This window comes from Rubrivivax sp. JA1055, from assembly GCF_020966565.1.
Classification (GTDB): Bacteria; Pseudomonadota; Gammaproteobacteria; order Burkholderiales; family Burkholderiaceae_C; genus Rubrivivax; species Rubrivivax benzoatilyticus.
This window is the reverse complement of record NZ_JAJKFP010000001.1, coordinates 510,058-564,039: the sequence shown is the minus strand read 5'-3', so window position 1 is coordinate 564,039 and position 53,982 is coordinate 510,058. Positions and strand designations below refer to the sequence as shown.

At 70.9% G+C, this 53,982-nt stretch carries 59 protein-coding genes and 2 tRNA genes (2 of these 61 cut by a window edge); 16 read left to right on the top strand and 45 right to left on the bottom strand.

What is annotated here, in order from left to right; translation table 11 throughout:
• The 23 genes from LOC65_RS02440 to LOC65_RS02325 form a co-directional block, all read right to left on the bottom strand.
• A protein-coding gene (locus LOC65_RS02440; protein ID WP_164963937.1) for a hypothetical protein crosses the window boundary here: on the bottom strand, window positions 1–351 show its 5' portion. It extends 6 nt beyond the left edge of the window; only the first 351 of its 357 coding nucleotides appear in the window; the start codon lies at window positions 349–351; the stop codon falls past the left edge of the window.
• A gap of 3 nt (window positions 352–354) precedes the next feature.
• Window positions 355–1,194, bottom strand: coding sequence for an SIR2 family protein (locus LOC65_RS02435; RefSeq protein ID WP_230246498.1), 840 nt, complete (start codon window positions 1,192–1,194; stop codon window positions 355–357).
• A 14-nt stretch (window positions 1,195–1,208) separates the two neighbouring features.
• Window positions 1,209–1,466 (bottom strand): hypothetical protein, encoded by a 258-nt coding sequence (locus LOC65_RS02430; RefSeq protein WP_009857516.1) that lies wholly within the window; start codon window positions 1,464–1,466, stop codon window positions 1,209–1,211.
• A complete protein-coding gene (nifT, locus tag LOC65_RS02425; protein ID WP_029718542.1) occupies window positions 1,466–1,678 on the bottom strand; it encodes a putative nitrogen fixation protein NifT in 213 nt (70 codons plus the stop codon). Before nifT ends, LOC65_RS02430 begins: the two co-directional genes overlap by 1 nt.
• Window positions 1,679–1,706: 28 nt before the next feature.
• The gene (locus LOC65_RS02420; protein WP_230246497.1) at window positions 1,707–2,864 is read right to left on the bottom strand and encodes a cysteine desulfurase family protein; all 1,158 of its coding nucleotides are present in this window, start codon (window positions 2,862–2,864) and stop codon (window positions 1,707–1,709) included.
• Window positions 2,861–3,220 carry a hypothetical protein gene (locus tag LOC65_RS02415; protein ID WP_009857519.1) on the bottom strand — a complete coding sequence of 120 codons (360 nt, stop codon included), beginning with the start codon at window positions 3,218–3,220 and terminating at the stop codon, window positions 2,861–2,863. The genes LOC65_RS02420 and LOC65_RS02415 overlap by 4 nt, the downstream gene beginning before the upstream one ends.
• The gene (locus LOC65_RS02410) at window positions 3,217–3,474 is read right to left on the bottom strand and encodes a nitrogen fixation protein NifZ (protein WP_009857520.1); all 258 of its coding nucleotides are present in this window, start codon (window positions 3,472–3,474) and stop codon (window positions 3,217–3,219) included. The genes LOC65_RS02415 and LOC65_RS02410 overlap by 4 nt, the downstream gene beginning before the upstream one ends.
• A 9-nt stretch (window positions 3,475–3,483) precedes the next feature.
• Window positions 3,484–3,819: a nitrogen fixation protein NifZ gene (locus LOC65_RS02405; RefSeq protein WP_009857521.1), complete on the bottom strand. Its 336-nt coding sequence runs from the start codon at window positions 3,817–3,819 to the stop codon at window positions 3,484–3,486.
• Window positions 3,820–3,829: 10 nt separating this feature from the next.
• Window positions 3,830–4,216, bottom strand: coding sequence for an iron-sulfur cluster assembly accessory protein (locus LOC65_RS02400; protein WP_014430454.1), 387 nt, complete (start codon window positions 4,214–4,216; stop codon window positions 3,830–3,832).
• A gap of 2 nt (window positions 4,217–4,218) precedes the next feature.
• On the bottom strand, window positions 4,219–4,413 hold the full coding sequence (locus LOC65_RS02395; RefSeq protein WP_009857523.1) for a 4Fe-4S binding protein: 195 nt from the start codon (window positions 4,411–4,413) through the stop codon (window positions 4,219–4,221).
• Between the two features lie 18 nt (window positions 4,414–4,431).
• Window positions 4,432–6,006 carry a nitrogenase cofactor biosynthesis protein NifB gene (gene nifB / locus LOC65_RS02390; RefSeq protein WP_230246496.1) on the bottom strand — a complete coding sequence of 525 codons (1,575 nt, stop codon included), beginning with the start codon at window positions 6,004–6,006 and terminating at the stop codon, window positions 4,432–4,434.
• A 140-nt stretch (window positions 6,007–6,146) separates the two neighbouring features.
• On the bottom strand, window positions 6,147–6,347 hold the full coding sequence (locus tag LOC65_RS02385) for a DNA gyrase inhibitor YacG (RefSeq protein ID WP_009857525.1): 201 nt from the start codon (window positions 6,345–6,347) through the stop codon (window positions 6,147–6,149).
• Window positions 6,348–6,369: 22 nt separating this feature from the next.
• Entirely contained in the window at window positions 6,370–7,125 is a 756-nt protein-coding gene (gene zapD, locus LOC65_RS02380; RefSeq protein WP_009857526.1) for a cell division protein ZapD, read from the bottom strand.
• 24 nt (window positions 7,126–7,149) lie between these two features.
• Window positions 7,150–7,776: a dephospho-CoA kinase gene (gene coaE, locus LOC65_RS02375; RefSeq protein WP_164963945.1), complete on the bottom strand. Its 627-nt coding sequence runs from the start codon at window positions 7,774–7,776 to the stop codon at window positions 7,150–7,152.
• Window positions 7,758–8,708, bottom strand: a complete 951-nt coding sequence (locus tag LOC65_RS02370) for an A24 family peptidase (RefSeq protein WP_009857528.1) — start codon at window positions 8,706–8,708, stop codon at window positions 7,758–7,760. Before LOC65_RS02370 ends, coaE begins: the two co-directional genes overlap by 19 nt.
• Complete coding sequence (locus LOC65_RS02365; RefSeq protein WP_009857529.1) at window positions 8,705–9,937, bottom strand: type II secretion system F family protein; 1,233 nt, start codon at window positions 9,935–9,937, stop codon at window positions 8,705–8,707. Before LOC65_RS02365 ends, LOC65_RS02370 begins: the two co-directional genes overlap by 4 nt.
• Window positions 9,938–9,953: 16 nt before the next feature.
• Window positions 9,954–11,675, bottom strand: coding sequence for a type IV-A pilus assembly ATPase PilB (gene pilB / locus LOC65_RS02360; RefSeq protein WP_164963946.1), 1,722 nt, complete (start codon window positions 11,673–11,675; stop codon window positions 9,954–9,956).
• Window positions 11,676–11,781: 106 nt separating this feature from the next.
• Window positions 11,782–12,999: a chromate efflux transporter gene (gene chrA, locus LOC65_RS02355; RefSeq protein WP_164963947.1), complete on the bottom strand. Its 1,218-nt coding sequence runs from the start codon at window positions 12,997–12,999 to the stop codon at window positions 11,782–11,784.
• The gene (locus tag LOC65_RS02350; RefSeq protein WP_164963948.1) at window positions 12,999–14,009 is read right to left on the bottom strand and encodes a sulfotransferase; all 1,011 of its coding nucleotides are present in this window, start codon (window positions 14,007–14,009) and stop codon (window positions 12,999–13,001) included. The genes chrA and LOC65_RS02350 overlap by 1 nt, the downstream gene beginning before the upstream one ends.
• An 85-nt stretch (window positions 14,010–14,094) precedes the next feature.
• Window positions 14,095–15,642, bottom strand: a complete 1,548-nt coding sequence (locus LOC65_RS19445; RefSeq protein WP_009857533.1) for a methyl-accepting chemotaxis protein — start codon at window positions 15,640–15,642, stop codon at window positions 14,095–14,097.
• Window positions 15,643–15,707: 65 nt separating this feature from the next.
• A complete protein-coding gene (locus tag LOC65_RS02335; protein WP_230246495.1) occupies window positions 15,708–16,229 on the bottom strand; it encodes a hypothetical protein in 522 nt (173 codons plus the stop codon).
• Between the two features lie 767 nt (window positions 16,230–16,996).
• Window positions 16,997–17,073: transfer RNA gene (locus tag LOC65_RS02330), tRNA-Pro, on the bottom strand.
• A gap of 59 nt (window positions 17,074–17,132) precedes the next feature.
• A complete protein-coding gene (locus LOC65_RS02325; RefSeq protein WP_230246592.1) occupies window positions 17,133–18,074 on the bottom strand; it encodes a polyprenyl synthetase family protein in 942 nt (313 codons plus the stop codon).
• A gap of 256 nt (window positions 18,075–18,330) precedes the next feature.
• Between LOC65_RS02325 and rplU the strand changes: the two genes are divergently transcribed.
• The 4 genes from rplU (at window position 18,331) to proB (ending at window position 21,157) form a co-directional block, all read left to right on the top strand.
• The gene (gene rplU / locus LOC65_RS02320) at window positions 18,331–18,642 is read left to right on the top strand and encodes a 50S ribosomal protein L21 (protein ID WP_009857536.1); all 312 of its coding nucleotides are present in this window, start codon (window positions 18,331–18,333) and stop codon (window positions 18,640–18,642) included.
• A gap of 14 nt (window positions 18,643–18,656) precedes the next feature.
• On the top strand, window positions 18,657–18,914 hold the full coding sequence (rpmA, locus tag LOC65_RS02315; RefSeq protein WP_009857537.1) for a 50S ribosomal protein L27: 258 nt from the start codon (window positions 18,657–18,659) through the stop codon (window positions 18,912–18,914).
• 66 nt (window positions 18,915–18,980) lie between these two features.
• Window positions 18,981–20,042 carry an Obg family GTPase CgtA gene (gene cgtA / locus LOC65_RS02310; protein ID WP_009857538.1) on the top strand — a complete coding sequence of 354 codons (1,062 nt, stop codon included), beginning with the start codon at window positions 18,981–18,983 and terminating at the stop codon, window positions 20,040–20,042.
• Window positions 20,039–21,157, top strand: a complete 1,119-nt coding sequence (proB, locus tag LOC65_RS02305; protein WP_009857539.1) for a glutamate 5-kinase — start codon at window positions 20,039–20,041, stop codon at window positions 21,155–21,157. Before cgtA ends, proB begins: the two co-directional genes overlap by 4 nt.
• 4 nt (window positions 21,158–21,161) lie before the next feature.
• Here proB and LOC65_RS02300 read toward each other — a convergent pair whose 3' ends face one another.
• Window positions 21,162–21,728: an RNA pyrophosphohydrolase gene (locus LOC65_RS02300; RefSeq protein ID WP_009857540.1), complete on the bottom strand. Its 567-nt coding sequence runs from the start codon at window positions 21,726–21,728 to the stop codon at window positions 21,162–21,164.
• A gap of 115 nt (window positions 21,729–21,843) precedes the next feature.
• On the opposite strand from LOC65_RS02300, the gene LOC65_RS02295 reads away from it, so the two are divergent.
• Window positions 21,844–23,592 (top strand): proline--tRNA ligase, encoded by a 1,749-nt coding sequence (locus LOC65_RS02295; protein WP_230246493.1) that lies wholly within the window; start codon window positions 21,844–21,846, stop codon window positions 23,590–23,592.
• The gene (locus LOC65_RS02290; protein ID WP_230246492.1) at window positions 23,589–24,191 is read left to right on the top strand and encodes a lytic transglycosylase domain-containing protein; all 603 of its coding nucleotides are present in this window, start codon (window positions 23,589–23,591) and stop codon (window positions 24,189–24,191) included. Before LOC65_RS02295 ends, LOC65_RS02290 begins: the two co-directional genes overlap by 4 nt.
• A gap of 1 nt (window position 24,192) precedes the next feature.
• Here the strand turns inward: LOC65_RS02290 and LOC65_RS02285 are convergent, their stop codons facing one another.
• From LOC65_RS02285 to hemA, 6 genes are all read right to left on the bottom strand, one after another.
• The gene (locus LOC65_RS02285; RefSeq protein ID WP_009857543.1) at window positions 24,193–24,759 is read right to left on the bottom strand and encodes a UbiX family flavin prenyltransferase; all 567 of its coding nucleotides are present in this window, start codon (window positions 24,757–24,759) and stop codon (window positions 24,193–24,195) included.
• Window positions 24,759–25,073 (bottom strand): Grx4 family monothiol glutaredoxin, encoded by a 315-nt coding sequence (gene grxD / locus LOC65_RS02280; protein WP_009857544.1) that lies wholly within the window; start codon window positions 25,071–25,073, stop codon window positions 24,759–24,761. The genes LOC65_RS02285 and grxD overlap by 1 nt, the downstream gene beginning before the upstream one ends.
• Window positions 25,074–25,164: 91 nt before the next feature.
• Window positions 25,165–25,728 (bottom strand): hypothetical protein, encoded by a 564-nt coding sequence (locus LOC65_RS02275; RefSeq protein ID WP_009857545.1) that lies wholly within the window; start codon window positions 25,726–25,728, stop codon window positions 25,165–25,167.
• A gap of 112 nt (window positions 25,729–25,840) precedes the next feature.
• Entirely contained in the window at window positions 25,841–26,650 is an 810-nt protein-coding gene (gene prmC / locus LOC65_RS02270) for a peptide chain release factor N(5)-glutamine methyltransferase (protein WP_230246491.1), read from the bottom strand.
• Window positions 26,650–27,744 carry a peptide chain release factor 1 gene (gene prfA, locus LOC65_RS02265; RefSeq protein ID WP_230246490.1) on the bottom strand — a complete coding sequence of 365 codons (1,095 nt, stop codon included), beginning with the start codon at window positions 27,742–27,744 and terminating at the stop codon, window positions 26,650–26,652. Before prfA ends, prmC begins: the two co-directional genes overlap by 1 nt.
• Window positions 27,745–27,808: 64 nt before the next feature.
• The gene (hemA, locus tag LOC65_RS02260) at window positions 27,809–29,104 is read right to left on the bottom strand and encodes a glutamyl-tRNA reductase (RefSeq protein ID WP_230246489.1); all 1,296 of its coding nucleotides are present in this window, start codon (window positions 29,102–29,104) and stop codon (window positions 27,809–27,811) included.
• 89 nt (window positions 29,105–29,193) lie between these two features.
• Here hemA and LOC65_RS02255 point away from each other — a divergent pair, with 89 nt between their 5' ends.
• Window positions 29,194–29,475, top strand: coding sequence for a hypothetical protein (locus LOC65_RS02255; protein WP_009857549.1), 282 nt, complete (start codon window positions 29,194–29,196; stop codon window positions 29,473–29,475).
• Between the two features lie 12 nt (window positions 29,476–29,487).
• On the opposite strand, the gene miaB is transcribed toward LOC65_RS02255, so the two are convergent.
• The 3 genes from miaB to LOC65_RS02240 all read right to left on the bottom strand — a co-directional run bounded on the left by miaB (window position 29,488) and on the right by LOC65_RS02240 (window position 31,344).
• Entirely contained in the window at window positions 29,488–30,822 is a 1,335-nt protein-coding gene (gene miaB / locus LOC65_RS02250) for a tRNA (N6-isopentenyl adenosine(37)-C2)-methylthiotransferase MiaB (RefSeq protein ID WP_230246488.1), read from the bottom strand.
• A 1-nt stretch (window position 30,823) separates the two neighbouring features.
• The gene (locus LOC65_RS02245) at window positions 30,824–31,204 is read right to left on the bottom strand and encodes a hypothetical protein (protein WP_164963953.1); all 381 of its coding nucleotides are present in this window, start codon (window positions 31,202–31,204) and stop codon (window positions 30,824–30,826) included.
• 63 nt (window positions 31,205–31,267) lie between these two features.
• Window positions 31,268–31,344 (bottom strand) — tRNA-Met (locus LOC65_RS02240).
• Between the two features lie 45 nt (window positions 31,345–31,389).
• On the opposite strand from LOC65_RS02240, the gene ftsY reads away from it, so the two are divergent.
• Window positions 31,390–32,517: a signal recognition particle-docking protein FtsY gene (ftsY, locus tag LOC65_RS02235; protein WP_230246487.1), complete on the top strand. Its 1,128-nt coding sequence runs from the start codon at window positions 31,390–31,392 to the stop codon at window positions 32,515–32,517.
• 193 nt (window positions 32,518–32,710) lie between these two features.
• On the opposite strand, the gene ffh is transcribed toward ftsY, so the two are convergent.
• Window positions 32,711–34,078 (bottom strand): signal recognition particle protein, encoded by a 1,368-nt coding sequence (gene ffh, locus LOC65_RS02230; RefSeq protein WP_164963972.1) that lies wholly within the window; start codon window positions 34,076–34,078, stop codon window positions 32,711–32,713.
• 45 nt (window positions 34,079–34,123) lie between these two features.
• On the opposite strand from ffh, the gene LOC65_RS02225 reads away from it, so the two are divergent.
• From LOC65_RS02225 to LOC65_RS02190, 8 genes are all read left to right on the top strand, one after another.
• Window positions 34,124–34,942, top strand: a complete 819-nt coding sequence (locus LOC65_RS02225; RefSeq protein ID WP_029718537.1) for an inner membrane protein YpjD — start codon at window positions 34,124–34,126, stop codon at window positions 34,940–34,942.
• Window positions 34,939–35,181, top strand: a complete 243-nt coding sequence (locus tag LOC65_RS02220; protein WP_230246486.1) for a PP0621 family protein — start codon at window positions 34,939–34,941, stop codon at window positions 35,179–35,181. The genes LOC65_RS02225 and LOC65_RS02220 overlap by 4 nt, the downstream gene beginning before the upstream one ends.
• A 7-nt stretch (window positions 35,182–35,188) precedes the next feature.
• Window positions 35,189–37,057, top strand: coding sequence for a PAS domain-containing sensor histidine kinase (locus LOC65_RS02215; RefSeq protein WP_009857556.1), 1,869 nt, complete (start codon window positions 35,189–35,191; stop codon window positions 37,055–37,057).
• A complete protein-coding gene (locus LOC65_RS02210; RefSeq protein ID WP_230246485.1) occupies window positions 37,054–38,499 on the top strand; it encodes a sigma-54 dependent transcriptional regulator in 1,446 nt (481 codons plus the stop codon). The genes LOC65_RS02215 and LOC65_RS02210 overlap by 4 nt, the downstream gene beginning before the upstream one ends.
• Window positions 38,500–39,087 carry a 1,6-anhydro-N-acetylmuramyl-L-alanine amidase AmpD gene (gene ampD, locus LOC65_RS02205; RefSeq protein ID WP_230246484.1) on the top strand — a complete coding sequence of 196 codons (588 nt, stop codon included), beginning with the start codon at window positions 38,500–38,502 and terminating at the stop codon, window positions 39,085–39,087.
• A gap of 289 nt (window positions 39,088–39,376) precedes the next feature.
• Window positions 39,377–42,229 carry a ribonucleoside-diphosphate reductase subunit alpha gene (locus tag LOC65_RS02200; RefSeq protein WP_230246483.1) on the top strand — a complete coding sequence of 951 codons (2,853 nt, stop codon included), beginning with the start codon at window positions 39,377–39,379 and terminating at the stop codon, window positions 42,227–42,229.
• A 133-nt stretch (window positions 42,230–42,362) separates the two neighbouring features.
• Complete coding sequence (locus LOC65_RS02195) at window positions 42,363–43,520, top strand: ribonucleotide-diphosphate reductase subunit beta (protein WP_164963977.1); 1,158 nt, start codon at window positions 42,363–42,365, stop codon at window positions 43,518–43,520.
• A 256-nt stretch (window positions 43,521–43,776) separates the two neighbouring features.
• A complete protein-coding gene (locus LOC65_RS02190; RefSeq protein ID WP_230246482.1) occupies window positions 43,777–44,367 on the top strand; it encodes a histone in 591 nt (196 codons plus the stop codon).
• A gap of 85 nt (window positions 44,368–44,452) precedes the next feature.
• Here the strand turns inward: LOC65_RS02190 and LOC65_RS02185 are convergent, their stop codons facing one another.
• The 11 genes from LOC65_RS02185 to LOC65_RS02135 all read right to left on the bottom strand — a co-directional run.
• A complete protein-coding gene (locus LOC65_RS02185; protein ID WP_009857562.1) occupies window positions 44,453–45,358 on the bottom strand; it encodes a carbohydrate kinase family protein in 906 nt (301 codons plus the stop codon).
• A 40-nt stretch (window positions 45,359–45,398) separates the two neighbouring features.
• The gene (locus tag LOC65_RS02180; protein ID WP_230246481.1) at window positions 45,399–46,385 is read right to left on the bottom strand and encodes a zinc-ribbon and DUF3426 domain-containing protein; all 987 of its coding nucleotides are present in this window, start codon (window positions 46,383–46,385) and stop codon (window positions 45,399–45,401) included.
• 7 nt (window positions 46,386–46,392) lie between these two features.
• On the bottom strand, window positions 46,393–47,283 hold the full coding sequence (gene prmA, locus LOC65_RS02175) for a 50S ribosomal protein L11 methyltransferase (RefSeq protein ID WP_230246590.1): 891 nt from the start codon (window positions 47,281–47,283) through the stop codon (window positions 46,393–46,395).
• Window positions 47,284–47,293: 10 nt separating this feature from the next.
• Window positions 47,294–48,643, bottom strand: coding sequence for an acetyl-CoA carboxylase biotin carboxylase subunit (gene accC / locus LOC65_RS02170; protein ID WP_009857565.1), 1,350 nt, complete (start codon window positions 48,641–48,643; stop codon window positions 47,294–47,296).
• Between the two features lie 11 nt (window positions 48,644–48,654).
• Window positions 48,655–49,113 carry an acetyl-CoA carboxylase biotin carboxyl carrier protein gene (gene accB / locus LOC65_RS02165; RefSeq protein ID WP_230246480.1) on the bottom strand — a complete coding sequence of 153 codons (459 nt, stop codon included), beginning with the start codon at window positions 49,111–49,113 and terminating at the stop codon, window positions 48,655–48,657.
• A gap of 275 nt (window positions 49,114–49,388) precedes the next feature.
• Window positions 49,389–49,883, bottom strand: coding sequence for a TlpA disulfide reductase family protein (locus LOC65_RS02160; RefSeq protein WP_230246478.1), 495 nt, complete (start codon window positions 49,881–49,883; stop codon window positions 49,389–49,391).
• Entirely contained in the window at window positions 49,880–50,479 is a 600-nt protein-coding gene (locus tag LOC65_RS02155; protein ID WP_230246476.1) for a hypothetical protein, read from the bottom strand. Before LOC65_RS02155 ends, LOC65_RS02160 begins: the two co-directional genes overlap by 4 nt.
• Before the next feature lie 67 nt (window positions 50,480–50,546).
• Complete coding sequence (gene mtgA / locus LOC65_RS02150; protein ID WP_009857646.1) at window positions 50,547–51,263, bottom strand: monofunctional biosynthetic peptidoglycan transglycosylase; 717 nt, start codon at window positions 51,261–51,263, stop codon at window positions 50,547–50,549.
• Entirely contained in the window at window positions 51,260–52,105 is an 846-nt protein-coding gene (gene aroE / locus LOC65_RS02145) for a shikimate dehydrogenase (protein WP_164963982.1), read from the bottom strand. Before aroE ends, mtgA begins: the two co-directional genes overlap by 4 nt.
• A 4-nt stretch (window positions 52,106–52,109) precedes the next feature.
• The gene (locus tag LOC65_RS02140; RefSeq protein ID WP_206023541.1) at window positions 52,110–52,991 is read right to left on the bottom strand and encodes an energy transducer TonB; all 882 of its coding nucleotides are present in this window, start codon (window positions 52,989–52,991) and stop codon (window positions 52,110–52,112) included.
• Window positions 52,978–53,982, bottom strand: partial view of a ribonuclease catalytic domain-containing protein gene (locus LOC65_RS02135; protein WP_230246475.1) — the final stretch only. 1,011 nt of this gene lie beyond the right edge of the window; the window shows 1,005 of its 2,016 coding nt (coding positions 1,012–2,016); the start codon falls outside the window, past its right edge; it ends in the stop codon at window positions 52,978–52,980. The genes LOC65_RS02140 and LOC65_RS02135 overlap by 14 nt, the downstream gene beginning before the upstream one ends.

Here is a 53,982-nt window from a genome sequence, read left to right as displayed (position 1 = left end):
CCCGTTCTCGAACCACACCGGCTCCCGCCGCCGCAGTTCCGCCAGCAGCCCCATCGTCTGCGGCACCAGCGCGCTGACGGCGTACCAGACGGCTTCGCGGCGCGGCTCGTGGCCTTCGCGCAGCGCCGCGTGCAGCGCCTGCCAGCCGGCCCAGTCGGCCAGCGCCAGCTTGTCGCGCAGCACCGGCGTCAGGTTGCCCAGCGTGTGGGCCATCGTCAGCAACTGGGCCTCGACGGCGGCCAGCGTGCGCGGGCTGGCGAAGAGTTCGTCTTCGCCCTGCATCGCGCGCGTCAGGTCGCCGACGGCGGCGCCGGCGTCCATCACGATGGCGTACAGCGCCTGGTGGTACACGGCTCAGGCCGGCTGCGGTACGCCGGTCAGCGCCTCGGCCACCTCGGCCAGCGGCAGCGCGATGCGCACGATGCCCTGCTCGTCCAGGAAACGCTGCTCCATGCGGGTCGGCGGCTCGGGCAGCACGGCGTAGTGCGGCCCGGCGCTGCGCTTCATCACCTGGCGCGCAAAGGCACGCGGCAGCTGGTCATCGAAGCGGCAGCCGAGGAAGACGAAACCCAGCGCCGCGCGGCGCTGCTGCACGACGGCCGGGATCGGTGTCTGGATGTCGATCTCGGTCAGCACCTCGACGAAGTCGGAGTCCGAGATCAGGTAGTTGGACGCCGGCGAGCGGCCGCCCCAGGGTTTGTAGAACACGGTGCGCGCTTCCTGCGGCGCGTCGGCGGCGCTGCCGTCGGCGCCGTACCAGCCGGTCCAGGTGCCGAAGTGTTCGCTCTGCGACAGGCCCTGCACCTCGGCCCAGTCTTCGCGAGCGGCGAGCGCGCGGCGCAGCGTGTCGTCGTACCAGCAGTCGACGATCAGCGGCGCCGGCAGCGCCGCCAGCCAGCGGTGCAGCGCCGACGGCGCGGCCGGCGCGGCGAAGGCCTGGTCCATCGTGTTGACCAGGGTCTTGCGGTGCTTGAAGTTCTCGATGAACTGCGCTGCGGCGGTGAGCCGGTTGCGGATCTTGGCTGGCACCGAGACGCGCGCCGTCAGCACCGCCGCCAGCGCCAGCGCGTCGGCCGGCGGCCGCGGGCCGTCGCACAGCGCCAGCAGCCCGGGGCCGAGATAGGGGCACAGCGTGCCGGCGGCCAGGCCGGCGGCGACGGCCTCGGGCAGCGTGTCGATCGTCGTGTGACTCATCGCGGTTCTCCGGTTCAGCGCCGTGCGGCGACGAAGACGGCGGCGGCCTGCGCCGGGTCGGCGGTGACCTGCCAGCAGTGGCCGTCGGAGGCGCCGAGAAACAGCGCGCAGCGTTCGCCGGCGGCGGCCGGCGTCTCGTCGCGCAGGTCGACGGCGTCGACGACGACGACCCGCAGCGGCGCCAGGCGCTCGCGCAGCCGCGTGGCGGCGGCCCGCAGGTCGGGCGCCGCCTCGGCCAGCGCCAGCGCGTCGGCGAGCGTGGCAGCGTCCATCAGTCCTCCGCCAGCTTCTTGGCTTCGACGGTGATCGGCAGCGTCGTCGTCTCGGCCATCTCGGGCAGCGACAGCACCCAGCCGTTGGCCAGCGTCACGGTGCCGCCCCACAGGCCCGGCTTCTCCTGCGCGACCACGGGCTCCTCCAGGTCCTTCTTCGGCACGTAGGCCGAGAGCACCCCGGCGGAATTGCGGCGCATCATCACTTTCATCGTCGGCTCCAGTCGTGGAATCGTGGATTCAGGGGCAGGCCGCCACGGCGGCGTCCTGCAGCAAGGGGGCGATGGCGGCGTGCACGGCGTCCAGTGCCTGCTGCACGTCGGCTTCGGTGCTGTCGCGGCCGAGCGAAAAACGCAGCGCGGCGCGCGCATGCAGTGCCGGTTCACCCATCGCCAGCAGCACGTGCGAAGGCTGCGTGCCGCCGGCGGCGCAGGCCGCGCCCGAGGAGGCGACGACGCCGGCGCGCTCCAGCCGGCCGAGCACGATTTCGGCGTCCAGCGTGCCGAAACGCAGGCAGCAGGTGTTGACCACGCGCACGGCGCGGCGGCCGTAGACCTGCACGCCGGGCAGGGTGGCGCAGCCGGCTTCGAGCCGGTCGCGCAGCGCGGCGATGCGCGGCAGGTCGTCGGCCAGCGTCGCCGCGGCGTGGTCGCAGGCGGCGGCGAAGCCGGCGATGCCGGGCAGGTTCTCGGTGCCGCCGCGGCGGTGGCGCTCCTGGCGCCCGGGCAGCAGCGGCGCCAGCGCGAAGCCTTTGCGCACGACGAGTGCGCCGACGCCCTTGGGCCCGTGCAGCTTGTGCGCCGAGACGCTCAGCAGGTCGGCGCCCAGCGCGGCGAAGTCCAGCGCCGCCTTGCCGGCGAGCTGGGTGGCGTCGACGTGCAGCCGGGCGCCGGCGGCGTGCGCCAGCTCGGCGAGTTCGGCCACCGGCATGCGCACGCCGGTCTCGTTGTTGGCGCCCATCACGCTGACCAGCGCGGCGTCGGCGGCGATCGCCTCGCGCGCCGCGTCCAGGTCGACGCGGCCGTCGGCGTCGACCGGCAGGCGCGTCACCGGCACGCCTTCGGCCTCCAGCCGCGCGGCCAGCGCCATCAGGCCCGGGTGTTCGACGCTGCTCAGCACGAGGCGCTGGCGCCCGGTGCCGCGGGTCGCCGCCAGCGCGGCGTGCACGGCGCTGTGGTTGGCTTCGGTGGCGCCGCTGGTGAAGACCAGCTCCGCCGGCTGGCAGCCCAGGAACGCGGCGACGCGGGCGCGCGCGTCGGCCAGCAGCCGCCGCGCCTGCTGGCCGGGCTCGTGCGTCGACGAGGGGTTGGCCCAGGCGACTTCGAGCGCGTGCAGCATCGCCGCCACCGCTTCGGGCGCCGGCGCGGTGGTCGCGTTGTGGTCGAGGTAGACGCTCACGGCCAGAAGATCCGCGTCTCGTCGTGGCAGACCTGGGCCAGCGCGGCGTCCAGCGTCAGGCCCTCGCCGACCAGCGTCCAGCGGCTCTCGACGTGGTCGCGCGCGTGCAGCCGCCAGCGGCCGCTGGCGTCGGGCTCGAACCAGGCGATGGCGATCTCGCCGCCGTCGGGGTCGACATTGCGCGAGCAGTTGGCGCTGAGGATCTTCCAGCCCGCGCCTTCGGCCGCCAGGCGCGGGCGCACGTAGCGGTAGCGGCTGCGTGCGGCCAGCGCACGCTCGATGCGCGCCGCGTCCAGCGCGACGACGGCGGCCCGCGGGCCACGGTCGACGGGCGGGCGGCGCACGGCGGCGTTCATCCGCCGGCCCCGGCTTCTGTGGCCGGCACGATCTCCTCCTCGAGGCAGCCGAGCACGCACAGGCCGAAGTCGACCATGTACAGCGGCACGTTGGCCTCGGCGTGGTGGCCGACCTGGACGATCTCGCCCGGGCCGCCACGCACGATCAGCAACTGGTCTTCTTCGGCGTCGGGCACCGAGCCGTCGTTGTAGAGGTCGACGGCGGCCCGGACTTCCAGGCCCCAGGGGTAGCGCGGCAGGCGGGGGTCGAGCATCGTGGGTCCTCAGCGCAGGTCGTCGAGTTGGCCGGCGCGCTCGCCCAGCCGGGCCAGCACCTCGGGCGGCAGATGGTCGAGCGTGCACAGCTCCTTGGCGCGCATGCCGACCTGGCGGCCGCTGGCGACGAACTCGACGGTGTAGATGTAGTACTGCTGCAGGAAGCTGCCGATCGAGCGCACGTAGCCGACGTCGCCGCGTTCGACCAGCACGTCGCCGATGTCGCGGCCGCCGAAAGTGCCGTCGTTGCGCACCTTGATGCGGGCGGCGACGCGTTCGCCGATCTCGAAACGCGGCGGGCCCGCGAGTTCGACCTCGTCGTCGTCGCGCACGATGTCCGCCATGTCGGCCTCGCTAGGCGCGGCTGATGCGGCGCAGCGAGTCCAGCGACACGCTGGCCTGCGCCGGCGGCGCCGCACCGGCGCTGGAGCAGCCGCAGGCGGCCTGCTTCGGGTCGTGGAAACGCAGGCCGCTGGAGGTCGGCGTGTCGGCGAAGTCGACCGTCACGCCGTCCAGCAGCGCAGCGCTGGCCGCGGGCAGGAAGACACGCAGGCCGTTGACGTCAAGCACGGCGTCGCCGTCCTGCGGCGCGGCGTCGAGGCTGAAGCTGCTCGACAGCCCCGAGCAGCCGCCCGGCGTCACCGTCAGCCGGAAACCGCCGGCCGGGTGCTCCGAGAAGCGCAACAGGCGCCGCATGAACTTCTCGGCGGCGGGGGTGACGACGACGTTCGCCGCGCCCATCGTCAGACCTTCTTGATGCAGTTGTCGACCGGGCAGACGGCGATGCACTGCGGGGCGTCGAAGTGGCCTTCGCACTCGGTGCACTTGGCCGGGTCGATGATGAAGCTGCCGCCCTTTTCGCGGATGGCGTTGTTCGGGCATTCGGCTTCGCAGGCCGAGCAGCCGGAGCACATGGAGGCGATGATCTTAAGGGCCATGAGGTTCTCCTCGGGGGGTCAGGCGGCCGCGGTGCCGGTGAAGGCGCCTTGGCGGATGCGCGCGTCGCCGCGCGCCTGGTGGACGACGGCGCCGCTGGCGATGCGTTCGCGGTAGTCGGCGAACCAGGCCAGCGCGGCCTTCTCGATGAACTCGTGGGCGTAGCGGTCCACCGGCTCGATGCCGGCGGCCTTCAGTTCGTCACGCGGGCAGGCGCCGATCTTGGCGACCAGCACCGCGTGGCAGTCGGCCAGCGCCTGGACGATGGACGGCAGCTGCTCGTCCTCGCCGTAGCCGCCCTGGCAGTACAGGTCGACGCGGCGGTGGCCGACGAAGGTCGCGGCACCGGCGCCGACCTCGTAGATCTGGAACTCGGTGGCGTGGCCGAAGTGCTGGTTGACCCGGCCCTGGCTCTCGCTGGCCACGGCGACCAGCACCTTCAGCCCGTCGTCGGCGAGGCGTGCGTCGAAAGCCTCGGCCAGCGCGTCGACCTTGGCCTGGTGCTGGGCCTGGCGCTGCAGCTCGACCTGCTGCTGGTAGGCGCGGCGCTTGTCCAGGTCGTAGACGACGGCCAGGTCCTCGATCTTCTCGAGCGTGAACTCGTCGCTGCGGTCCTCGCCGAGCATGCCGACGGCGTCGGCGCGGCACTGGCGGCAGTGGCGCATCAGGTTGGCGCCGCCGGCGCAGGCGTCCTGCACGGCCTTCAGCTCCTGCGCCGTCGGGCCGCGCTGGCCGTTGAGGCCGTAGAAGGTGCCGTGCTCGGCCTCCGAGATCAGCGGCATGATGTTGTGCAGGAAGGCGCCGCGTGCCTTGACGGCCTTGTTCACCTCGATCAGGTGCGCGTCGTTGACGCCCGGGATCAGCACCGAGTTCACCTTCACCAGCACGCCGCGTGCGGTGAGCATCTCCAGGCCCAGCATCTGCCGCTCGTGCAGGATGCGCGCCGCTTCCAGGCCGGTGACGCGGCGGTGGTCATGGAAGATCCAGGGATAGATCTTCTCGCCCACGGCCGGGTCGACCATGTTGATCGTGATCGTGACGTGGTCGACGTTGTACTTGACGATCTCGTCGACCCAGTCGGGCAGCGCCAGGCCGTTGGTCGACAGGCAGAGCTTGATGTCCGGCGCGTGCTGCTGCAGCAGGCGCATGGTCTCGAAGGTCTTCTGCGGATTGGCCAGCGAGTCGCCGGGGCCGGCGATGCCCAGCACCGTCATCTGCGGGATCGCGCTGGCCACCGCCAGCACCTTCTTCACCGCCTGCTCGGGCGTCAGCTTCTGGCTGACGACGCCGGGGCGGCTCTCGTTGCTGCAGTCGTACTTGCGGTTGCAGTAGTGGCACTGGATGTTGCAGGCCGGGGCGACCGCGACGTGCATGCGCGCGAAGTGGTGGTGCGCTTCCTCGGAGTAGCAGGGATGGTTCTTGACCTTCTCCCAGATCTCCGCCGGCATGTCTTCGGGGCCGGCCGAGGAGCCGCAGCCGGACTTGCCGGCACCGCCGCTGCTGCTGCAGCCGCCAGCACTGGCGGGCGCGGCGTCGCCGAGGGCGGGCCGGCTGCGGCGCAGGTCACCGATCGAGATGAAGGCTGTGTGGCTCATGGCTGGCCCGTCGGTTGAGGACGAGCCCGCACTGCGAGAGCCGTGCCATGCCTCGATCCCTTATGGATCAAGGACTTGCGGAAGGTGTCGGGCGTCGGCCGGCTGTGCTCTTCGCGACAAAGCCGACAGCGGCCGGGGCGTTATTGGCGTGTTGGCGGGCTCGGCGTGTCTTCGCCGGCGTCGGGCGGCGCCTCGGCGGCGACGCGGTAGCTCTCGCTGGCCCAGGCCCCCAGGTCCAGGCTGCGGCAGCGTTCGCTGCAGAACGGGCGCCAGCGGTTCTGCGGCGAATACGGCGTCGGCGTCTTGCAGGCCGGGCAGGGGACGAGGCGGGCAGCGGTCACGGGGAAACGAAGGGGAGACAGGTCAGGCGCAGAGCGTCAGCTCGAAGTCGCGGTCTTCGGCGGCCAGGCGCAGCCGGCCGTCGGCGTCGGGGCGCATCAGGCGCACGCCGACCATCAGCCGGTGGCCGGTCATCTCGGGCACCAGGCCGTCGGCGGCGTCCAGGCGCACGCGCATCAGCTGGTAGGTGCGCCCGGCCGGCAGGCTCTGCTGGTACTGGCCGCCGGCGGCGACGACCCGCTGGGCCACGCCGCTGTCGCGCAGCAGCCCCAGCAGCACCTGCAGCGCCTCGGCCAGCGGCGACAGGGTCGCGATCCAGCCCATCAGGTCGGCGCGGCGCCTGGCCGGGTCGAGCTGCTGCCAGGCGTAGTACGAGGGCAGGTCGAACTCGCAGGTGCCGCCGGGGATGCCGATGCGGCTGCGGATGCCCATCAGCCAGTCGTTGCCCTGCAGCGCCTGGCCGGCCTTGCCCTGGAGCTGGTTGAGGCCGCTGAAGGCGGTGTCGATGCGGCCGACGATCTGGTCGAGCGCGGCCTCGGAGATGTGCGGGTTGCCGCGGTAGGACTGCAGCTGGGCGCGGTGGCGCTCCAGCTCCTTCAGCAGGTCGCTCTTCAGATCGGCGCGCGAGGCGACGTCCATGATCTCGAAGATCGTCGCCAGCGCGAAGTGGTGGTCCACCGGCGCGTCGCGTGCGACGAGCTGCCCGAGCCGGTCGAACAGGTGCTCGAGCCGCAGCATCGTGCGGATGCCCTCGTTGAACGGGTACTCGTACAGGACCAAAGTCGGCGCTCTTCGGGGGAATGCTCAGTGAGGACCATTGTTCCACAGCGCCCACAGCGCCCGGACCTCGGCGGCCAGTTCCCCGGGGGTGATCCCGTCATTGAAGATCACCGCGTCGGCGATGCGCCGGCGCGTGGCGCGGCTCGCCTGCTGGGCGATGACGCGGCGCACGGCGTCATCGCTCCAGCCCGAGCGCCGTGTCACGCGCTCGACCTGGGTGGCTTCGCGGCAGTCGACGACGAGGATGCGCTGGCAGCGTGCGCGCCAGTGCGCCGACTCGGCGAGCAGCGGCACGTCGAACACCACCGGCGCGTCGCCGGCCGCGGCGGCGCGCGCCAGCGCCTCGGCGCCGATCATCGGGTGCAGCACGGCTTCGAGCCGGCGTTTCGCGCCGGGGTCGGCGAAGGCCAGCGCGCGCATGCGCTCGCGGTCCATCGCGCCGTCGGCGCCGACGATCTCCGGCCCGAAGGCCGCGGCCAGCGCCGGCAGCGCGGCGCCGCCGGGCGCGGTGAGTTCACGCGCGATCGCGTCGGTGTCGACGACGACGGCGCCGAGTTCGGCCAGCAGCGCGGCGACGGTGCTCTTGCCGCTGCCGATGCCGCCGGTCAGGCCAAAGCGGCGCGGCCGGGGCGTCAGGCCCAGCCGATCCACGAGAGCACGGTCTCGCGGCCGGCCAGCAGCACGACGAGGCCGCCGCCGGCCAGGAAGGGCCCGAAGGGCACGAAGCGGCCTTCGCGCAGCGAACCGGTGGCCTTCATGCCGAGGCCGACGACGGCGCCGATGACCGAGGCCATCAGCACGATCGGCACGATGGCCTGCCAGCCCAGCCAGGCGCCGAGCGCAGCGAGCAGCTTGAAGTCGCCGTAGCCCATGCCTTCCTTGCCGGTGGCGAGCTTGAACAGCCAGTAGACCGACCACAGCGACAGGTAGCCGACCGCCGCGCCGGCGATCGCGTCGGCCAGCGTCTGCCCCGGCAGCCAGCCCAGCGCGGCGGCGACGAGGCCGGCCCACAGCAGCGGCAGCGTCATCCCGTCGGGCAGCACCGTCGTGTCCCAGTCGATCAGCGCCAGCGCCAGCAGCACGGCGACGGCGCCGCACCACAGCAGCACCGCCGGCTGCGCGCCCAGGCGCCAGGCGACGAGGCCGAACAGCGCCGCGGTCGCCAGCTCGACCAGCGGGTAACGCACCGGGATGCGCGTCTTGCAGGCCGAGCAGCGGCCGCGCAAGGCCAGCCAGCTCACCAGCGGCACGTTCTCGTACCAGCGGATCGCATGGCCGCAGGACGGGCAGCGCGAGCGGGGCCGGACGATGCCCAGCGGCGCCAGTGCCTCCAGTTTCTTGTCCAGCCCCAGCCCGGCCTGCGCCAGCCCGGCCGGCGCGTCGGCGCCGAAGACGCGGCGGAACGAGTCGCGGTCGGTCAGCTGGCCGGCGACGTCGGCCCACCACTGGCGCTCCAGCATCAGCGGCACGCGGTGGATGACGACGTTGAGGAAGCTGCCGACGGCCAGCCCGAACAGGGCCAGCAGCCAGGGGCTCAACAGCAGGTCCAGCGGCAGCGCCGCGCTCCAGTCGGCGGGGATCAAACGACGGCGCCCAGCTTGAAGATCGGCAGGTACATCGAGACCACGATGCCGCCGATCAGCACGCCCAGGATGACGATGATGAAGGGCTCCATCAGGCTGGACAGGCCCTTGACCATGTCGTCGACCTCTTCCTCGTAGAACTCGGCGGCCTTGCCCAGCATGTGGTCGAGCGAGCCGGACTCCTCGCCGATGGCCGACATCTGCAGCACCATCGTCGGGAAGACCGAGGTCGCGGTCATCGAGGTCGTCAGCGCCGAGCCGGTGGAGACGTCCTTCTGGATCTGCTCGGTGGCCTGGGCGTAGACGGCGTTGCCGGAGGCGCCGCCGACGGAGTCGAGGGCCTCGACCAGCGGCACGCCGGCGGCGAACATCGTCGACAGCGTGCGTGTCCAGCGCGCGATGACCGACTTCTCGATCAGCGAGCCGAACACCGGAATGCGCAGCAGCAGCCGGTCCATGACCATCTGCATCTTCTCGGAGCGCTTCCAGGACTGGAAGAAGAAGTAGGCGCCGCCGAACAGGGTGCCGAAGATCACGTACCACCAGTTCACGAAGAACTCGGACAGCGCGATGACGAACAGCGTCGGCGCCGGCAGGTCGGCGCCGAAGGAGCGGAAGACCTCCTTGAACGCCGGGATCACCCAGATCATGATGACCGTCAGCACGACGAAGGCGACGACCATCACGGCGATCGGGTACATCAGCGCCGACTTGATCTTCTGCTTCAGCGCCATCGTCTTCTCCTGGTAGATGGCCAGGCGTTCGAGCAGGGCCTCCAGGATGCCGCCGGCCTCGCCGGCTTCGATCAGGTTGCAGTACAGCGAGTCGAAGTGCTGCGGGTGCTTGCGGAACGCGGCCGACAGGCTGGTGCCGGTCTCGACGTCGGAGCGGATGTCGTTGAGCAGCTTGGTCATGCGCGGGTTGGACGCCCCGCGCGCGACGATGTCGAAGGCCTGCAAGAGCGGCACGCCGGCCTTCATCATCGTCGCCAGCTGGCGCGTGAAGATCGCGATGTCCTTCTGCTTGATCGAGCGGCCGCCGCTGGTGCGGCGCTTCTTGACCTTGGTGACCAGGATGCCCTGACGGCGCAGGCTGGCGTTGACGACGGCCTCGCCGCCGGCGCGGATCTCGCCGCGCACCAGCTTGCCGTTCTTGTCCTTGCCCTCCCACTCGAAGATCTGTTCCTTGGCGGCGCTCTTGGCGCGCGCTGCGGATGCTGCTGTGGCCATGGGTGTCGGGAGGGAGTTATTCGTTGGTGACGGTGATGACTTCTTCGAGCGAGGTGACGCCCAGGCGCACCTTCACGAGACCGGACTGTCGCAGGTCGCGCACGCCCTCGCGCTGCGCCTGCTCGGCGATGTCCAGCGCCGTGCCCTCGGACAGGATGACACGCTGGATGGCCTCGGTGATCGGCATCACCTGATAGATGCCGACGCGGCCCTTGTAGCCGTTGTTGCAGGCGGAGCAGCCGACCGCACGATACGGCTTCCAGCTTCCGTCCAGATCGGCGTCGGTATACCCCGCCTTGAGCAGCGCCTCGCGCGGATAGTCCGCCGGTTTCTTGCAGACTTCACACAAACGCCGAGCCAGGCGTTGCGCGGTGATCAGCAGCACGCTGGCGGCGATGTTGAACGGCGCCACGCCCATGTTCAGCAGCCGCGTCAGCGTCGTCGGCGCGTCGTTGGTGTGCAGCGTGCTCATCACCAGGTGGCCGGTCTGCGCCGCCTTGATCGCGATGTCGGCGGTTTCCAGGTCGCGGATTTCGCCGACCATGATGATGTCCGGGTCCTGGCGCAGGAAGGCCTTCAGCGCCGCGGAGAAGGTCAGGCCCGCCTTGTCGTTGACGTTGACCTGGTTGATGCCCGGCAGGTTGATTTCGGCCGGGTCCTCGACGGTGGCGATGTTCACGCCCGGCTGGTTGAGGATGTTCAGGCAGGTGTAGAGCGACACCGTCTTGCCGCTGCCGGTCGGCCCGGTGACCAGGATCATCCCGTAGGGCCGCTGGATCGCGGCGAGCAGGCGGTCCTTCTCGACCTTCTCGTAGCCCAGGGCCTCGATGCCCAGGCGCGCCGACGACGGGTCGAGGATCCGGATCACGACCTTCTCGCCGAACAGCGTGGGCAGCGTGCTGACGCGGAAGTCGATCGCCTTGCTGCCGAACTTCAGCTTCATCCGGCCGTCCTGCGGGACCCGCTTCTCGGCGATGTCCATGCGCGAGATGACCTTGATGCGCGAGGCGAGCTTGTCCTTGATGGCGATCGGCGGCTGGGTGATCTCGCGCAGCTCGCCGTCGATGCGGAAACGCACCCGGTAGTTGTACTCGTAGGGCTCGAAGTGCAGGTCGGAGGCGCGCGCGTTGATCGCGTCGATCAGCATCTTCTGCAGGAAGCGCACGACCGGCGCGTCCTCGACCTCGGTGGAGATCTCGGCCTCGGGGCTGGCCGTCGTGTCGTCGCTGACGTCGAAGTCGAAGTCCTCGCCGGCCAGCGACTCGAGCACCTCGGTGGCGCTCTGGCCCTGGGCTTCGAGCTGGCGCATCAGCTTGTCGTACTCGACGATGACCCACTCCGGGGTCAGCTGGGTCGCGAACTTGATGCGCTCGACCGCTTCCTGGTCGGTGGGGTCGGCGGCGCCGATGAACAGCCGGTTGCCGCGTTTGCCGAGCACGATGACCTGGTACTGCGCGGCGGTCTTGGCGTCGAGCAGGTTGCGCGGCAGCTTCTGCGTGTCGACGGCGTTCAGGTCCAGCAGCGGCAGAGCCAGCGCGCCCGACAGCGCATGCGCCAGCTCGTCGGGCTTGAGCGCGCCGGCGGCGACGACCGCCGAGACGAAGCCGGTCTTGCGCTCGCGCGCGCTGCGCGCCAGGTCTTCCGCGGTGCGCGCGTTGAGCTTGCCGGCATGCACCAGCACCCGGGCGACACCGGACAAGGCGGTCTGCTGGGGCTCGACGGTGGTGTCTGGCGGCATGTGCAGTCAGTGCGTGCGGGGCATAACCGGACGATCATCGCCGATACCGCCCCCCCGTGTAAACGCCGAAGGACGGCCGCGCGCGACCGTCCGTGACCGCTTCCGCTCAGCCCATGAACAACGCGGCCAGCAGCACCCCGACCGGTATCGAAACGTAAGGCGGCTGGCGCCAGCGCAGCACCAGCAGCGCCGCGGCCAGCGTCAGTGCCGCGCAGCCCAGCGGCTGGGCGGCCAGCGGCAGCTTCCACCACAGCGTCGCGGCGGCGCCGGCGATCAGCCCGACGACGGCGCAGCGCACGCCGATCATCGTGTGCTGGAAGCCGCGCAGGCCGCGCAGCCGGTCGGCCGCGCCGTCGACGCCGACGGCGATGATGGCCGTCGGCGTGTAGACGCCGATCGTCGCCGCCAGCGCGCCGGCCAGGCCGGCGATCTCCATGCCGGTGAAGGTCGCGATGCCGACGATGGGCCCCGGCGTCAGCTGGCTGGCGGCCAGCCCGGCGGTGAAGCCGGCGTGGTCCAGCCAGCCCAGGCGATCGACGATCAGGCCTTCGAGCAGCGGCACCATCACCAGCGCGCCGCCGAACAGCGTCGTCGCGATGCCGCCGAAGGCCAGCGCCAGCCGTGCCACCGTGTCCTGCGGCAGCAGCGCCGGCATCAGCTGGAACAGCGCCAGCGCCGCCGGCGCCAGGCACAGCAGGATGCGCGACGGCGCCATCGGCGGGCTGCTGGGTGCGGGTGCGGCCTTGGGGGCCGGCCAGAACAGGCGGCTGATCAGCCCGCCGGCGGCCAGCACCAGGATCGACGCCGACCAGAACGGCAGCGCCAGCAGCGCCACCGCGGCGGCCACCGCCAGCGCCTTGTCGCGTGGCGCCGGCGTCGCCTTCTTCGACTGGTTCCAGGCGGTCTGCGCGAGGATCATCGCCAGCGGCGGCAGCACGCCGACGATCACCGCCTGCAGCAGCGCCGGATGCCCGGCCAGCGCCGCGTAGCCGGCCCACAGCGCGACCAGGATCACGAAGCTCGGCAGCACGATGCCGGCCAGCGCCGCGGCGAAGCCCGTCCAGCCGCCGAGCCGGTGGCCCATCACCGCCAGCGCGTTGACGGCCTGCGGCCCGGGCAGCATCGCGACCAGCGCGATCAGGTCGAGGAAGTCCTTCTCGGCGATCCAGCCGCGGCGGTTCACGAAACGCTGCTGCGCCTGGGCGAGCAGCGCCATGAAGCCGCCCCAGGCGGTGAGGCCGAGCACGGCGCAGTCGGCGAACAGGCGCAGCGCGCTGTATCCCGGCGGCGCGGCCGGGACGGAGGCTGGGCGGGTGTCGGGCATCAGGCGGTCACGGCGCGGCTGCGGATCTCGGCCAGCAGGTCCTCCTGCGGCTTGCGTGCCGCGGCGTCGGCCGGCGGCAGCGTCTCGCGGGCCAGCGCCTTGCGCCGGCGGTTCTCGGCGTCCAGCGCGGCCAGCGCCGCTTCATCGTAGCGCCGGGCCTCGCGGTCCTGGCCGACGAAGTGCAGCTCGTAGCCGAGCTCGGCGAGCGAGGCGCCGGCCACCGACTCGAAGTCGACGATGTCGTCGGTGCGCATCTCGGCCAGCCATTTGCGGCTGTTGCCGGCCATCACCGGCTTGCGCACGTTCTCCCACATCCGGCCCGACGAGGCCGTGCGGTCGGCCTCCTCGGAGCCGTGGTAGTCGAGCATCGAGGCGTGGAACTCGATGCCCAGCCAGGCGCACAGGCGGCGCAGCGACGGCTCCGGCGCGGTGGTCAGCGACTCGTAGGACAGCGCCAGGAAGCGGTCGGCCGGCACGCGCCGGCCGCAGGCCAGCGCCAGCTGCTGTTCGGCATGCCACTGGCGCGCGACGTGGAAGGCGGTCTTCTCGCCGACGACGGCCTTCATGAACGACAGGCAGACGTCGCGCCCGTCGCGGTACAGGTAGAGGTAGCGCGCGTCGTCGCCGAAGTAGCGTTCGATCTCGGGCAGGAAGTGCACGTTGGCCAGCGACTTGCACACCCAGTCGGGCTTGCCGGCGGCCTCGGCCATGCGGTCCATCACGGCGCCGAAGACGGCAACCAGGCTGCGTTCGCGGCAGCGGCGATGCAGGTCGGCACGCTCCAGCGTCACCGGCCAGGGCACCGGATTGGCTTCGACGAGACGGGCGACGTCGTCGACCAGGGTCGCGAACGCGGCGTCGCCCTGGAGGTTGCCGTACAGCGACAGCAGCGGCGCGAAACGTTCGAGCACGTGCGGCGGATGCGGTGCCGCGAGGCTGGGCGCCTGGTTGAGCATCAGGCGCAGCAGGTTGGATCCGGAACGCTGGGTTCCGACCATGAAGATCTTCACGAGGGGGCTCTCCGATGACGGCGCAAAGTCGGGCGGGCGCGGCCCGCGCCGCGGCCGCGCCCGACGGAAAGACCGCCCCCTGGTGTCAGGCAGTCGTGGCGACGCGGAAGACGCGCACCGCGTCGACCAGCGTCTGGGCCTGTTGTTTCAGGCTCTCGGTGGCCGCGGTCGTCTGCTCGACCAGTGCGGCGTTCTGTTGCGTGACCTGGTCGAGCTGCGTCACCGCGTCGTTGACCTGGCCGATGCCGCCCGTCTGCTCGACGGTGGCCTGGCTGATCTCCTGGATCAGTTGCGACACGCGCTGCACCTGGGTGACGATGTCGGTCATCGTCGTGCCGGCCTCGCCGACGAGGCGGGCGCCGACCTCGACGCGCTCGACGCTGGCGCCGATCAGGCCCTTGATCTCGCGTGCCGCCTCGGCGCTGCGCTGGGCCAGCGAGCGCACCTCGCCGGCGACGACCGCGAAGCCGCGGCCCTGCTCGCCGGCGCGGGCGGCCTCGACCGCGGCATTGAGCGCCAGGATGTTGGTCTGGAACGCGATGCCGTCGATGACGCCGATGATGTCGGCGATCTTGCGCGAGCTCGCGGTGATCTCCTGCATCGTGCTGACGACCTCGGTCACGACCTCGCCGCCGCGCGTGGCCGCGGCGCTGGCCGAACCGGCCATCTGGGCCGCGGCGCGCGCGGTGTCGGTGTTGTTGCGCACCGTCGAGTTCAGCTGCTCCATCGACGCCGCCGTCTGCTGCAGGCTGGAGGCCTGCTGCTCGGTGCGGCTGCTGAGGTCGGCCGTGCCGGTGGCGATCTCGGCGGATGCGGTCTGCAGCGTCTCGGCGGCCTCGCGCACCTGGTTCATCGTCCGGCTGAGATTGGCGTTGACCGTCTCCAGCGCATGCAGCACGCGGCCGACCTCGTCGTTCGCGTCGACCTCGACGCGGCGCGTCAGGTCGCCGGCGGCGACGGCCTGGGCCACCTCGACGGCACGCTCGAGCGGGCGGGTGATGCTGCGCTGGATGCGCCAGGCGACCACGGCGCCGAACACCAGCGCCGTCGCCGCGAGGCCGACGATCAGCGCCACGGCGCGCTGGTAGGCCTCGTCGGCGGCCAGATTGCGCTGGCGCGAGGATTCCTTGATCGCCTCGACCACCTCGCCGAGCGCGCCGATGTGGGCGAGCTGGGCCGGGCGGAGTTCGGCGCGCACGACTTCGGCGGCGCCGGCGAGATCGTCGGACATCGAGCGCTCGACCGCCTTCTCGGCCGGGGCGCGTGTCGCGGCCATGGCCCGCTGGGCCTTGTCGAACGCGGCCTTGATCTGGGGTTCGTCGGCGAGCAGCTCGTCCAGCGCCTTGGCGGTGCGGTCGTAGTCCTCGCGCGCCTTGCGCATCAGGTCGATCTCCTTCTTCTTGAAGGCCATGTCGTCCTGCAGCACGACGTCGCGGATCGCCATGCCCTGGAAGCGCGCCAGGTCGCGGAGGTTGCCGGCCAGGCGTTCGGGCGCCTCGCCGGTGACGGCGGCCAGGTCGGCCTTGATCGCCGACAGCCGGGTCAGCGAGATCGTGCTGATCAGCGCCATCAGCGCCAGCACGGTGGCGAATCCGAGCGCGAGCCGGACACCGACCTTCATGTTCTTGAACATCGAAACGACTCCCTGGGGTGAAGTGCGGTGCCGAGGCGGGCCGGCCTGGGCGGCCGGCCCTGCCTTCACTTGGCCGTCAGGCCGGCGTGGATGACGCCGATCGGCTTGCCGCCGTCGAGCACCGGGGCGGAGACGTGCACGCTGGGGATCTGCGTCGTCGTGTCCGGCTTGATCTCGTCGGCCGCCCAGGGCTGGCCCTTCAGCGCGTTGGCGAACACCGGGCGGGTCGCGTTGTTGTAGATCAGCGGCTTGGTGCTGCCGGCGACGATGTTGCCCTTCTGGTCGCGCAGCAGGATCTTGTTGATCGTCGGGTCGGCCTGTTCCCACTTGACGATCAGCTGGCTGGCCTTGCCGCCCAGCATCGCCTTGACGAGCGGGTCGCTGTCGGGCAGGTCGACCCACTTGCCGTTGTTCATGCCCGAGGCGTCGCGGGTGTTGGCCTCGCGCACGGTGGCGATCACCACCGGGTCCGCCGCCATCTCCACGAGGCGCTTCTTGGCGCGCTCGACCTTGGCCTGCACGTCGGCGGGCAGTTCGGCGGCGGCGACGAAGCCGGTGCCGCAGGCCAGCAGGGCGGCGGTGATCACGAGACGGCGTGCGGGACGAAAACGATGCATGGCAGAGCTCCTGTGGACGGCGGGCCCGGTTCGGGCAGGCATTGAGTTCACGTCATCGGCAGACGTCCGCGCGAATTAAGTAGTTTCCGCATGTCGATATGCCGGTTCATTAGGTTCTTGTTTCAGATCATCTGGTGTGATGGGCGGACGCCCTACGGCGATGTCATCGGAGCTCTGTTGGGAGCGTCGTTGAACGTTGCATGTCAGGGGCGTGTCGAGGGCGAGGGGCCTTCTTCAAGGTGAGAACAGGTTCACGCCGGAGATGGCAGAGGCCATGGAGGTCGCCGTCGGTGCAGCAAGACGGCGTGACAAATTGCCGTCCATTCGCTGTCTTGTTCCCTATGGAGGCGTTCAACTCGCGAGTCGTGAATTCGTGATGAATTCGATGGTTGTTCACCATGGAGTTCGGTCATCATCGCATCATCAATTCAGATGATGAGCGAATGCCTTCGGCATGGGTCGATGCGGCGCTTACGGCGGCCGGGGCCGTGCCGGCGTGCTGCCTGGCGCAGCGCGCGGTCGGGCGGCGCGAAAGAGGGGGCAATTGCGCTGGCGCGTGGGCGACGAGCCGGGCGCCGCGACGCTGTGATCCGTGCGGTCCGTGGTCGCGGACGCCGGAAAGAACAATGCCCCAGCCGCCGTGAGGCGCTGGGGCATCGAGGATGGGGTTCTTCGTGTCAGCGCGTCTGCTGCGCTGTGGGCGACCGTGTCGCCCGGAGACGAAGAAGAAAGAAGTCTGGTCGGGGTGAGAGGATTCGAACCTCCGGCCTCTACGTCCCGAACGTAGCGCTCTACCAGGCTAAGCTACACCCCGATTCGGCACCGGCTGCAAGAGCTTGTCTTGCGTCGGGCCTCTCGTCTCGGCTGCTCAGGTCACGAAGACCGGTGAACAGCGCGAAAACAGAATTCTAGCAGAGCTTCGCGGGCTTTGGAAACAGGCAGCAGCTCGAGCGTTGCGCGGGCGATGTCGGCCTGGGCCTGGGCGGCCTCTCGCGTGGCCTCCAGCGCACCCGTGCGGCGCACGATGTCGATGATCTGCTGCAGGCGTTCGAGCTCGCCGTGCTCGATCGCGTGGCGGATCAGCTCGCGCTCCTCGGCCGTGCCGCGCTCCATCGCGATCAGCAGCGGCAGCGTCGGCTTGCCTTCGCGAAGGTCGTCGCCGACGTTCTTGCCGAGTTCGCTGGCGTTGCCTTCGTAGTCCAGCAGGTCGTCGACCAGCTGGAACGCGGTGCCCAGCGAACGGCCGTAGTCGGCGCAGGCTTCCTCGACTTCCACCGAGGCGCCGGCCAGCACCGCGCCCAGGCGGGCGCTGGCCTCGAACAGCTTGGCGGTCTTGAAGCGGATGACACGCAGGTACTCGTCGACCGCGAGGTCGGCGTCGTGCATGTTCATCAGCTGCAGGACCTCGCCCTCGGCGATGACGTTGGTCGCCTCGGCCAGCACCTCGAGCACGCGCATGCTCTTGACCGAGACCATCATCTGGAACGAGCGCGAGTACAGGAAGTCGCCGACCAGCACCGCCGCAGCGTTGCCGAACATCGAGTTCGCGGTTGCGCGGCCGCGGCGCAGCGAGGACTCGTCGACGACGTCGTCGTGCAGCAGCGTCGAGGTGTGGATCAGCTCGACGACGGCAGCCAGCTCGTAGCGCTCCGGCCCGCGAAAGCCCAGGGCCTCCGAGAACAGCAGCAGCAGGCGGGGACGCATGCGCTTGCCGCCGGCGCTGATGATGTAGCTGGCGATCTGGTCGATCAGCGCCACCTTCGACGACAGCCGGGCGCGCAGGACGGCGTCGACCTGGCGCATGGCGGCGTCCATCGGGTCGTCGACGTGAGAGAGGGAATCGGTGGTCTGGAGCACGGAACGCGCCGGTTGATTCGGCCGGATTATAGGAAGGCGCCCTGTTCGCTGTCCGTCGGAGGGCGGACACCGTCGGGGCGGCGGGCGCCGTGTCGTCCTGCACGGGCGGGTGCCGATCGACGGGGCCGGCCATGCTATACTGAAAGGCTTCGTGCTGTTTGTGGTCTGTCACAGGGCGTCAAGCACACGAAGGTTCAACAGAAGGAAGGCACACATGTACGCGGTCATAAAAACCGGTGGCAAGCAATACAAGGTTGCTGCTGGCGAAAAGATCAAGGTAGAACAGATTGCTGCGGACGTGGGCCAGGAAATCGTGATCGAGCAGGTGCTGGCCGTCGGCAACGGCGCTGACCTGCAGATCGGGGCTCCCTGGGTCGCGGGTGCAAGCGTGAAGGCCACGGTCGTGGCGCACGGCCGGCACGACAAGGTGCGCATCTTCAAGATGCGTCGCCGCAAGCACTACCAGAAGCACGGCGGCCACCGCCAGAACTACACCGAGCTGGAAATCGGCTCCGTGAACGTCTGAAGGAGCAGTAAACCATGGCACAGAAAAAGGGCGGCGGCTCAACCCGCAACGGTCGCGACTCCAAGCCGAAGATGCTCGGCGTGAAGGTGTTCGGCGGCCAGGTCATCTCGGCCGGCTCGATCATCGTTCGCCAGCGCGGCACGCGCTTCCACGCCGGCGTCAACGTCGGCATGGGCCGCGACCACACGCTGTTCGCGCTCGTCGATGGCAACGTCTCGTTTGCCGTCAAGGGCGAGAAGAACCGTCACACGGTCAACGTCACGCCGGTCTGAGGCCGACGTCACCGTGAACCCGAAGCCCCGGCCCGCCGGGGCTTTGTCTTTTTAGAATCGCGCACCATGAAGTTCGTAGACGAAGCCACCATCGACATCGCCGCGGGCAACGGCGGCGCCGGCTGCGTCAGCTTCCGGCGCGAGAAGTTCATCCCGTTCGGCGGCCCCAACGGCGGCGACGGCGGGCGCGGCGGCAGCGTCTGGGCGCACGCCGACCGCAACATCAACACGCTGATCGACTACCGCTACGCGCGCCGCCACGAGGCCCGCAACGGCGAGTCCGGCCGCGGCGCGGACCAGTTCGGTGCCGCCGGCGAGGACATCGTGCTGCGCATGCCGGTCGGCACCATCGTCACCGACCTGGACAGCGGCGAGGTGCTGTGCGAGCTGCTCGAGCACGACCAGCGCGTGCTGCTCGCCAAGGGCGGTGACGGCGGCTTCGGCAACCTGCACTTCAAGACCAGCACCAACCGCGCCCCGCGGCAGAAGACGCCCGGCTGGCCCGGCGAGGCGCGCAAGGTCAAGCTCGAGCTGCGCGTGCTGGCCGACGTCGGCCTGCTGGGCATGCCCAACGCCGGCAAGAGCACGCTGATCTCGGCGATCTCCAACGCCCGGCCGAAGATCGCCGACTACCCGTTCACGACGCTGCACCCGAACCTGGGTGTCGTGCGCGTCGGCCCGGAGCGCAGCTTCGTCGTCGCCGACATCCCCGGTCTGATCGAAGGCGCCAGCGAAGGCGCGGGCCTCGGCCACCGCTTCCTGCGCCACCTGCAGCGCACGCGGCTCTTGCTGCACATCGTCGACATCGCGCCGTTCGACGAAGGCGTCGACCCGGTGCAGCAGGCCAAGGCCATCGTCGCCGAGCTGAAGAAGTACGACCCCGAGCTGCACGCCAAGCCGCGCTGGCTGGTGCTGAACAAGGTCGACATGCTGCCGGCCGAGGAACGCGAAGCGCGCGTCAAGGACTTCGTCAAGCGGCTGCGCTACAAGGGGCCGGTCTACGTGATCTCGGCGCTGGCGCGCGAGGGGCTGGAGCCGCTGGTCGAGGGCATCTGGAAACACGTCGCCAGCTACCAGCAGGAAGCCCCGCTGCCCGACCCGCGCTTCGACAACCCGCCTGCCGAATGAGCACCGTTCTCGCGACCGCCCGCCGCATCGTCGTCAAGGTCGGCTCCAGCCTCGTCACCAACGAGGGTCGGGGCGTCGACGCCGAGGCGATCGGCAACTGGTCGCGGCAGCTCGCCGCCCTGGCGCGCGACGGCCGCGAGGTCGTGATGGTGTCCAGCGGCGCGATCGCCGAGGGCATGAAGCGCCTGGGCTGGACGACGCGTCCCAAGGAGCTCAACGAGCTTCAGGCCGCCGCCGCCGTCGGCCAGATGGGCCTGGCTCAGATGTACGAGACGCGGCTGTCCGAGCAGGGCCTGCGCAGCGCCCAGGTGCTGCTGACGCATGCCGACCTGGCCGACCGCGAGCGTTACCTCAACGCACGTTCGACGCTGCTGACGCTGCTCGCGCTGGGCGTCGTGCCGGTGATCAACGAGAACGACACCGTCGTCACCGACGAGATCAAGTTCGGCGACAACGACACGCTGGGTGCGCTGGTCGCCAACCTGATCGAAGCCGACGCGCTGGTCATCCTGACCGACCAGCGCGGCCTGTACTCGGCCGACCCGCGCAAGGACCCCGAGGCGCGTTTCATCGACGTCGCCACTGCCGGCGACCCGGCGCTGGAGCAGATGGCCGGCGGCGCCGGTTCGAGCATCGGCCGCGGCGGCATGATCACCAAGGTGCTGGCAGCCAAACGCGCTGCCGGCAGTGGCGCCTCCACCGTCATCGCCTGGGGCCGCGAGCCCGAGGTGCTGCTGCGCCTGGCGCGCGGCGAGGCGATCGGCAGCGCGCTGGTCGCCGGCACGCCGAAGTTCGCGGCGCGCAAGCAGTGGATGATCGACCACCTGCAACTGCGCGGTGCGGTCGTCGTCGACGCCGGCGCGGCGCTGAAGCTGCGCGAGGACGGCAAGAGCCTGCTGCCGATCGGCGTCGTCGAGGTCCAGGGCGAGTTCGCGCGTGGCGACGTCATCGCGGTGCTGGCGCCGGCCGGCGAGGTGATCGCGCGCGGTCTGGCCAACTACTCGTCAGCCGAGGCGCGGCTCATCGCGCGCCATGCGTCGTCGCAGATCGAGTCTCTGCTGGGCTACGCCAACGAGCCCGAGATGATCCACCGGACCAACCTGGTCCTGGTCTGATCGTTCAGCGCGGGGCGGCCGGCTCCGGCGCCGCGCGCGGCGCCTCGTCGTCGCGGTGCGTGCGCAGCCCGGCGCGCAGGTAGCGGTTGTGCGTGTTCTGGCGCGGTAGGTAGCGCGCGAGCTCGGTCAACGCCATCTCGTAGACGCCGCGCTTGAACTCGATGACGACGTCCAGCGGCACCCAGTAGTCGTTCCAGCGCCAGGCGTCGAACTCCGGGTGATCGGTGGCGCGCAGGTTCATGTCGCTGTCGCGCCCGACCAGGCGCAGCAGGAACCAGATCTGCTTCTGGCCGCGGTAGTGGCCGCGCGCGTCGCGGCGGATGTAGTGCTCGGGCACCTCGTAGCGCAGCCAGTCGCGCGTGCGACCCATGATCTGCACGTGCTCGGGCTTGAGGCCCACCTCTTCATGCAACTCACGGAACATCGCCTGCTCGGGCGACTCCCCGTGCTTGATGCCGCCCTGCGGAAACTGCCAGGAGTGGGTGCGCAAGCGCTTGCCCCAGAAAACCTGGTTTTTCGCATTCAGCAGCACGATGCCGACGTTGGGCCGGAAGCCCTCCCGGTCGAGCATAATCGGACCCCGAATCTGTGACTCAGATCATTATTGCACCGGGCAGGTGCGGCACAAAGGCTCTCGGTTTCCCGCACGCGGGCGGCAGCCGAACCGCACGGTCCGGGCCGCGCCCATGAAAGCCTCCCAGACCTTCATCTCCACCCTCAAGGAAGCTCCCGCCGACGCGGAAATCGTCAGCCACAAGCTGATGATGCGCGCGGGCATGATCAAGCGCCTCGGCGCCGGCATCTACAACTACATGCCGATGGGCTTGCGGGTCATCCGCAAGGTCGAGGCCATCATCCGCGAGGAGATGAACCGCGCCGGCGCCGTCGAGCTGCTGATGCCGGTGGTGCAGCCGGCCGAGCTCTGGATGGAGACCGGCCGCTTCCAGGCCTACGGCCCCGAACTGCTGCGCGTGAAGGACCGCCACGACCGCGACTTCGTCATCCAGCCGACGAGCGAAGAGGTCATCACCGACATCGCGCGCCAGGAGCTGCGCAGCTACAAGCAGCTGCCACGCACCTTCTATCACGTGCAGACCAAGTTCCGCGACGAGCGCCGTCCGCGCTTCGGCGTCATGCGCGGCCGCGAGTTCACGATGAAGGACGCGTACTCCTTCGACCGCGACAAGGCTTCGGCGCTGAAGAGCTACGACACGATGTACCGCGCCTACTGCGCGATCTTCGACCGCTTCGGCCTGACCTACCGCGCGGTGGCGGCCGACACCGGCGCGATCGGCGGCGACGCCTCGCACGAGTTCCAGGTCATCGCCGACACCGGCGAGGACGCGATCGTCTACTGCCCGACCAGCGACTACGCCGCCAACATCGAGCTCGCCGAGGCGGTTTCGCTGATCGCCGAACGCGCGGCGCCGACGCAGGCGCTGGCCAAGACGCCGACACCGGGCAAGAGCACCTGCGAGGACGTCGCGGCGCTGCTCGGCATTGCGCTGCAGAACACCGTCAAGTCGCTGGTGCTGGCCACCGACGAGAAGGACGAGGCCGGCGACATCGTCAAGACGACGGTCTGGCTGCTGCTCGTCCGTGGCGACCACGCGCTCAACGAGATCAAGGCCGGCAAGCTGCCGGGCCTGAAGGCCGGCTTCCGCTTTGCCACCGTCGCCGAGATCGAGGACCACTTCGGCTGCAAGCCGGGTTACCTCGGCCCGATCGGCCTGAAGAAGCCGGTCAAGGTGGTTGCCGACCGAACCGTCGCGAACATGAGCGACTTCGTCTGCGGCGCCAACGAGCCCGACTTCCACATCGCTGGCGTCAACTGGGGCCGCGACCTGCCCGAGCCGGACCTCGTCGCCGACATCCGCAACGTCGTGGCCGGCGATCCGTCGCCGGACGGCCAGGGCGTGCTCGCGATCCAGCGCGGCATCGAGGTCGGCCACGTCTTCTACCTCGGCACGAAGAAGTACAGCGAGCCGATGGGCGCGACCTACCTCGACGAGAACGGCAAGCCGCAGCCCTTCGAGATGGGCTGCTACGGCATCGGCGTGACGCGCATCCTGGGTGCCGCGATCGAGCAGAACCACGACGAGCGCGGGATCATCTGGCCGGACGCGATCGCGCCGTTCACGGTGGCCGTCTGCCCGATCGGCTACGACCGCAGTGCCGACGTGAAGGCCGCTGCCGACCAGTTGCACGACGAGCTCGCGGCGCTGGGCATCGACGTCGTGCTCGACGACCGTGGCGAGCGCCCCGGCGCGATGTTCGCCGACTGGGAGCTGATCGGCGTGCCGCACCGCGTCGTCGTCTCCGACCGCGGCCTGAAGGCCGGCACGGTCGAGGTCCAGGGCCGCCACGAGACGGCGGCCCACACGGTGCCGCTGGCCGAGGCCGTCGCGTTCGTGAAGGGCCGCCTGAAGGCATGATCGGCCGCCGCGCGCTGCTGGCCCTGCCGCTGGCGGCGGCCTGCGGCGCGGCGCGGGCCGGCGCGCAGGTCGAGGAGCCGCTGGCCGACTCGGTGCGCAGCGCGCTGGCCGCGGCCGTGGCCGACGGTGCCCCGCCCAAGCCGAGTTTCGCCCGCGTCGAGGACCGACTCGTCTACCTGCGCTGGCTGAGCGCGGCGAGCGAGAAGTTGAAGCGCCGCAAGAGCGAGAACCGCACGCGTGTCGAGTTCCTCGAGACCGTCTGGTACGAGAGCCGGCGCGCCGGGCTGGAGACCTCGCTGGTGCTCGGCCTGGTCCAGGTCGAGAGCGGCTTCCGCAAGTACGCGATCAGCCGCGCCGGCGCACGCGGCTACATGCAGGTGATGCCGTTCTGGGCGCGCCTGATCGGCGACGGCGACGCCAGCCGGCTGTTCCACATGCAGACCAACCTGCGTTTCGGTTGCGTCATCCTGCGCCACTACCTCGACGTCGAGCGTGGCGACCTGTTCATGGCGCTGGGCCGCTACAACGGCAGCCGTGGCCGGGCCGAGTACCCGAACATGGTGTTCGGCGCGCGCCGCGCCTGGGACATCAAGGCCTGATCTACAGGCCGCGCCACTCGCGCGGTGTCGCGCCGTCGAGCTGCAGCAGCGAGAGCACGCGCTCGACGCCGTCGTCGACGATCTCGGCCACCGTCTGTGGCCGGTGGTAGAAGGCCGGCAGCGGCGGGAAGACGATCGCGCCCATCTCGGTGGCGGCCGTCATGTTGCGCAGGTGCGCCAGGTTCAGCGGCGTCTCGCGCACCATCAGCACGAGGCGCCGGCGCTCCTTCAGCGCGACGTCGGCGGCACGTGTCAGCAGGTTGTCGGCCAGGCCGTGGGCGACCGCGGCCAGCGTCTTCATCGAGCACGGCGCGACGACCATCGCCGAGGTGCCGAAGCTGCCGCTGGCGACACAGGCGCCGACGTCGCCGGGCGCGTACGAGTGGTCGGCCAGCGCCTCGAGGTCGCCGCGCGACAGGCCCAGCTCGTGGTGGGCGTTGAGCACGCCGGCCGGCGTCGCCACCAGGTGGGTCTCGACGCCCAGCGCCCGCGCGCGCTCCAGCAGCCGCACGCCGTAGACGGCGCCGCTGGCGCCGGTGATGCCGACGACGAGCCGCTGGTGCGGCATCAGGCCTTGGCCAGCAGCTGCTGCAGCTCGCCCGACTGGTACATCTCCATCATGATGTCCGAGCCGCCGACGAACTCGCCGTCGACGTAGAGCTGCGGGATCGTCGGCCACTGGGCATAGTCCTTGATGCCCTGGCGCACTTCCTCGTCCTCGAGGACGTTGAAGGTCTTGAACTCTTCCACGCCGCAGGCCTTCAGCACCTGCACCGCGCGGCCCGAGAAGCCGCACATCGGGAACTGGGCCGTGCCCTTCATGAAGAGCATCACGCGGTTGCCCTTGACCAGTTCGTCGATGCGTTGTTGAACGTCGCTCATGGCTGTCTGCCGCCGTCTGTCTTGGAAAGGCGGCAAGGATAAGCGATCACGGCGCCGGCCTCGGTCCGGCCCCGCGAAGCCCGCACGCGACTCAGAACGAGTAGCGCAGCCCCAGCTGGAGCACCGGCGCGAGCTGCATCTCGCGCAGCGCGCCGTCCAGCGCCTGCTCGCCGAGCAGCACACGCCCGGGGCGCAGGCTGCCGGGCCGGTCGGCGACAAGCCCGATGTCGGCACTGAAGGCCCAGGCGCCGTCGCGCGGGCCGGCGCTGTAGCCGAGCCCGAGGTAGGGCATCGTCTCGGTATCGTCGGCCAGCCCCGGCGGCGGAGCCGCCAACCCGAGCCGAGGCGTCGACGGCGGCCCGAGCGGCAGCCCGCGGCCGCTGAAGGCCACGCCGCCCGTGGCGCGCAGCCCGCCGGTCCAGGACCGGATGCGCAGGCCGGGCGTGTCGAAGTAGTAGTCGCCGAGCAGCGAGCCCGCCTCGCGCATGCCTCCGGCGAGCGTCACCGGGGCCAGCGTCGTCGCGCCGAGTTGCGCGCGGGCCTGCCAGCGGGGCCACACCTGGTCGCTGTCGGGTGGGTTCAGGCCGTCGGCGGCCACGGCGAAACCGGCGAGGGCAAAGCCCGCGACCGTCACGGGAGCGGATCGCATGCGCATGGCAGGACTCCTCGTGCAGAAGACTTCATCATGCTCCGATGCGCCCGCCGCAGCAGGAATCCACGCGACGAATCGTGACATGCGCGCCGTGTGCCGCGCGCGGTGCGGCGTTTCAGCGACGTCCGCCGGTGCAGCGCGGCTGGTCGCCGAGGTCGCGGCGTGTCGACACCTGGGTGAAACCCGCTTCGGCGAGCAACGCCTGCACCGCGTCGGCCTGGTCGTAACCGTGTTCCAGCAGCAGCCAGCCGCCGGGCTCCAGATGCGCCTGCGCAGCGCTGACGATCGCGCGCAGCGCGTCCAGCCCGTCGCCCTCCGGCGTCAGCGCGCCACGCGGCTCGTGCAGAAGCGCCGTCAGGTGCGGGTCGGCGCCGGCGATGTAGGGCGGGTTGGACAGCACGAGGTCGAAGCGCCGGCCGGCCAGCGGCGACCACCATTCGCCATGCACGAACTCGATTTCCAGACCGAGGCGGCCGGCGTTGTCGGCGGCGACGGCCAGCGCCTCGGCGCTGCGGTCGGTGGCGGTCAGGCTGGCCTGCGGACGCGCGTTTTTCACCGCCAGCGCGATCGCGCCGCTGCCGGTGCCCAGGTCGGCCACGCGTGCCGGCGCGCCGGGCGGCAGGAGCTCCAGCGCCCAGTCGACCAGCACCTCGGTGTCCGGTCGCGGCACCAGCACGTCGGGCGTGACGCGCAAGGTCAGGCCGTGGAACTCACGTTCGCCGACGAGATAGGCGAACGGCACGCCGGCGGCACGTCGGGCGAGGTCCGCGGTGAAGGCGGTTGCCGTCGCTGCGCTCAGCAGGTCTTCGTCGTGGGCCAGCAGCCAGGCGCGCGAGCGCCCGAGGCGGTGCGCCAGCAGCAGCTGCGTGTCCAGCCGGTCGACGCCGAGTTCACGTCCGGCGGCCAGCGCGTCGGCGATGCGCATCAGCGCTCCCCGGTCTCGAGCTGCGCGAGCTGCTCGGCCGCGCGGGCGGCCTTCAGCGCCGCGACGACGTCGTCGAGCTCGCCGTCCATAATCTGGCCGAGCTTGTACAGCGTCAGGTTGATGCGGTGGTCGGTCAGCCGCCCTTGCGGGAAGTTGTAGGTGCGGATGCGGTCGCTGCGGTCGCCGCTGCCGACCAGGCTCTTGCGTGTCGCGGCTTCCTTGGCGGCGCGTTCGGCGCGGTCCTTCTCGCGCAGGCGCGCGGCCAGCACCGCCATCGCCTTGACCTTGTTGCGGTGCTGCGAGCGGTCGTCCTGGCACTCGGCGACGATGCCGGTGGGCAGGTGGGTGATGCGGATCGCGCTGTCGGTCTTGTTGACGTGCTGGCCGCCGGCGCCGCTGGCGCGGAAGGTGTCGATGCGCAGCTCGGCCGGGTTCAGCTGAACCTCCTCGGCCTCGTCGGGCTCGGGCATCACGGCCACCGTGCAGGCGCTGGTGTGGATGCGGCCCTGGGCCTCGGTGGCCGGCACGCGCTGCACGCGGTGGCCGCCGGACTCGAAACGCAGGGTGCCGAAGACGTCGGTGCCGTCGACTTTCAGCACCAGCTCCTTGTAGCCGCCGAGCTCGGATTCGCTGGCGCTCATCACCTCGACACGCCAGCCCTGGCGCTCGAAATAACGCAGGTACATGCGCGCCAGGTCGCCGGCGAACAGCGCCGACTCGTCGCCGCCGGTGCCGGCGCGGATCTCGACGAAGGCGTTGCGTGCGTCGTCCGGGTCGCGCGGGATCAGCGCCAGCTGCAGCTCGTGCTCCAGGCGCGCGAGGTCGGCTTCGGCGTCGACGACTTCCTGCTCGGCCATCGCCGCCATCTCGGCGTCGCTTTCGGCGACGAGCATCTCGCGCGCCGCGGCCAGATCCTGTTCGCGCTGCAGGTAGCGCCGCCAGCGGCCGACGACGTCGGCGACCTCGGACTGCTCGCGCGACAGCGTGCGCAGCCGCTTGACGTCGGCGACGACCTGCGGGTCGGCCAGCAGGGCGTCGAGTTCGGCGAGACGCATCCCCAGGCGCTCGAACCGTTGCCGAAGCGAATCGTTCATCGTCGTTCCAACGTGAAAACGCCCGGGCCCGCGGACAGCGGGCCCGGGCGACGGGGAGGGGGCTCTAGCGCTCGGCGCTGGTGGCGCGCGAACTCTGGCGCAGGAACAGGCGCGAGACGGTCTCGGCGAGATGCTCACGCTCGTTGCCGTCGGCGGCGTGCAACTCGGCCAGCGTGCCGTGCAGCATCTTGTGCGTCAGGCCGCGCGACAGCGCTTCGAGCACGCTGTCGATCGGCTCGCCGCGCGCCAGCAGGCGGCGCGCACGCTGCATCTCGATGGCGGTCCAGTCCTCGGCCTGGCGGTTCAGGGCCTGGATCAGCGGCACCGCGGCGCGCTGGTCCAGCCAGTGCGCGAAGCTCTGCACGCCGGCGTCGATGATGGCCTCGGCCTGCTGGACGGCGGCCTGGCGCTTCTCGCCGGCGGACTGGACGACGGCCGACAGGTCGTCGACCGTGTACATGTAGACGTCGCGCAGCTTGGCGACCTCGGGCTCGATGTCGCGCGGCACGGCCAGGTCGACCATGAACATCGGGCGATGGCGGCGCTGCTTCAGCGCGCTCTCGACCGCGCCCAGGCCGATGATCGGCAGCGAACTGGCGGTGCAGGAGATGACGGCGTCGAACTCGTGCAGGCGCTGCGGCAGGTCGGCCAGGCGCAGCGCCTGGGCGCCGAAGCGGCTGGCCAGATGCTCGCCGCGTTCCAGCGTGCGGTTGGCGATCGCCATGCTGCGCGGCGTGCGCGCCGAGAAATGCGTGGCCACCAGCTCGATCATCTCGCCGGCGCCGACGAACAGCACGTGGATGTCGGCCAGGTCCTCGAAGATCTGCGAGGCCAGGCGCACGGCTGCGGCGGCCATGCTGATCGAGTGCGAGCCGATCTCGGTGGCGGTGCGCACTTCCTTGGCGACCGAGAACGAGCGCTGGAACAGCTGGTGCAGCGTCGTGCCCAGCGTGCCGGCTTCGTCGGCCTGGCGCACGGCCTGCTTCATCTGGCCGAGGATCTGGGGCTCGCCCAGCACCATCGAGTCCAGGCCGGAGGCGACGCGGAAGGCGTGGCGCGCGGCGTCACGGTTCTCGCGCACGTAGGTGTGCGACTGCAGGTGGCCGCCGCTGACGCCGCCTTGTTCGGCCAGCCAGTCCATCGTCGGCCGCACCAGCTCGTGCACGGTCTTCGGATCGGCTGCGACGTACAGCTCGGTGCGGTTGCACGTCGACACCAGCGCGGCTTCGGGCGTCGCGATGTGCAGGCGTTCACGCAGAGCACGCAACGCCGACGGCATCTGTTCCGGCGCGAATGCGAGCCGCCCGCGAAGATCCAGCGGGGCGGAGTGGTGATTGAGGCCGAGGGTGAAGACGCTCACGGAGCAGGATTGTAGGAGGCGGCCGACAGGAAGCGAGGGGTCAGGCTTGAGCAGGGTCAAAGCGAGCGTCCGGGGCAGAATCGAGTCCGATGGGACCCCTGGACGCTTTCTGGCACGTGCTCAACTTCGTTCTGCCGGCGCTGGCCGTCGCCTCGTTGGCGGCCGGCGCGGCAAAACTGCTCTGGCGTCGCGAACTGAACACAGTGTCCTGGGCCCGGCTGGCGCGCGACGCCTCGCTCGCCAACCTCGCCGTGCTCTTGGCCGGCCTGCTGCTCACGCGGCACGACGGGCGCATGCTGACCTACGGCGCGATGGTGCTGGCCTGCGCCGCCACGCTGTGGTGGCGCGGTTTCGGCCCGGGGCGCCGCTGAGCCGCATCGTGCTCAGTCCGCCAGCACCGGCGTGCCGCGCAGCGAGTGCGGCAGCGCCTCGGTGATCGTCACGTCCAGCATCTGGCCGATCAGCCGCGACGGGGTCGGGCCGCCGTCGAAGTTGACGATGCGGTTGCACTCGGTGCGGCCCATCAACTCCTGCGGGTTCTTCTTCGACGGGCCTTCGACGAGGATGGTCTGGCGCGTGCCGACGCGCGAGGCGCTGATGCGGCGCACGTTGGCCTCGATCGCCGCCTGCAGCGTCTGCAGCCGCGCGAGCTTGAGTTCCTGCGGCGTGTCGTCGTCCAGCGCCGCGGCCGGCGTGCCCGGGCGCTGGCTGTAGACGAAGCTGAAGCTGGCGTCGTAGCCGACGTCGTCGATCAGCTTCATCGTCTTCGCGAAGTCGTCCTCGGTCTCGCCGGGGAAGCCGACGATGAAGTCCGACGACAGGCTGATGCCGGGGCGCTGCTCGCGCAGCTTGCGGATCGTGCTCTTGTATTCGAGCGCGGTGTAGCCGCGTTTCATCGCCGAGAGGATGCGGTCGCTGCCGTGCTGCACCGGCAGGTGCAGGTGCGAGACCAGCTTCGGGATGCGGCCGTAGGCCTCGATCAGGCGCTGCGTGAACTCGTTCGGGTGGCTGGTCGTGAAGCGGATGCGCTCGATGCCCGGCACCTCGGCCACGTACTCCAGCAGCAGCGCCAGGTCGGCGATCTCGCCGGACTCTCCCATCGCGCCGCGGTAGGCGTTGACGTTCTGGCCCAGCAGCGTCACTTCCTTGACGCCGCGGTCGGCGAGGTCGGCGACTTCGGTCAGCACGTCCTCGAACGGGCGGCTCACCTCCTCGCCGCGCGTGTAGGGCACGACGCAGTAGGTGCAGTACTTGGAGCAGCCTTCCATGATCGAGACGAAGGCGCTGGCACCTTCGACGCGCGGCGGCGGCAGGTGGTCGAACTTCTCGATCTCCGGGAAGCTGATGTCGACCTGCGGCCGGCGCTCGTTGCTGCGCGCGGCGATCATCTGCGGCAGCCGGTGCAGCGTCTGCGGGCCGAAGACCATGTCGACGTAGGGCGCGCGCTCGATGATCGCCGCGCCTTCCTGGCTGGCGACGCAGCCGCCGACGCCGATCAGCACGCCTTTCTTCTTCAGGTGCTTGACGCGGCCGAGGTCGCTGAAGACCTTCTCCTGCGCCTTCTCGCGCACCGAGCAGGTGTTGAACAGCACGAGGTCGGCCTGCTCGGGGTCGTCGGTCGGCTCGTAGCCGCCGGCGGCGTTGAGCACGTCGGCCATCTTGGCCGAGTCGTACTCGTTCATCTGGCAGCCGAAGGTGCGGATGTAGACCTTTTTCATGTCACTGGGTCCAGGTCTGGGACTGGGGCTCGAAGCGCCACTTGGCGGCTTCCTCGGCGGTCTTCGGCCAGCGCTTGGCGCGTTCGCTGGCGTTGAGGATCCAGACGTCGAGCAGTTGGCCGTGCAGCTCCCGCGTGTAGTTCACGACGAGCTTCTGGCCGGTGAGGCTGGCCGACAGCACGATCAGGTTGTTCTCGCCGCGGATGCGCGCGCCCGGCGCGAGCAGCGCTGGCTGCCCGTTGAGCAGCACCGCGGGGGCCTGGGTGACCACGAGCTCGCCGCGCAGCGAGTTCGGTGCCAGCTTGCGCTGCACGACGATCTGCGCGCTGGCGGGCAGGGAGACGGCAGCGACCAGCGTTGCCAGCGTGACACAGCGGAGCATGGTGTGGATCCAGTGGCCGTGAAACGTAAAACGGCCCGAGGCGGTGAACCTCGGGCCGGTATCTGGTGGCGCTTCAGGGACTTGAACCCCGGACCTGCGGATTATGATTCCGTCGCTCTAACCAACTGAGCTAAAGCGCCTGAGCCCAGCAGTATAACAAGGCTCTCGCCAACTCGTCACCTCCGATGTTCAGCTTTTTCAAGAAGAAGGTCACACCGGCCCCGGCCGCCCCCGTCGAGCCGACGCCCGCCGAGGCCTCGGAGCAGGCTCCGGCGCTGTCGGACGACGAGCTCGAGCGTGCGGCGCTGGCGGCGGCACCGGAGCCCGAGGCCGTGCCCGGACCGGCGCCGGCGCCCGTCGAGGCCGCTCCGGTGGCCGAGGTGCCGGCCGTGGCCGAGCCGCGCTCGCGCTGGCTTGATCGCCTGAAGCTCGGCTTGCGCAAGACCGGCAGCAGCATCACGCAGGTCTTCACCGGCACGAAGATCGACGATGCGCTGTACGAGGACCTGGAGTCGGCGCTGCTGGTGGCCGATGCCGGTGTCGGCGCGACGCAGTACCTGCTGCAGGACCTGAAGCGCCGTGTGAAGGAGGCCAAGGCCACCGAGCCGGCGGTCGTCAAGGCGCTGCTCGCCGACGCCGTGGCCGAGCTGCTGGCGCCGCTGCAGAAGCCGCTGGTCATCGGCCAGCAGACGCCGACCGTCGTGATGGTGGCCGGCGTCAACGGTGCCGGCAAGACGACGACGATCGGCAAGCTGACGCGCCATCTGGCCGAGTCCGACCGCCGTGTGCTGTTGGCTGCGGCCGACACCTTCCGCGCCGCGGCGCGTGAGCAGCTCGCCGTCTGGGCCGACCGCAACCGCGTCGAGATCGTCAGCCAGCAGGGCGGCGACCCGGCCGCGGTGAGCTTCGACGCCGTCACCGCCGGCCGCGCGCGCGGCTGCGACGTCGTCATCGCCGACACCGCCGGGCGCCTGCCGACGCAGCTGCACCTGATGGACGAGCTGAAGAAGATCAAGCGCACGATCGGCAAGGCGCAGGAGGGGGCGCCGCACGAGGTGCTGCTGGTCATCGACGGCAACACCGGCCAGAACGCGCTGGCCCAGGTGAAGGCCTTCGACGCCGCGCTGGGCCTCACCGGCTTGATCGTCACCAAGCTCGACGGCACCGCCAAGGGCGGCGTGCTGGCCGCGATCGCGCGCTGGTGCGCCGAGCAGGGCCGCGTCGTGCCGGTCTACTTCATCGGCGTCGGCGAGCGGCTGGAAGACCTGCAGACCTTCGACGCGCGGGAATTCGCGAACGCGCTGCTGGGGTGAGCCCGGACGTGAACGGTCCGGTGGACCGTTCGCGCCTGGCGAAGAGCCGAAAGAACGGGGTCAGAAAGAACGGGGTCAGGTCTAGAAAGAACGGGGTCAGGTCTTGAGAGACCTGACCCCGTGCTGTTCGCGGCTGTTCGTGACCCCGTCTGTTCGGTGGTGCGCAGCGCTGGCCGTTTGAAAGCGCGCCGGCTCAGCCGCCCATCCCCGGCGGCAGCATGCCCTTCATGCCGCCCATGCGCTTCATCATCTTCATCAGGCCGCCGCCCTTCATCTTCTTCATCACGCCCTGCATCTGCTCGAACTGGTTGAGCAGGCGGTTGACTTCCTGGACGTGAACGCCGGCGCCGGCGGCGATGCGGCGCTTGCGGCTGGCCTTGATCAGCTCGGGCTTGCGCCGCTCCAGCGCCGTCATCGAGTTGATGATGCCTTCCATGCGGCGGACGTCGCGCTCCGCCTTGTCCATGTCGGCGCCCTTGGCCTTGGCGGTGATCTGGGTGGGCAGCTTGTCCATCAGCCCGGCCAGGCCGCCCATCTTCTTCATCTGGCTGATCTGCGAGAGGAAGTCGTTGAGGTCGAAGCCGCCGGACTTGACCTTGTCGGCGAGCTTCTGCGCCTCCTTCAGGTCGACGCCCTTCTGCACCTCCTCGACCAGGGCGACGATGTCGCCCATGCCGAGCACACGCCCGGCGTGGCGCTCGGCGTCGAAGACCTCCAGGCCGTCGATCTTCTCGGACACGCCGGCGAACTTGATCGGCGCGCCGGCGACCTGGCGCACCGACAGCGCGGCGCCGCCGCGCGAGTCGCCGTCGAGCTTGGTCAGCACGATGCCCGACAGCGGCAGCGCCTCCTTGAAGGCCTTGGCGGTGTTGATCGCGTCCTGGCCCTGCATCGCGTCGACGACGAACAGCGTCTCGACCGGCTTCAGCGTGGCGTGCAGCTCGCGGATCTCGGCCATCAGCGCCTCGTCGATCGCCAGCCGGCCGGCGGTGTCGACGAGCAGCACGTCGAAGTAGTGGCGACGGGCGTGGTCCAGCGCGGCCAGCGCGATGTCGCGCGGCTTGTCGCTCGGCGCGCTCGGGAACCACTCGGCACCGGCCTGCTTCGTCACCGTCTTCAGCTGGTCGATGGCGGCCGGGCGGTAGACGTCGGCGGAGACCGTCAGCACCTTCTTCTTGCGCCGCTCGATCAGGTGCTTGGCCAGCTTCGCGGTGGTCGTCGTCTTGCCGGCGCCCTGCAGACCGGCCATCAGGATGACTGCCGGCGGCTGGACCGCGAGGTTCAGGTCGGCGACGCCGTCGCCCATCGTCGCGGCGAGTTCCTTGTGGACGATGCCGACCAGGGCCTGGCCCGGGTTCAGCGAGCCGGCGACCTCCTGGCCGAGCGCCTTGTCCTTGACGCGGGCGATGAAGTCGCGCACCACCGGCAGCGCGACGTCGGCCTCGAGCAGGGCCATGCGCACTTCGCGCAGCATGTCCTGCACGTTGCCTTCGGTGATGCGGGCCTGGCCGCGCATCGTCTTGACCAGCCTCGAAAGCCGGTCGGATAGGTTCGAGGCCATCGCCGCTTCAGGCCGGGAACGGCCTGCAAAAAGTACACTGTCAGCATGATTCTATCGAGTGCCTCTCCCGTGGTGAGCGGTGGCCTGCCGCTGTTCGTCGCGCTGCTGGCGATCGCCGGCTACGTTGTCGCCGCGCTGCCCCTGGCCAAGTCGGGCCGCATCTGGATCGCCGCGCTGCACGTCGGCTGGATCGCCCACCTCGCGGCGCTGGTGCTCGACATCGGCGGCATCGGCCAGGAGGTGCCCGGTGCACGGGTCGGTTTCGGCCCGGTGCTGTCGCTGACGGTCTGGCTGGTGATGGCGGTGCACACGGTGGAGAACCGCTTCATGCCGCTGCCGGCGGTGCGTCGCTGGCTGGCGGTCTGCGGTGCGGTCGTCGTCGTGCTGGCGGCGCTGTTCCCGGGCGAGCCGCACCAGTACCACTCGCCGCTGGCGCCGCTGCACTTCGCGCTCGGTGTCGGCTCGTACAGCCTGTTCGGCGCCGCGGTCGTGCACGCGATGATGCTCGACGCCAGCGAGCGCCGGCTGCGCGAGCACTCCGGCATCCACCAGGCGCGCACCGGCATGCCGCTGCTGCTGCTCGAGCGCCTGACCTTCCGCTTCGTCGAGGCCGGCTTCTCGGTGCTGACGGCGACGATCGCGCTGGGTGCGCTGACCTCGGTCGGCTGGCGCTGGGACCACAAGGTGGTGTTCTCGCTGCTCGGCTGGGCGGTGTTCGCGGCGCTGCTCGTCGGCCGCCACCGCCAGGGCTGGCGCGGCCGCCAGGCCACGCGCTGGGTCTATGTCGGCGCGGTGCTGCTGCTGCTGGCGTATGCCGGCTCGCGCTTCGTCTTCGAGGTGCTGCTGGGGCGGCCGCCGGCGTGAAGTACCTGCTCGTCATCGCCGTCGTCGGCTTCGTGCTCTGGCTGATGTTCGGCCGCGGTCGCGGCCGTGAGGCTGCGGCGCCGGCCCGGCGCGCCCGCGGCGCCGTGGCGCCGGCACAGCCGCAGGAGATGGTCGAATGCGCCCGCTGTGGCGTGCACCTGCCGGCCGACGAGGCGCTCGCCGACGTCGCCGGCCGCCGCTACTGCAGCGAGGCGCACCGCCTCGCCGGGCCGCGCTAGGCCGCGGATGGACGCGCCGGCGCAGGACCGTCGGCAGGGCGATCGGCGCCAGGGCGACCGGCGGGCGACGCCGCCGCATGCCGAGTCCTCGTGGTTCGGCCACGAGTCCAGCTTCGACCCGAACTGGGCCGCCAGCGGCAACCAGGAGATCGACCAGCGCCTGCGCTCGCTGTGGTCGCAGCGTGTCATCGGCGCCGAGGACAGCGCGCTGGCGCGCATCCACCGCACCTATGCCGCGGTGCGCGCGGCCTTCGGCATCGCGCTGGTGGCGGTGCAGGGCGCCGGCAACCTGCTCGGCGCGCGCCTGTCGCTGCCGCTGACGCTGATCTGCATCGCCTACGCGGTGCAGGCGATCGCGCTGTGGCTGCTGCCGCGCTTCCAGCCGCTGACCACGCCGGTGGCCTCGCCGATGCTGCGCCGGCGGCAGTGGCTGGCCACCGTCGGGGTCGACCTCGTCACCTTCGGTGCGCTGCACCTGGGTGGCAGCGGCGGCCCGGTCAACTACTCGGCACTGCTGGTGCTGCCGGTGCTGATGGCCGGTGTCGTCGGGCCGCGCCTGGTGGCGTTGGGCACCGCCGCCGGCGTCGCGCTGCTGCTGCTGGCCGGCGTCTCGCGCGGCGGCTGGGACGACCTCGAACTCGCCGGCTCGCTGCTGCAGTCCGGCCTGGCCGGCTTGGGCCTGTTCGTCATCGCGCTGCTGTCGGGCGAGCTGTCGGCGCGCCTGGCGCGCGAGGAGCAGGCCGCTCGCGGCAGCCTCGAGCTGGCGCGCCAGCAGGCCCAGCTCAACCGGCTGGTGATCGAGGAGATGGTCGACGGCGTGCTGGTCGTCGACGGGCGGCTGCGCGTGCGCGCCGCCAACCCGGCGGCGCGTGCGCTGCTGGTCGACGCCGGGCTGAGCCCGCCGGCCCCCTTCGGCCTGGAGACGCGGGCGAGCTGGGCGCCGCTCGCGCGCTCGGTGTCCCAGGCGCTGGCCGAGCGCCAGTGGCCCGAGGCCGGACGCGAGGTCACGCTGGCCTTCGACGGCGGTGTGCCGCGCACGCTGCGCCTGCGCGTGCGTTTCGTGCGCGGGCGCTCGCCGGCCGAGGGCGGGCCCGGCGAGCCGCTGTGCGTGCTGCTGCTGGAGGACGTGCGCATCGCCCAGGCCCGGCTGCAGCAGGAGAAGCTGGCGGCGATGGGCCGCGTGTCGGCCGGCATCGCGCACGAGATCCGCAACCCGCTGGCCGCGATCTCCCAGGCCAACGCCCTGTTGCTGGAAGACGAGCTCGCGCCCGCGCAGCGGCGCCTGGCGCGCATCGTCGCGGACAACGTCGACCGGCTCAAGCGCATCGTCGACGACGTCATGGAGCTGGCGCCGGGCGGCCCGCAGGCCGTGCCGGTGCCGCTGGACGCCACCGCCGAGGTCGGCTGTGCCGCCGCCGACTGGGCCGCGACGGCCTCGCTGCCGCTCGGCCATGCCAGCCGGCTGCGTGTCGAGTTGCCGGAGGCGCCGCTGGGTGTCGGCTTCGATCCCGAGCATCTGCGCCGGGTGCTCGTCAACCTGCTCGACAACGCCCGCCGCCACGCCAGCGAGGCCCCGGCGGCGATCCGGCTGCAGCTCTTCGCGCTGTCCGAGACCCAGGCCCAGCTGGTCGTCGCCAGCGACGGGCCGGCGATCGCGCCGGAGGTCGAGCCTTACATCTTCGAGCCGTTCTTCTCGACGCGCAGCCGTGGCGCCGGCCTCGGCCTGTATATTTGCCGCGAGCTCTGCGAGCGCTACGGCGCGAGCATCGGCTACCGCCGGCGCGAGGCCGACGTCGGTGCCCGCAACGAGTTCGTCGTCACGATGAAACGCTGCCCGCTGCCGGCAGCCGACTCCCCGCTGCAACTGACCCCGTGAGCGCCGCCACGCCGCCCCGATTGCTCGTCGTCGACGACGAGCCCGACCTGCGCACGCTCTACGAGCTGACGCTGCTGCGCGAGGGTTACGACGTCGAGAGCGCCGAGACCGTCGAGGAAGCCTGGGCCGCGCTGCAGTCGCGCCGCTTCCAGCTGCTGATCACCGACATGCGTTTGCCCGACGGCACCGGGCTGGACTTGCTGCGCCGGCTGGAGGATGCCGGGCGCGGCGAGAAGGGCATCGTCATCACCGCCTACGGCTCGGCCGAGAACGCCGTCGAGGCGCTGAAGGCCGGCGCCTACGACTACCTCACCAAGCCGGTCGACCTGCGTCAGTTCCGCGCCGTCGTCGCGTCGGCGCTGGGGCGCACGCCGGCGACCGACGGCGCGCGTGCGGCGCGACCGGCCGACGCGCGCCACACGCTGCCGCCGCGCCGCGCGCTGGAGCGCATGGCCGGCGAGTCGGCCGCGCTGCAGCAGGTGCGCAGCCTGGTCGGCAAGGTCGCCCGCAGCATGGCGCCGGTGCTGGTGCACGGCGAGTCGGGCACCGGCAAGGAGCTGGTTGCGCGTGCGATCCACGAGCTGTCGCCGCGTCACGCGATGCCCTTCGTCGCGGTGAACTGCGGCGCGATCCCGGAGTCGCTGCTCGAAGCCGAGTTCTTCGGCTACCGCCGAGGCGCCTTCACCGGCGCCGTCGAGGACCGCGAAGGCTTCTTCCAGGCCGCGCAGGGCGGCACGCTGTTCCTCGACGAGATCGGCGACCTGCCGCTGGCGATGCAGAGCAAGCTGCTGCGCGCGGTGCAGGAGCGTGCGGTGCGGCCGCTGGGTGCGGTCGCCGAGCAGTCGGTCAACGTGCGCATCGTCAGCGCCACCCACAAGGACCTTTCGGCCGAGGTGCATGCCGGGCGTTTCCGCCAGGACCTGTTCTACCGCCTGAACGTCATCGAGATCGTCGTGCCGCCGCTGCGCGAGCGGCTCGAGGACCTGCCGGCGATCGCCGCCGCGGTGCTCGAGCGCATCGCCGGCGACGCCGGGGTGTCGCCGCCGCCGGTGCTGTCGGCCCAGGCGCTGGCGCACCTCTCGCGCTACGCCTTCCCCGGCAACGTGCGCGAGCTGGAGAACCTGCTGCACCGTGCCGTCACGCTGGCCGGCGGCAGCGTCGTCGAGTGCCGCGACCTCGGGTTGCCGGAAGCCGTGTTCGCCGACTCCGGGCGCCAGGAACTGGAGCCGCCGGCGCCAGCGCCGCTGCGGCCGGCGCCGGCCGAGGTGCCGCTGCCCGACGACCTCGCGGCCTACCTCGACCAGGTCGAGCGCGAGATCCTCGAGCGTGCGCTCGAGCGCCACCGCTACAACCGCACCGCCGCCGGCGCCAGCCTCGGGCTGTCGCTGCGCCAGATGCGCTACCGCATGGCGCGGCTGGGCATCGGCAGCGGCGACGACTGAGTGGCGGGCGCACCGCGTCACTGGCGCGACGGCTGGTACGCCGGCGCGCGGGCCATGGTGTCGCCCAACTTCGGCCCGCGGCCACCGGGCACGGCGGTCTCGCTGGTGGTGCTGCACTCGATCAGCCTGCCGCCGGGCGAGTACGGCGGTGACGCCATCGAACGCCTGTTCACGAACACGCTGGACTGCGACGCCCACCCGTACTACGACCGGCTGCGCGGGCTGCAGGTGTCGGCGCACTTCGTCATCCGCCGCGGCGGCGAGTTGCTGCAGTTCGTGTCCTGCGACGATCGCGCCTGGCATGCCGGGCGTTCGGTGTGGCGCGGGCGCGAGAACTGCAACGACTGGTCGATCGGCATCGAGCTCGAAGGGCTGGAAGGCCAACGTTTCGAGACCGCGCAGTACACGCGCCTGGCGCGGCTGCTGCCGGCGCTGGCGCGCGCCTATCCGCTGGCCGAGCTGACCGGCCACGAGCATGTCGCGCCGGGGCGCAAGCACGACCCTGGCGCAGGCTTTGACTGGCCGCGTCTGGCGCGGCTGCTGGCCGTGCGCGCACCCGCGCTGCGCGTGGCGCCGGCCGTCGGCTGAGCCGCCTCTCTCGGCTTCGCCCGCCAGTCTCTCGAAGGTGCGCCCGTGGTGCTCCACGAGGGTGCCTCGCGGCCCGCTCCTGGTGCGGGATTCCACGCATGCGGACGCTATTCCTAGTGCATTGCAGGCTTTGGTGGCGCTAGATATAGTGTCCGCTCGCGTCGTGCTCCGGCGCCGTCGGCCGCTTCCCCGGGGGCTGCGGCGTGCGGCCCGTGCCGCGGTCCTCCCCGGCCGCGCCGCGCCGAAAGCGCGCCCAGCCTTCCGCCCACCACACCGACAGGGGAACCCCATGCAAGCAGTCCAGTCGTCCGCGACCGAGGCCGTCGTGCCCGCTCGAAGCGCCGCCGTCGCACCGGCCGCCGCGTCCGTCAGCGGCTACCAGATCATCCGCCGCAACGGCTCGGTCGTCGCCTTCGAGCCCAACAAGATCGCCGTCGCGCTGATGAAGGCCTTCCTGGCCGTGCACGGCGCCCAGGGTGCGGCCTCGGCCAGCGTGCGCGAGACGGTGGACCAGCTGACCGAAGGCGTCGTGCGGGCGCTGGTGCGCTCGCGCCCGGGTGGCGGCACCTTCCACATCGAGGACGTGCAGGACCAGGTCGAACTCGGCCTGATGCGCGGCGGCCACCACGAGGTCGCGCGCGCCTACGTGCTCTACCGCGAGCGCCGGGCGCAGGAGCGCTCGCGCCAGGCCGCCGCGCCCAAGCCGGCGGCGCCCGAGCTGCACGTCGTGGACGGCGGCCAGCGCCTGCCGCTGGATCTGGACGCGCTGCGTTCGCTGGTCGAGCAGGCCTGCGCCGGTCTGGGCGAGGACGTGCGTGCCGAGCCCATCCTCGCCGAGACGCGCCGCAACCTCTACGACGGCGTGCCGCTGGACGAGGTCTACAAGGCGGCGATCCTCGCCTCGCGCACGCTGATCGAGAAGGACCCGGCCTACACGCGCGCCACCGCGCGCCTGCTGCTGCACACGATCCGCCGCGAGATCCTCGGCGCCGACGTGCGCCCCGAGGCGATGGCCGCGCGTTACGCCGAGTACTTCCCCGCGTACGTGCGCCAGGGCGTGCAGGCCGAACTGCTCGACGAGGAGCTGCAGCGCTTCGACCTCGCCCGGCTGGGCGCGGCGCTGAAGCCCGAGCGCGACCTGCAGTTCGACTACCTCGGCCTGCAGACGCTGTACGACCGCTACTTCCTGCACGTCGACGGCCGGCGCATCGAGCTGCCGCAGGCCTTCTTCATGCGTGTCGCGATGGGCCTGGCGCTCAACGAGATCGACCGCGAGGCGCGTGCGATCGAGTTCTACGACGTGCTCTCCAGCTTCGACTTCATGTCCTCGACGCCGACGCTGTTCAACAGCGGCACGCGGCGTTCGCAACTGTCGTCTTGCTACCTGACGACGGTGTCCGACGACCTCGAAGGCATCTACGAGGCGCTGAAGGAGAACGCGCTGCTGTCCAAGTTCGCCGGCGGCCTGGGCAACGACTGGACCCCGGTGCGTGCGCTGGGCAGCCACATCAAGGGCACCAACGGCAAGAGCCAGGGCGTCGTGCCCTTCCTGAAGGTCGTCAACGACACCGCGGTGGCCGTCAACCAGGGCGGCAAGAGGAAGGGCGCGGTCTGCGCGTATCTCGAGACCTGGCACCTGGACATCGAGGAGTTCCTCGAGCTGCGCAAGAACACCGGCGACGACCGCCGGCGCACGCACGACATGAACACCGCGAACTGGATTCCGGACCTGTTCATGAAGCGCGTGATGGAAGGCGGCGACTGGACGCTGTTCTCGCCTTCGTCGTGCCCCGACCTGCACGACAAGTTCGGCGCTGCCTTCGAGCAGGCCTACGTGGCCTACGAGCGCAAGGCCGACCGCGGCGAGATCCGTCCGAGCAAGCGCCTGCCGGCGCGCGACCTGTGGCGCAAGATGCTGACGATGCTCTTCGAGACCGGGCATCCGTGGATCACGTTCAAGGACGCCTGCAACCTGCGCAGCCCGCAGCAGCACGTCGGTGTCGTGCACTCCAGCAACCTGTGCACCGAGATCACGCTGAACACCAGCGACAGCGAGATCGCGGTCTGCAACCTCGGCTCGATCAACCTGGCGCAGCACGTCGCCGGCGGCGGCATCGACCAGGCCAAGTTGAAGCGCACGGTGTCGACGGCGATGCGCATGCTCGACAACGTCATCGACATCAACTACTACGCGGTCAAGAAGGCGCGCGACGCCAACCTGCGCCACCGTCCGGTCGGCCTGGGCCTGATGGGCTTCCAGGACTGCCTGTACCAGCTGCGCCTGCCCTACGCCAGCGACGCCGCGGTCGAGTTCGCCGACCGCTCGATGGAGGCGCTGTGCTACCACGCCTATTGGGCGTCGAGCGAGCTGGCCGAGGAGCGCGGGCGCTACTCCAGCTACCGCGGCTCGCTGTGGGACCGTGGCGTGCTGCCGCAGGACACGCTGGACCTGCTGGCCGCCGAGCGCGGCGGCCACGTCGAGGTCGACCGCAGCCAGACGCTGGACTGGGCGGCGCTGCGTGCGCGCATCGCCGTGCACGGCATGCGCAACTCCAACTGCGTGGCGATCGCGCCGACGGCGACGATCTCCAACATCATCGGCGTCGACGCCTCGATCGAACCCTGCTTCGGCAACCTCTCGGTGAAGAGCAACCTGTCGGGCGAGTTCACCGTCGTCAACGAGTACCTGGTGCGCGACCTGAAGCGCCTGGGGCTGTGGGACGACGTGATGGTGATGGACCTGAAGCACTTCGACGGTTCGCTGCGCGCCGTCGACCGCGTGCCCGACGAGCTCAAGCAGCTCTATGCCACCGCCTTCGAGGTCGACGCACGCTGGCTCGTCGAGGCCGCGGCGCGGCGCCAGAAGTGGATCGACCAGGCGCAGTCGCTGAACATCTACATGGCCGGCGCTTCGGGCAAGAAGCTCGACGAGATCTACAAGCTGGCGTGGACACGCGGCCTGAAGACCACCTACTACCTGCGCACGATGAGCGCGACGCACGCCGAGAAGAGCACCGTGGCGCCGGGCGCGATGAACGCCGTGCCGCGCCATGGCGGGCTCGACGCCGCCGCGGCCGCCGAGCCCGCGAGCGACGTGCGCTTCTGCTCGATCGACAACCCCGATTGCGAGGCCTGCCAGTAAGGCTTCGGAGCGTCTAACGCTCGAAGTGCGCATTCTTCGGAACCTCATGCGTTCACCGAATGCGCACCCATGGCAACTAGTGCTTGGTGATCCCGAGCAAGCCCTCGATAATTCAACAACAGGACGTCCACACATGCTGGTCTGGGAAGACGAAGTACGCAGCACCCCGGCGATCGCCCCTGTGGCGATGACGCCCCCGTCGGACACCGCCGCACGAAGCGTCGCGGCCACGAATGCCACGCCGGTTTCGCGCCCCGCCGCGACGGCCCACACGCGGCGCGTCAACGTCGCCGACAAGCGCATCATCAACGGCCAGACCGACGTGAACCAGCTGGTTCCGTTCAAGTACAAGTGGGCCTGGGAGAAGTACCTCGCCACCTGCGCCAACCACTGGATGCCGCAGGAAGTGAACATGAGCCGCGACATCGCGCTCTGGAAGGACCCGAACGGCCTGACCGAGGACGAGCGCCGCATCGTCAAGCGCAACCTCGGCTTCTTCGTCACCGCCGACTCGCTGGCCGCCAACAACATCGTGCTCGGCACCTACCGGCACATCACCGCGCCCGAGTGCCGCCAGTTCCTGCTGCGCCAGGCCTTCGAGGAAGCGATCCACACCCACGCCTACCAGTACATCGTCGAGTCGCTGGGGCTGGACGAAGGCGAGATCTTCAACGCCTATCACGAGGTCGCGGCGATCCGCGACAAGGACGAGTTCCTGATCCCGTTCATCGACGCGATCATGGACCCGGCCTTCCGCACCGGCACGCCCGAGGCCGACCAGACGCTGCTGAAGAGCCTGATCGTCTTCGCCTGCCTGATGGAAGGCCTGTTCTTCTACGTCGGCTTCACGCAGATCCTGGCGCTGGGCCGGCAGAACAAGATGACCGGCGCGGCCGAGCAGTACCAGTACATCCTGCGCGACGAGTCGATGCACTGCAATTTCGGCATCGACCTGATCAACCAGATCAAGCTCGAGAACCCGCAGCTGTGGACGCCGGCGTTCAAGGCCGAGATCCGCGCGCTGTTCGAGCGCGCCGTCGAGCTCGAGTACCGCTACGCCGAGGACACGATGCCGCGCGGCGTGCTCGGCATGAACGCGTCGATGTTCAAGGGCTACCTGCGCTACATCGCCAACCGGCGCGCGACGCAGATCGGCCTGGAGGCGCTCTTCCCGAACGAGGAGAACCCGTTCCCGTGGATGAGCGAGATGATCGACCTGAAGAAGGAGCGCAACTTCTTCGAGACCCGCGTCATCGACTACCAGAGCGGTGGCGCTCTGTCATGGGATTGAGCGGGAAACGCCGCTCCCCGAACCCGGCGGGCCACGGCCCGCTGCCGTCGCACGGTGCCTTCGCGGGGCCCGTGCGACGTTTCACATCCGCGGTCCGGGAACAGCGCCGCCAGATGCGCCGTCCCGTGGCCGCTGCCCCATTCGTCGTACCGGGGCGAGTGCCCGGCCCCAGCCGGGCGTCAGAACGCCGGACGACGGATTGCCGTGCCGCTCATGACGGCGCGGTGCTCTTTGCAACTTGATCAAGGAGATCGTGATGGCAACTGCGAAGAAGGCGCCCGCCAAGAAGGCCGCGCCGGCAAAGAAGGCGGCTCCGGCCAAGAAGGTCGTGGCTGAGAAGAAGGCCGCTGCGCCGGCCAAGAAGGCTGCGCCGGCGAAGAAGGCCGCCGCGGTCAAGAAGGCGGCGGCTCCGGCCAAGAAGGCCGCTCCGGCGAAGAAGGCGGCAGCCCCGGCGAAGAAGGCCGCTGCCGTGAAGAAGGCGGCGGCGCCGGCGAAGAAGGCCGCGGCCCCGGCCAAGAAGGCCGCTGCTCCGGTGAAGAAGGCTGCAGCGCCGGCCAAGAAGGCGGCGGCTCCGGCGAAGAAGGCGGCAGCGCCGGCCAAGAAGGCGGCGGCTCCGGCGAAGAAGGCCGCCCCCGCGAAGAAGGCGGCGGCGCCGGCCAAGAAGGCGGCGACCGTGAAGAAGGCTGCGGCCCCGGCGCCGAAGGCGGCCGAGCCCAAGGCCCCGGCCAAGAAGAAGGCCGCGCCGAAGAAGGCCGAACCTGCGCCGGCGGCGGCGCCCGCGCCGGCCGCCAAGACGACGCTGAGCCCGGCGGCCGCCTGGCCGTTCCCGACCGGCAACAAGCCCTGATGACGAACCGGCCGCTCGAGGCGGCCGGTGTCGTGGTCTGCAAGCCCGGCCTCGGCCGGGCTTTTTCATGCCTGCGCGGCGGGCGTCAGAGGCCCAGCGCGGCGCGGTCGACGACGTGGTTCTGGCCGCCCTTGCTGGCGATCTTCAGTGCGCCGATGCGGTTGCCCAGCGCGGCGCAGCGTTCCAGGTCCCAGCCGCGTTCCAGGCCGTAAAGCAGGGCGGCGCGGAAGGAGTCGCCGCAGCCGGTCGGGTCGACGATCCCGGCGGCGGCCACGCCCGGCACCTCGCGGCGTTCGCCGTCGGTCCAGATCTCGCAGCCGCGTTCGCCCAGCGTCACGACGACACCCTTCAGGTTCGAGCGCGACAGGCCGGCGAGGTCGGTGCCGATGCGTTCGCAGAGGATGCGGCCTTCGTAGTCGTTGACGGCGACCCAGCTCGCGATCTCGACCATGCGCCGCAGCGCCGGGCCGTCGAACATCGGCAGCTGCTGGCCCGGATCGAAGATGAACGGGATGCCGGCGGCGTGCATCTGCTCGGCGTGTTCGCCCATCGCCTCGCGGCCGTCGGGCGAGATGATGCCGATCTTCAGGTCGGCGCGCGCCGGCACCTTGGCCAGGTGCGCGTTTTGCATCGCGCCCGGGTGGAAGGCGGTGATCTGGTTGTTCTGGACGTCGGTGATGATCATCGCCTGCGCCGTGTACGAGGCTTCGTCGACCATCACCAGCGAGGTGTCGGCGCCCCAGCCCTTCATGCGCGCGAGGTAGTCGGCGCCGTCGTTGCCGAGCGCGGCCATGACCACCGCCTCGCCGCCCAGCGCCTGCAGCGTGTAGGCGATGTTGCCGGCGCAGCCGCCGAACTCGCGCCGCAGCGTCGGCACCAGGAACGACAGGTTCAGGATGTGCATCTGCTCCGGCAGGATCTGCTCCGCGAAGCGGCCGGGGTAGGTCGTGATGGTGTCGAAGGCGAGCGATCCGCAGATCAACGCGGGCATAGGAGACTCCGGGGAAGTGGCGCGCGCGCGGCGCGCAGGCTCAGGGGTAGAAGATCTCGATCGTATAGCCGGCCACCGGCTTGCCGGCGGCCGTCAGCGTGACCTGGATCGGCATTTCGGCTGCCGGCGCGACCGCCGGCGTGGCGATGCCGGCCTCGGCCGGCGTGATGACGCGGCGCGCGACGATGCCGCCGCGGCTGTCGGACAGCGTCAGGTCCAGCGCCGGCACCGCCAGCGGCAGCGCCGAGCGGTTGCGCAGCAGCAGTTGCAGCTGGTACATCGCCGTGCCTTCGACGCGCACCAGGCCGCTGCTCTCGACGCTCAGGCCTTCGATCGAGCGCGGGGGCGCGATCGTGCAGTCCGGTGCCTGGCACAAGGCCTCCAGCAGCGGCTGCGTGGCCGGCCATCGGGCGGCGACGAAGTCGCGGTACTCGTAGGCGGCCTGCAGCGCGAGGCCGGCGGCCCCGGCGACGCAGAGGGCGGCCAGCGCGGCGCGCACGCGCGGCCGGCGCCAGCGCTCGCGGCGTTCGGCGTGGCGCAGGAAGGCGGGTTTGGGCTCCTCGGCGGGCGCGGCCGGTGGCGTGTCCGGTTCGGTCACGGCGGCCACGGGCTCGGCGTCTGCCGCCTCGGGCGGGGTGTCGGCCGTCGCGGCCGGGGCCCAATCCTCGGGCGCCTCCCGGTGCGGCTCGTCGAGGCCGGCATGGCGTTCGAGCAGCACGGTCTCGGCGTGCGTCGGCTCGGCCGGCGGCGTCGCACCGGTCTCGGGCGCGGGTTCGGGGTCGGGCTCGTCTGCCGGCCCGGCGTCGATCGCCGGACGGCTGTCGACGGCCGGCGCTGCGGGCGGCTCCGGGTCAGACGGTCGGGGGGGTGTCGGCGGCGTCTCGACGTCGAGGTCGACGAGGTTCTGGATCGCGTTGAAGACCTCGCCGCAGCGGCCGCAGCGAACCCAGCCGTCGGAGACCCGAAGCTGGTCCTGCACCACACGGAAGACGGTACCGCAGGACGGGCACCGGGCGGCGAGCGTCATGCGTCGATCATGCCATGCGCGTTGCCGTCATCAGGATCCAGCCGTCCTCGCGGTCGCTCACTTCGAGCGTCAGGAACGGCGCGTAAGCCGCCTTCAGTTCGTCGGCCTGGCGCTCCAGGATGCCGGCCAGCACCAGCGAGCCGCCCGGCGCGACGAAGCCGGCCAGCAGCGGCGCCAGCAGCTTCAGCGGCGTGGCCAGGATGTTGGCCAGCACCAGCGGGTAGGTGCCGCCGGCCGCGTCCGGCAGGCCGGCGTTCAGCGTCACGCCGTTGGCCGTGGCGTTGGCGCGTGTCGAGTCGACGGCAGCCGGGTCGATGTCGACCGCGTCGACCGCCGCCGCGCCGTGCAGCGCCGCCGCGATCGCCAGGATGCCCGAGCCGCAGCCGTAGTCGAGCACGCGGCTCCAGGGCCGGGCGTTCGTGGCGATCCAGCGCAGGCACATGCGGGTCGTCGGGTGCGTGCCGGTGCCGAAGGCCAGGCCCGGATCGAGCCGGATCACGCGCTCGGCGGCAGCCGGCGGCTCGTGCCAGCTCGGCACGATCCAGAAGCTGGGCGTGATCTCGACCGGGCCGAACTGCGACTGCGTGATGCGCACCCAGTCCTGCTCGGCCACCGGCTCGAGCGCCTGCAGCGACAGGCCCTCGGTCCAGTCCTGCGCCAGCAGCAGCGTCGCCGCACGTTCGGCCGCGGCCTCGTCCTCGAACAAGGCGCGCAGCGTCGAGCGGTCCCAGCCCGGGCGCGGCGCCGGCATGCCCGGCTCGCCGAACAGCGCCTGCTCGGCGTCGGTGCCGGCGTCGGCGTCCTCGACCGAGACCGACAGCGCGTCCAGGTCGTCGGACAGCGCGTCGGAGACGGCTTCCACCAGCGCCTCGGGCGCCCGCAACACCAGTTCAAACATCATCAGCGGATCATCGCTTGTGTTGCGCGAGCCAGCCTTCCAGGTAATGGATGCTGGTGCCGCCTTCGACGAACTTGGCGTCCAGCATCAGCTCGCGGTGCAGCGGGATGTTGGTCTGGATGCCCTCGACCACGGTCTCGCTGAGCGCGCTGCGCATGCGCGCCAGCGCCTGCTCGCGCGTGTCGCCGTGCACGATGACCTTGCCGATCATCGAGTCGTAGTTCGGCGGCACGTAGTAGTTCGTGTAGGCATGCGAGTCGACGCGCACGCCCGGGCCGCCCGGCGGGTGCCACATCGTCACGCGGCCCGGCGACGGCGTGAACTTGTACGGGTCCTCGGCGTTGATCCGGCACTCGATCGCGTGGCCGCGCAGCTGGATGTTGCGCTGGGCGAACGGCAGCTTCTCGCCGGCGGCGATGCGGATCTGCATCTGCACGATGTCGATGCCGGTCACCAGCTCGGTCACCGGGTGCTCGACCTGCACGCGCGTGTTCATCTCGATGAAGAAGAACTCGCCGTTCTCGTACAGGAACTCGAAAGTGCCGGCGCCGCGGTAGCCGATCTTCTTGCACGCCGCCGCGCAGCGTTCGCCGACGCGGTCGACGATGCGCCGCGGGATGTTCGGCGCGGGCGCTTCCTCGATGACCTTCTGGTGGCGGCGCTGCATCGAGCAGTCGCGCTCGCCGAGCCAGACCGCGTTGCGGTAGTTGTCGGCCAGCACCTGGATCTCCACGTGACGCGGGTTCTCCAGGAACTTCTCCATGTAGACAGCCGGGTTGCCGAAGGCGGCACCGGCTTCGGTGCGCGTCGTCTGCACGGCGTTGAGCAGCGCGGCCTCGGTGTGCACGACGCGCATGCCGCGGCCGCCGCCGCCGCCGGCGGCCTTGATGATCACCGGATAGCCGATGGCGCGCGCCTGGCGGATGATCTCCTTCGGGTCCTCGGGCAGTGCGCCGTCGGTGCCGGGCACGCAGGGCACGCCCGCGCGCAGCATCGCCTGCTTGGCCGACACCTTGTCGCCCATCATGCGGATCGCCTCGGGCGTCGGGCCGATGAAAACGAAGCCGCTCTTCTCGACACGCTCGGCGAAGTCGGCGTTCTCGCTCAGGAAGCCGTAGCCGGGGTGGATCGCCTCGGCGTCGGTGACCTCGGCCGTCGAGATGATCGCCGGCATGTTGAGGTAGCTCTGGGCCGACGGCGCCGGGCCGATGCAGACCGCCTCGTCGGCGAGCTTGACGTACTTGGCCTCGCGGTCGGCCTCGGAGTAGACGACGACCGACTTGATGCCCATCTCGCGACAGGCCCGCTGGATGCGCAGGGCGATCTCGCCCCGGTTCGCAATGAGGATCTTCTTGAACACGGCGGTCGCGCTTACTCGACGATGAACAGCGGCTGGCCGAACTCGACCGGCTGGCCGTTCTCGCACAGGATGCGCACGATGCGCCCGGCGCAGTCGGCCTCGATCTCGTTCATGATCTTCATCGCCTCGATGATGCAGACCGGCTCGCCTTCCTTGATCTGCTGGCCGACGTCGGCGAACGGCTTGGCGCCCGGGCTGGCGGCGCGGTAGAAGGTGCCGACCATCGGCGACTTGATGACCTTGCCGGCGGGCTCGGCCGCAGCCGCCGGTTCGGCGGCGGCCGGTGCGGCCGGGGCAGCGGCCGGTGCCGCCGCGGCGGCCGGCGCCGCGGCGACGACCGGCGCCATCGCCACCGTCGCGACGCCGCCCTTGACGATGCGGACCTTGCCCTCGGCTTCGGTGATTTCGAGTTCGGAGATGTTCGACTCGGAAACGAGGTCGATGAGCGTCTTGAGCTTTCTCAGGTCCATGTCGGTCCTCTTCTGACGGGCGGGGGTGTCCCGCGCGGGAAACGTGGTGAGCGGCCTAGCGTGAACCTGTCGGGGCTCGCTGTGGCTGCTGCTGGTCAATAAGTCTGGCTGAACGGCTCGCTTCTGATGCCTATTTTCCAGAACTGCGAAGCTCCTGCCGGCTCGGGTCGGGGTCTGGCGGCTTCGTGGAGAGGGCGGACTCTACGCCAATTTGGTCGCAGATGGCAGCAAATTATCGAAGATCGCTCAAAACGCCCGTTGCGGCGCCGCGGCGATCAGCCGAGCCAGGACTCGAGCTCGGCGTCGTCGGTCTCGCCGAACTTGTGCCGCAGCTGGCGGCCGGAAGAGGCCATCAGCACCGTGTAGGGCAGGCCGCTGCCGGGGTTGCCCAGGGCTTGCGACAGGCCGATGCCGGCAAAACCGGCGATCACGATCGGGAACGAGACCGGGCTGCGCTCGAGGAAACGGCGCACCGGCTCGGCTTGATCAACGGCAATTCCGAGCACGGTCACGTCGGAGCGCCGACGCTGCAGCCGGTCCAGCGCCGGCATCTCCTGGACGCAGGGCGGGCACCACGGCGCCCAGAAGTTGACGATCAGCGGGCGGCCGCGCAGTTCGGCGAGCGCCAGCTCGCGGCCGTCCGGGCGAGGGTAGCGGGCGGCCCACAGCGCCTCGTCGCCGGGCGTCAGCCGGCGGCCGTCGAACCAGCGCCAGGCCAGGCCGGCGCCGATGCCGCCGAGCGCGGCGGCCAGCAGCGCGCGCCGGATCACGCCGCGTCCTCCGCCAGCAGCCGCTCCAGCGCCGCCAGGTCGCCGCGCCAGCTGCGCCCGCGGGCATCGGGCTTGAGCGCGCCGCGCAGCGCGTCGTGCTCGTTGACGACGAGCTGCAGCGTGACGATCTCGCCGAGCTCGGCGTTGCGGCTGCCGACGATCAGCACCGAGGTCTCGGGGGCCCCCGGGCGTTCGATGCTGGCGACGTCGTAGTCGACGCCGGCGTTGATCAGCGCGATCTCGGCGGCCTTGGAATCGTCGCAGTACAGGTCGATGAGCACCGCCGAGCGCCGTGTCGCGGTGCCGCGCCAGACGGCGCCGGCCAGGTGCGGGCGGAACTCGGCCAGCCGGTGCATCCAGACTCGGGCGGTCTCGCGCAGCGCACGCAGCTCGGCCGGCTGGGTGTCGGCGCAGAACAGCTCCAGGTAGGCGCGGACCTCGTCCTCGACCTCCTCGTTGCCCGGCAGTTCGCCGGCCCGGCCGCTGCGCCGGCCCAGGTCGCGCGCCGCCTTGCGCTTGGCGGCGGCGTACTCCAGCCCGTCCTCGACGACCAGGCGCGCCGCCGCCGCGGCGATCTCGGCTTGATGAAGGCTCATTGGGGCACCCTCAGTCCTGCGGCCGGTCCCGCCACGCGGGAATGAGCCCCGGACAAGTCCTGAGGGCTCATGGCAGCTCCACCGCGCCCATGCGCGCGACGATGGTCTGCGCACGCCCGGCGACGTAGCCCGAGTTCGGCCGTTTCTCGAAACGTTTGGGCGCCGGCAGCATCACCGCCAGGCGCGCCGCCTGCGTCGCCGACAGGCGCTCGGCATCGACGCGGAAGTAGTGGCGTGCGGCGGCCTGGGCGCCGAACACGCCTTCGCCCCATTCGACGTTGTTCAAGTAGATCTCCAGGATGCGCTCCTTGGACAGGAAGGCTTCCAGCATCATCGTGATCGCCAGTTCCTGGGCCTTGCGCAGGGCTGTTCGTTCGCCCGACAGCAGCAGGTTCTTGGCCAGCTGCTGCGTGATCGTCGAGCCGCCGACGATCTTGGCGGTCTTCGCGCGGCCGGCCTCCAGGCGGGCCTCGGCGCGCTGGTTGCGTTCCCAGGCCTGCTCGATCGCGTCCCATTCGACACCGGAGTGTTCGGCGAAGCCGGCGTCCTCGCTGGCGATGACCGCGCGCTGGATGTTGCGGCCCAGGCGTTCGCGCGGCACCCAGGCCTGCGTCCAGTCGATGCGCTGCCGCTCGACGAGCAGCCGCCAGGCCTCGCTGCGCTGGAAGGCGGTGGACTGCGGATCGAAGACGGCCATCGCGGCGACGCGCAGCGCGAAGAACACCTGCAGCGCCAGACCGCAGACGACGACGAGCACGGCCAGCCGCCAGAGCTGGCGTTTCACGCCTTGGCCTCCAGGCGCGCACGCAGCGCGGCGAGCACCGGCGCGGTGTCGGGGCGCACGCCGCGCCAGAACCAGAAGGCCTCGGCCGCCTGCTCGACCAGCATGCCCAGACCGTCGTGCGCGCGAGCGCCGGCGGCGCGCGCCCAGGCGAGGAAGGGTTCGGCCGCCGGCCCGTACATCAGGTCGACGGCGAGTGCGCCCGGCGCCAGCACCGATGCCGGCACCGGCACCGCGGCGCCGGACAGGCTGCTCGCGCTGGCGTTGAGCACGATGTCGTGGCCGCTGCCGGGTGTGTCCAGCCCGGCGGCGGCGAGCGTGCAGCCGTGTTCGGCGGCCAGCGCGGCGTGGCGCGCCACCAGCGCCTCGGCACGTGCGGGCGTGCGGTTGACGACGGTGACGGCGGCGGCGCGGGCCTCGATCAGCGGCCCCAGCACGCCGGCGGCGGCACCGCCGGCGCCGATCAGCAGCACACGCCGGCCGGCGACCGGCTGGCCGGCGTGCCGTTCGAGGTCGCGCACCAGGCCGATGCCGTCGCTGTTGTCGGCGCTCCAGCCGTCGGCGTCGAAACGCAGCACGTTGGCCGCCTCGGCCAGCGCGGCCCGCGGCGTCACGTGCGCGGCCAGCCGCGGGGCCTCGAACTTGAACGGCACGGTGACGTTGCAGCCGCGGGCGCCACTGGCGGCGAAGGCGCGCAGCGTGGCCTCGAAGCCGTCGAGCGGGCACTCGACGCGGCCGTAATCGACGGCCTCGCCGGTCTGGCGTGCGAACTCGGCGTGGATGAACGGGGACTGGCTGTGCGCCACCGGGTGGCCGAGCACGGCGTAGCGGTCGGGAGCGGTCATGGGGTCAGCGGGCCAGCGGCGTGGTTTCCAGGCCGTCCTCGCGCGTGAAGCGGAAGCGCGAGGTGACGACGATCTCGTCGGCCTGGCGGCGCATCGCGGCCGTGAACGGGCCGAACGGAGCGGCGGCGCGCACGATGGCCATCGCCTGCTGGTCGAGCACGCGCGAGCTGCTCGGGCGCACGATCTCGGTGTCGACGACACGGCCGGCGGCGTCGACGGTGACGTTCATCACCAGCTCGCCGTAGAGCTTGACGCCGTTGCGCTCGGGGAAGTTGCGCGTGCCGCGGTCCTCGATGCGCCGGCGCAGCAGGTCGTAGTACAGCGCGTAGACCTCCTCGCGCGTGGCCGGGCTGATGTAGCGCTTGCGCGGGCGGGCGTTCTCTTCGTTGATGCGCTTCTCGATCTCGGCGAGCATCTGCAGCAACTGGCGGCGGTGTTCCTCGCGCTCGCGCTCCTGCGGGCTGCCGGTGTCGCGCTGCGGGTCCGGCGGCGGCAGCGCCGCGAGTTCGCGCCGCAGCTGGGCGAGCAGCTGCTGCTGTTGCTGCTGCAGGTCCTCGATGCGGCGGCGGGCGTCGTCGGCGGCGTCGCCGGGCTGGGCCTGCGGCGTGCGGGGCAGCGGCGAGGTCGCGCGGCCCTTGTCGGCGTCGCCGCCGCCGGCCAGCCGCACCTGGGCGATGGCCTGGGCCTCGGTCGGCGCCTCGTTGGAGCGCGCGTTGACGAGGATGACCTCCAGCGGCGTGTCGCGGAAGACGCGGTTGAAGGCCTCCGGATCGACGAAACGCACCGTCAGCAGCACCGCGTGCAGGCCCACGGAGACCAGCAGCGCCGCCTGCAGCGCCGTCAGCTTGGCCAGCAGCGCCGGCAACGACAGCTTAAGCGCCAGCATCTCCGGCGGGGGCGTCGTTGACGTCGATGGCCAGCGTCAGCGGGCCGACGGCTTCGGCTTCGTCGTCGACCTCGGCGACCGCCTCGGGCGGTTCGTCCTCGATGCGAGCGACGAGCGTCGCGTGCAGGTCCAGCGTCAGCAGGTCGATGCCGGCGACACGGGCGCGCAGCCGCGCGCCGCGTGGCCAGTCCTCGGTGCCGGGCACGCGGAAGACCAGCGGCAGCGTCTCGGCGCGCACCAGGCCGCCCTTCATCACCGCGGCCTCCAGCTCGGTGACGGCGTTCTGCTCGATCCAGCGCAGCGTCCAGAAACGTTCGATGCCGTGCTGGAAGTCGTTGTAGGCCGAGTAGGCGGCGTCGAAGCCCGAGATCACCGAGAACAGCGATGCGTCCTTGGGCCGGAACGGCGCGGCCAGCGCCGCGGTGCGGCCGTGGCGCGCGCAGGCGATGATCTGCCACTGGTTCACGAGGTCGACGTAGCGCCGCAGCGGCGACGTGGCCCAGGTGTATTGCGCCACGCCCATGCCGGCGTGCGGCGCCGGCTTGGTGCCCATGCGCACCTTGATGCCCGGCAGCAGGCTGGCCTGGCTGCGGTAGATGCCCGGCACGCCGCATTCGGCGAGCCAGCCGCCCCAGCGGCTGTTGGCCAGGATCATCGCCTCGGAGACGATCAGGTCCAGCGGCGCGCCGCGCCGGCGCGTCGTGATCTGCACACGTTCGCTGCCGTCGGGCTCGGCCGTGTGGCCTTCGAGGCGGAAGTTGTAGTCCGGGCGGTTGAAGTTCTCGGGCTTGCCGCGCACGACCTCGCGCGCCGCCTTCAGCGCCTGCGCGAAGCGCCAGCAGAAGGCCAGCTCGGTGGCGAAGGCGTAGTCGGCCGGCGCCTCGCCGGCCAGCGACGCCTCGGTGATGACGTCGTCGAGCTGGTCGTGGCGCAGGTTGGCGACGATCGGCACGCGTTCGAGCTTGGTCTCGACCGCGCGAACCTCGAACGT

Excerpts from the sequence above, each read along its gene's own strand:
- LOC65_RS02435 (WP_230246498.1), bottom strand. The coding sequence starts at position 1,194 with ATGAGTCACACGACGATCGACACGCTGCCCGAGGCCGTCGCCGCCGGC.
- LOC65_RS02430 (WP_009857516.1), bottom strand. The coding sequence starts at position 1,466 with ATGGACGCTGCCACGCTCGCCGACGCGCTGGCGCTGGCCGAGGCGGCG.
- nifT (WP_029718542.1), bottom strand. The coding sequence starts at position 1,678 with ATGAAAGTGATGATGCGCCGCAATTCCGCCGGGGTGCTCTCGGCCTAC.
- LOC65_RS02415 (WP_009857519.1), bottom strand. The coding sequence starts at position 3,220 with ATGAACGCCGCCGTGCGCCGCCCGCCCGTCGACCGTGGCCCGCGGGCC.
- LOC65_RS02410 (WP_009857520.1), bottom strand. The coding sequence starts at position 3,474 with ATGCTCGACCCCCGCCTGCCGCGCTACCCCTGGGGCCTGGAAGTCCGG.
- LOC65_RS02405 (WP_009857521.1), bottom strand. The coding sequence starts at position 3,819 with ATGGCGGACATCGTGCGCGACGACGACGAGGTCGAACTCGCGGGCCCG.
- LOC65_RS02400 (WP_014430454.1), bottom strand. The coding sequence starts at position 4,216 with ATGGGCGCGGCGAACGTCGTCGTCACCCCCGCCGCCGAGAAGTTCATG.
- LOC65_RS02395 (WP_009857523.1), bottom strand. The coding sequence starts at position 4,413 with ATGGCCCTTAAGATCATCGCCTCCATGTGCTCCGGCTGCTCGGCCTGC.
- nifB (WP_230246496.1), bottom strand. The coding sequence starts at position 6,006 with ATGAGCCACACAGCCTTCATCTCGATCGGTGACCTGCGCCGCAGCCGG.
- LOC65_RS02365 (WP_009857529.1), bottom strand. The coding sequence starts at position 9,937 with ATGGCCACAGCAGCATCCGCAGCGCGCGCCAAGAGCGCCGCCAAGGAA.
- pilB (WP_164963946.1), bottom strand. The coding sequence starts at position 11,675 with ATGCCGCCAGACACCACCGTCGAGCCCCAGCAGACCGCCTTGTCCGGT.
- chrA (WP_164963947.1), bottom strand. The coding sequence starts at position 12,999 with ATGCCCGACACCCGCCCAGCCTCCGTCCCGGCCGCGCCGCCGGGATAC.
- LOC65_RS19445 (WP_009857533.1), bottom strand. The coding sequence starts at position 15,642 with ATGTTCAAGAACATGAAGGTCGGTGTCCGGCTCGCGCTCGGATTCGCC.
- LOC65_RS02325 (WP_230246592.1), bottom strand. The coding sequence starts at position 18,074 with ATGGACGCCGCCATGCGCCAGGTCGACGCCGTCCTGCGCGCCCGGCTG.
- rplU (WP_009857536.1), top strand. The coding sequence starts at position 18,331 with ATGTACGCGGTCATAAAAACCGGTGGCAAGCAATACAAGGTTGCTGCT.
- rpmA (WP_009857537.1), top strand. The coding sequence starts at position 18,657 with ATGGCACAGAAAAAGGGCGGCGGCTCAACCCGCAACGGTCGCGACTCC.
- cgtA (WP_009857538.1), top strand. The coding sequence starts at position 18,981 with ATGAAGTTCGTAGACGAAGCCACCATCGACATCGCCGCGGGCAACGGC.
- proB (WP_009857539.1), top strand. The coding sequence starts at position 20,039 with ATGAGCACCGTTCTCGCGACCGCCCGCCGCATCGTCGTCAAGGTCGGC.
- LOC65_RS02300 (WP_009857540.1), bottom strand. The coding sequence starts at position 21,728 with ATGCTCGACCGGGAGGGCTTCCGGCCCAACGTCGGCATCGTGCTGCTG.
- LOC65_RS02295 (WP_230246493.1), top strand. The coding sequence starts at position 21,844 with ATGAAAGCCTCCCAGACCTTCATCTCCACCCTCAAGGAAGCTCCCGCC.
- LOC65_RS02290 (WP_230246492.1), top strand. The coding sequence starts at position 23,589 with ATGATCGGCCGCCGCGCGCTGCTGGCCCTGCCGCTGGCGGCGGCCTGC.
- LOC65_RS02285 (WP_009857543.1), bottom strand. The coding sequence starts at position 24,759 with ATGCCGCACCAGCGGCTCGTCGTCGGCATCACCGGCGCCAGCGGCGCC.
- grxD (WP_009857544.1), bottom strand. The coding sequence starts at position 25,073 with ATGAGCGACGTTCAACAACGCATCGACGAACTGGTCAAGGGCAACCGC.
- LOC65_RS02275 (WP_009857545.1), bottom strand. The coding sequence starts at position 25,728 with ATGCGCATGCGATCCGCTCCCGTGACGGTCGCGGGCTTTGCCCTCGCC.
- prmC (WP_230246491.1), bottom strand. The coding sequence starts at position 26,650 with ATGCGCATCGCCGACGCGCTGGCCGCCGGACGTGAACTCGGCGTCGAC.
- prfA (WP_230246490.1), bottom strand. The coding sequence starts at position 27,744 with ATGAACGATTCGCTTCGGCAACGGTTCGAGCGCCTGGGGATGCGTCTC.
- LOC65_RS02255 (WP_009857549.1), top strand. The coding sequence starts at position 29,194 with ATGGGACCCCTGGACGCTTTCTGGCACGTGCTCAACTTCGTTCTGCCG.
- miaB (WP_230246488.1), bottom strand. The coding sequence starts at position 30,822 with ATGAAAAAGGTCTACATCCGCACCTTCGGCTGCCAGATGAACGAGTAC.
- LOC65_RS02245 (WP_164963953.1), bottom strand. The coding sequence starts at position 31,204 with ATGCTCCGCTGTGTCACGCTGGCAACGCTGGTCGCTGCCGTCTCCCTG.
- ftsY (WP_230246487.1), top strand. The coding sequence starts at position 31,390 with ATGTTCAGCTTTTTCAAGAAGAAGGTCACACCGGCCCCGGCCGCCCCC.
- ffh (WP_164963972.1), bottom strand. The coding sequence starts at position 34,078 with ATGGCCTCGAACCTATCCGACCGGCTTTCGAGGCTGGTCAAGACGATG.
- LOC65_RS02225 (WP_029718537.1), top strand. The coding sequence starts at position 34,124 with ATGATTCTATCGAGTGCCTCTCCCGTGGTGAGCGGTGGCCTGCCGCTG.
- LOC65_RS02215 (WP_009857556.1), top strand. The coding sequence starts at position 35,189 with ATGGACGCGCCGGCGCAGGACCGTCGGCAGGGCGATCGGCGCCAGGGC.
- LOC65_RS02200 (WP_230246483.1), top strand. The coding sequence starts at position 39,377 with ATGCAAGCAGTCCAGTCGTCCGCGACCGAGGCCGTCGTGCCCGCTCGA.
- LOC65_RS02195 (WP_164963977.1), top strand. The coding sequence starts at position 42,363 with ATGCTGGTCTGGGAAGACGAAGTACGCAGCACCCCGGCGATCGCCCCT.
- LOC65_RS02190 (WP_230246482.1), top strand. The coding sequence starts at position 43,777 with ATGGCAACTGCGAAGAAGGCGCCCGCCAAGAAGGCCGCGCCGGCAAAG.
- LOC65_RS02185 (WP_009857562.1), bottom strand. The coding sequence starts at position 45,358 with ATGCCCGCGTTGATCTGCGGATCGCTCGCCTTCGACACCATCACGACC.
- LOC65_RS02180 (WP_230246481.1), bottom strand. The coding sequence starts at position 46,385 with ATGACGCTCGCCGCCCGGTGCCCGTCCTGCGGTACCGTCTTCCGTGTG.
- prmA (WP_230246590.1), bottom strand. The coding sequence starts at position 47,283 with ATGTTTGAACTGGTGTTGCGGGCGCCCGAGGCGCTGGTGGAAGCCGTC.
- accB (WP_230246480.1), bottom strand. The coding sequence starts at position 49,113 with ATGGACCTGAGAAAGCTCAAGACGCTCATCGACCTCGTTTCCGAGTCG.
- LOC65_RS02155 (WP_230246476.1), bottom strand. The coding sequence starts at position 50,479 with ATGAGCCTTCATCAAGCCGAGATCGCCGCGGCGGCGGCGCGCCTGGTC.
- aroE (WP_164963982.1), bottom strand. The coding sequence starts at position 52,105 with ATGACCGCTCCCGACCGCTACGCCGTGCTCGGCCACCCGGTGGCGCAC.
- LOC65_RS02140 (WP_206023541.1), bottom strand. The coding sequence starts at position 52,991 with ATGCTGGCGCTTAAGCTGTCGTTGCCGGCGCTGCTGGCCAAGCTGACG.